Origin of the sequence: Halomonas alimentaria, from assembly GCF_009902005.1 — a bacterium.
Classification (GTDB): Bacteria; Pseudomonadota; Gammaproteobacteria; order Pseudomonadales; family Halomonadaceae; genus Halomonas; species Halomonas alimentaria.
In genome coordinates, this window is the sequence record NZ_WUTT01000001.1 from 1826227 (window position 1) to 1882171 (window position 55945).

At 60.8% G+C, this 55945-nt stretch carries 56 protein-coding genes (1 of these 56 cut by a window edge); 18 read left to right on the plus strand and 38 right to left on the minus strand.

What is annotated here, in order from left to right:
- Nucleotides 1–77 precede the first annotated feature (77 nt).
- Entirely contained in the window at nucleotides 78–785 is a 708-nt protein-coding gene (locus GRB96_RS08610; protein WP_420841783.1) for a tyrosine-type recombinase/integrase, read from the plus strand.
- Between the two features lie 107 nt (nucleotides 786–892).
- Here GRB96_RS08610 and GRB96_RS08615 read toward each other — a convergent pair whose 3' ends face one another.
- Nucleotides 893–1426 carry a hypothetical protein gene (locus GRB96_RS08615; RefSeq protein WP_161431763.1) on the minus strand — a complete coding sequence of 178 codons (534 nt, stop codon included), beginning with the start codon at nucleotides 1424–1426 and terminating at the stop codon, nucleotides 893–895.
- Between the two features lie 651 nt (nucleotides 1427–2077).
- On the opposite strand from GRB96_RS08615, the gene GRB96_RS08620 reads away from it, so the two are divergent.
- Both GRB96_RS08620 and GRB96_RS08625 read left to right on the plus strand, forming a co-directional pair.
- Entirely contained in the window at nucleotides 2078–3139 is a 1062-nt protein-coding gene (locus GRB96_RS08620) for a plasmid recombination protein (RefSeq protein WP_161431764.1), read from the plus strand.
- Nucleotides 3140–3317: 178 nt separating this feature from the next.
- Nucleotides 3318–3497: a helix-turn-helix transcriptional regulator gene (locus GRB96_RS08625; RefSeq protein ID WP_161431765.1), complete on the plus strand. Its 180-nt coding sequence runs from the start codon at nucleotides 3318–3320 to the stop codon at nucleotides 3495–3497.
- A 135-nt stretch (nucleotides 3498–3632) separates the two neighbouring features.
- Here GRB96_RS08625 and GRB96_RS08630 read toward each other — a convergent pair whose 3' ends face one another.
- From GRB96_RS08630 to GRB96_RS08655, 6 genes are all read right to left on the minus strand, one after another.
- Nucleotides 3633–5132, minus strand: coding sequence for a DEAD/DEAH box helicase (locus GRB96_RS08630; protein ID WP_031217856.1), 1500 nt, complete (start codon nucleotides 5130–5132; stop codon nucleotides 3633–3635).
- Nucleotides 5129–5683 (minus strand): hypothetical protein, encoded by a 555-nt coding sequence (locus GRB96_RS08635; RefSeq protein ID WP_023005335.1) that lies wholly within the window; start codon nucleotides 5681–5683, stop codon nucleotides 5129–5131. Before GRB96_RS08635 ends, GRB96_RS08630 begins: the two co-directional genes overlap by 4 nt.
- Nucleotides 5680–5880 (minus strand): hypothetical protein, encoded by a 201-nt coding sequence (locus GRB96_RS08640; RefSeq protein ID WP_023005336.1) that lies wholly within the window; start codon nucleotides 5878–5880, stop codon nucleotides 5680–5682. The genes GRB96_RS08635 and GRB96_RS08640 overlap by 4 nt, the downstream gene beginning before the upstream one ends.
- A gap of 523 nt (nucleotides 5881–6403) precedes the next feature.
- Nucleotides 6404–7165 (minus strand): amino acid ABC transporter ATP-binding protein, encoded by a 762-nt coding sequence (locus GRB96_RS08645; protein ID WP_023005337.1) that lies wholly within the window; start codon nucleotides 7163–7165, stop codon nucleotides 6404–6406.
- On the minus strand, nucleotides 7162–7836 hold the full coding sequence (locus tag GRB96_RS08650) for an amino acid ABC transporter permease (RefSeq protein WP_161431766.1): 675 nt from the start codon (nucleotides 7834–7836) through the stop codon (nucleotides 7162–7164). Before GRB96_RS08650 ends, GRB96_RS08645 begins: the two co-directional genes overlap by 4 nt.
- Nucleotides 7837–7853: 17 nt before the next feature.
- Nucleotides 7854–8612 (minus strand): amino acid ABC transporter substrate-binding protein, encoded by a 759-nt coding sequence (locus GRB96_RS08655; protein WP_161431767.1) that lies wholly within the window; start codon nucleotides 8610–8612, stop codon nucleotides 7854–7856.
- Nucleotides 8613–9077: 465 nt separating this feature from the next.
- On the opposite strand from GRB96_RS08655, the gene GRB96_RS08660 reads away from it, so the two are divergent.
- The 8 genes from GRB96_RS08660 to GRB96_RS08695 all read left to right on the plus strand — a co-directional run bounded on the left by GRB96_RS08660 (nucleotide 9078) and on the right by GRB96_RS08695 (nucleotide 19401).
- On the plus strand, nucleotides 9078–9281 hold the full coding sequence (locus tag GRB96_RS08660; RefSeq protein ID WP_023005340.1) for a helix-turn-helix transcriptional regulator: 204 nt from the start codon (nucleotides 9078–9080) through the stop codon (nucleotides 9279–9281).
- 1272 nt (nucleotides 9282–10553) lie between these two features.
- Nucleotides 10554–10877 (plus strand): c-type cytochrome, encoded by a 324-nt coding sequence (locus tag GRB96_RS08665; RefSeq protein WP_205743510.1) that lies wholly within the window; start codon nucleotides 10554–10556, stop codon nucleotides 10875–10877.
- An 89-nt stretch (nucleotides 10878–10966) separates the two neighbouring features.
- Nucleotides 10967–13732 (plus strand): chlorate reductase subunit alpha, encoded by a 2766-nt coding sequence (gene clrA, locus GRB96_RS08670; protein ID WP_161431768.1) that lies wholly within the window; start codon nucleotides 10967–10969, stop codon nucleotides 13730–13732.
- Nucleotides 13733–13744: 12 nt separating this feature from the next.
- A complete protein-coding gene (gene clrB, locus GRB96_RS08675) occupies nucleotides 13745–14725 on the plus strand; it encodes a chlorate reductase subunit beta (RefSeq protein WP_161431769.1) in 981 nt (326 codons plus the stop codon).
- 14 nt (nucleotides 14726–14739) lie between these two features.
- Nucleotides 14740–15483 carry a molecular chaperone TorD family protein gene (locus GRB96_RS08680; RefSeq protein ID WP_161431770.1) on the plus strand — a complete coding sequence of 248 codons (744 nt, stop codon included), beginning with the start codon at nucleotides 14740–14742 and terminating at the stop codon, nucleotides 15481–15483.
- Nucleotides 15484–15548: 65 nt separating this feature from the next.
- Nucleotides 15549–16346, plus strand: coding sequence for an ethylbenzene dehydrogenase-related protein (locus tag GRB96_RS08685; RefSeq protein WP_161431771.1), 798 nt, complete (start codon nucleotides 15549–15551; stop codon nucleotides 16344–16346).
- Between the two features lie 13 nt (nucleotides 16347–16359).
- Nucleotides 16360–17493, plus strand: coding sequence for a P-loop NTPase (locus GRB96_RS08690; protein WP_161431772.1), 1134 nt, complete (start codon nucleotides 16360–16362; stop codon nucleotides 17491–17493).
- Between the two features lie 234 nt (nucleotides 17494–17727).
- Complete coding sequence (locus GRB96_RS08695) at nucleotides 17728–19401, plus strand: WD40/YVTN/BNR-like repeat-containing protein (RefSeq protein ID WP_161431773.1); 1674 nt, start codon at nucleotides 17728–17730, stop codon at nucleotides 19399–19401.
- Between the two features lie 137 nt (nucleotides 19402–19538).
- Here GRB96_RS08695 and phnP read toward each other — a convergent pair whose 3' ends face one another.
- The 18 genes from phnP to GRB96_RS08785 all read right to left on the minus strand — a co-directional run bounded on the left by phnP (nucleotide 19539) and on the right by GRB96_RS08785 (nucleotide 35752).
- Complete coding sequence (gene phnP, locus GRB96_RS08700; RefSeq protein ID WP_161431774.1) at nucleotides 19539–20318, minus strand: phosphonate metabolism protein PhnP; 780 nt, start codon at nucleotides 20316–20318, stop codon at nucleotides 19539–19541.
- Complete coding sequence (gene phnN / locus GRB96_RS08705) at nucleotides 20315–20857, minus strand: ribose 1,5-bisphosphokinase (protein WP_161431775.1); 543 nt, start codon at nucleotides 20855–20857, stop codon at nucleotides 20315–20317. The genes phnP and phnN overlap by 4 nt, the downstream gene beginning before the upstream one ends.
- The gene (locus tag GRB96_RS08710; protein ID WP_161431776.1) at nucleotides 20857–22005 is read right to left on the minus strand and encodes an alpha-D-ribose 1-methylphosphonate 5-triphosphate diphosphatase; all 1149 of its coding nucleotides are present in this window, start codon (nucleotides 22003–22005) and stop codon (nucleotides 20857–20859) included. Before GRB96_RS08710 ends, phnN begins: the two co-directional genes overlap by 1 nt.
- Nucleotides 22002–22751: a phosphonate C-P lyase system protein PhnL gene (gene phnL / locus GRB96_RS08715; RefSeq protein ID WP_161431777.1), complete on the minus strand. Its 750-nt coding sequence runs from the start codon at nucleotides 22749–22751 to the stop codon at nucleotides 22002–22004. Before phnL ends, GRB96_RS08710 begins: the two co-directional genes overlap by 4 nt.
- An 11-nt stretch (nucleotides 22752–22762) precedes the next feature.
- Nucleotides 22763–23551: a phosphonate C-P lyase system protein PhnK gene (gene phnK, locus GRB96_RS08720; RefSeq protein WP_161431778.1), complete on the minus strand. Its 789-nt coding sequence runs from the start codon at nucleotides 23549–23551 to the stop codon at nucleotides 22763–22765.
- Entirely contained in the window at nucleotides 23548–24402 is an 855-nt protein-coding gene (locus GRB96_RS08725) for an alpha-D-ribose 1-methylphosphonate 5-phosphate C-P-lyase PhnJ (protein ID WP_023004489.1), read from the minus strand. Before GRB96_RS08725 ends, phnK begins: the two co-directional genes overlap by 4 nt.
- The gene (locus GRB96_RS08730; protein ID WP_161431779.1) at nucleotides 24399–25553 is read right to left on the minus strand and encodes a carbon-phosphorus lyase complex subunit; all 1155 of its coding nucleotides are present in this window, start codon (nucleotides 25551–25553) and stop codon (nucleotides 24399–24401) included. Before GRB96_RS08730 ends, GRB96_RS08725 begins: the two co-directional genes overlap by 4 nt.
- Complete coding sequence (phnH, locus tag GRB96_RS08735) at nucleotides 25538–26173, minus strand: phosphonate C-P lyase system protein PhnH (RefSeq protein ID WP_161431780.1); 636 nt, start codon at nucleotides 26171–26173, stop codon at nucleotides 25538–25540. Before phnH ends, GRB96_RS08730 begins: the two co-directional genes overlap by 16 nt.
- Nucleotides 26174–26175: 2 nt before the next feature.
- The gene (gene phnG / locus GRB96_RS08740; RefSeq protein ID WP_161431781.1) at nucleotides 26176–26631 is read right to left on the minus strand and encodes a phosphonate C-P lyase system protein PhnG; all 456 of its coding nucleotides are present in this window, start codon (nucleotides 26629–26631) and stop codon (nucleotides 26176–26178) included.
- On the minus strand, nucleotides 26628–27371 hold the full coding sequence (gene phnF, locus GRB96_RS08745; protein ID WP_161431782.1) for a phosphonate metabolism transcriptional regulator PhnF: 744 nt from the start codon (nucleotides 27369–27371) through the stop codon (nucleotides 26628–26630). The genes phnG and phnF overlap by 4 nt, the downstream gene beginning before the upstream one ends.
- Before the next feature lie 23 nt (nucleotides 27372–27394).
- A complete protein-coding gene (gene phnE / locus GRB96_RS08750) occupies nucleotides 27395–28180 on the minus strand; it encodes a phosphonate ABC transporter, permease protein PhnE (RefSeq protein WP_161431783.1) in 786 nt (261 codons plus the stop codon).
- 63 nt (nucleotides 28181–28243) lie between these two features.
- Entirely contained in the window at nucleotides 28244–29269 is a 1026-nt protein-coding gene (phnD, locus tag GRB96_RS08755) for a phosphonate ABC transporter substrate-binding protein (RefSeq protein ID WP_161431784.1), read from the minus strand.
- 51 nt (nucleotides 29270–29320) lie between these two features.
- Nucleotides 29321–30148 (minus strand): phosphonate ABC transporter ATP-binding protein, encoded by an 828-nt coding sequence (phnC, locus tag GRB96_RS08760; protein WP_161431785.1) that lies wholly within the window; start codon nucleotides 30146–30148, stop codon nucleotides 29321–29323.
- An 884-nt stretch (nucleotides 30149–31032) separates the two neighbouring features.
- The gene (locus tag GRB96_RS08765) at nucleotides 31033–31791 is read right to left on the minus strand and encodes a M15 family metallopeptidase (protein ID WP_161431786.1); all 759 of its coding nucleotides are present in this window, start codon (nucleotides 31789–31791) and stop codon (nucleotides 31033–31035) included.
- 4 nt (nucleotides 31792–31795) lie between these two features.
- Nucleotides 31796–33073 (minus strand): TRAP transporter large permease, encoded by a 1278-nt coding sequence (locus GRB96_RS08770; protein WP_161431787.1) that lies wholly within the window; start codon nucleotides 33071–33073, stop codon nucleotides 31796–31798.
- Entirely contained in the window at nucleotides 33070–33576 is a 507-nt protein-coding gene (locus GRB96_RS08775) for a TRAP transporter small permease (RefSeq protein WP_161431788.1), read from the minus strand. The genes GRB96_RS08770 and GRB96_RS08775 overlap by 4 nt, the downstream gene beginning before the upstream one ends.
- Nucleotides 33577–33648: 72 nt before the next feature.
- Complete coding sequence (locus tag GRB96_RS08780) at nucleotides 33649–34710, minus strand: TRAP transporter substrate-binding protein (protein WP_161431789.1); 1062 nt, start codon at nucleotides 34708–34710, stop codon at nucleotides 33649–33651.
- Nucleotides 34711–34816: 106 nt separating this feature from the next.
- Nucleotides 34817–35752, minus strand: coding sequence for a LysR family transcriptional regulator (locus tag GRB96_RS08785; protein WP_161431790.1), 936 nt, complete (start codon nucleotides 35750–35752; stop codon nucleotides 34817–34819).
- Between the two features lie 275 nt (nucleotides 35753–36027).
- On the opposite strand from GRB96_RS08785, the gene GRB96_RS08790 reads away from it, so the two are divergent.
- Nucleotides 36028–36402 (plus strand): histone-like nucleoid-structuring protein, MvaT/MvaU family, encoded by a 375-nt coding sequence (locus GRB96_RS08790; RefSeq protein WP_161431791.1) that lies wholly within the window; start codon nucleotides 36028–36030, stop codon nucleotides 36400–36402.
- Between the two features lie 162 nt (nucleotides 36403–36564).
- Here the strand turns inward: GRB96_RS08790 and GRB96_RS08795 are convergent, their stop codons facing one another.
- Together GRB96_RS08795 and GRB96_RS08800 are read right to left on the minus strand one after the other, a co-directional pair.
- Nucleotides 36565–37620, minus strand: coding sequence for a DUF262 domain-containing protein (locus tag GRB96_RS08795; RefSeq protein WP_161431792.1), 1056 nt, complete (start codon nucleotides 37618–37620; stop codon nucleotides 36565–36567).
- On the minus strand, nucleotides 37617–38627 hold the full coding sequence (locus GRB96_RS08800; protein WP_161431793.1) for a hypothetical protein: 1011 nt from the start codon (nucleotides 38625–38627) through the stop codon (nucleotides 37617–37619). Before GRB96_RS08800 ends, GRB96_RS08795 begins: the two co-directional genes overlap by 4 nt.
- A 325-nt stretch (nucleotides 38628–38952) precedes the next feature.
- Between GRB96_RS08800 and GRB96_RS08805 the strand changes: the two genes are divergently transcribed.
- The 5 genes from GRB96_RS08805 (at nucleotide 38953) to GRB96_RS08825 (ending at nucleotide 43768) form a co-directional block, all read left to right on the plus strand.
- Complete coding sequence (locus GRB96_RS08805; protein ID WP_161431794.1) at nucleotides 38953–39393, plus strand: LexA family protein; 441 nt, start codon at nucleotides 38953–38955, stop codon at nucleotides 39391–39393.
- A gap of 2 nt (nucleotides 39394–39395) precedes the next feature.
- A complete protein-coding gene (locus GRB96_RS08810) occupies nucleotides 39396–40676 on the plus strand; it encodes a Y-family DNA polymerase (RefSeq protein WP_161431795.1) in 1281 nt (426 codons plus the stop codon).
- Nucleotides 40677–41050: 374 nt separating this feature from the next.
- Nucleotides 41051–42775, plus strand: a complete 1725-nt coding sequence (locus GRB96_RS08815) for a ribonucleoside triphosphate reductase (RefSeq protein ID WP_161431796.1) — start codon at nucleotides 41051–41053, stop codon at nucleotides 42773–42775.
- 48 nt (nucleotides 42776–42823) lie between these two features.
- A complete protein-coding gene (gene nrdD, locus GRB96_RS15870) occupies nucleotides 42824–42985 on the plus strand; it encodes an anaerobic ribonucleoside-triphosphate reductase (protein ID WP_161431797.1) in 162 nt (53 codons plus the stop codon).
- Nucleotides 42986–43042: 57 nt separating this feature from the next.
- A complete protein-coding gene (locus GRB96_RS08825) occupies nucleotides 43043–43768 on the plus strand; it encodes an anaerobic ribonucleoside-triphosphate reductase activating protein (protein ID WP_161431798.1) in 726 nt (241 codons plus the stop codon).
- A 123-nt stretch (nucleotides 43769–43891) separates the two neighbouring features.
- Here GRB96_RS08825 and GRB96_RS08830 read toward each other — a convergent pair whose 3' ends face one another.
- The 8 genes from GRB96_RS08830 to GRB96_RS08865 form a co-directional block, all read right to left on the minus strand.
- Complete coding sequence (locus tag GRB96_RS08830; protein WP_161431799.1) at nucleotides 43892–44467, minus strand: META domain-containing protein; 576 nt, start codon at nucleotides 44465–44467, stop codon at nucleotides 43892–43894.
- Nucleotides 44464–44997, minus strand: coding sequence for an SOS response-associated peptidase (locus GRB96_RS08835; RefSeq protein ID WP_338074020.1), 534 nt, complete (start codon nucleotides 44995–44997; stop codon nucleotides 44464–44466). Before GRB96_RS08835 ends, GRB96_RS08830 begins: the two co-directional genes overlap by 4 nt.
- 469 nt (nucleotides 44998–45466) lie before the next feature.
- On the minus strand, nucleotides 45467–45799 hold the full coding sequence (locus GRB96_RS08840; RefSeq protein ID WP_161431800.1) for an AtuA-related protein: 333 nt from the start codon (nucleotides 45797–45799) through the stop codon (nucleotides 45467–45469).
- Nucleotides 45792–47168: an acyclic terpene utilization AtuA family protein gene (locus GRB96_RS08845; protein ID WP_161431801.1), complete on the minus strand. Its 1377-nt coding sequence runs from the start codon at nucleotides 47166–47168 to the stop codon at nucleotides 45792–45794. Before GRB96_RS08845 ends, GRB96_RS08840 begins: the two co-directional genes overlap by 8 nt.
- Nucleotides 47165–48001 carry a beta-keto acid cleavage family enzyme gene (locus GRB96_RS15830; RefSeq protein ID WP_161431802.1) on the minus strand — a complete coding sequence of 279 codons (837 nt, stop codon included), beginning with the start codon at nucleotides 47999–48001 and terminating at the stop codon, nucleotides 47165–47167. The genes GRB96_RS08845 and GRB96_RS15830 overlap by 4 nt, the downstream gene beginning before the upstream one ends.
- Nucleotides 47998–48930: a 3-hydroxyacyl-CoA dehydrogenase NAD-binding domain-containing protein gene (locus tag GRB96_RS08855; RefSeq protein ID WP_205743512.1), complete on the minus strand. Its 933-nt coding sequence runs from the start codon at nucleotides 48928–48930 to the stop codon at nucleotides 47998–48000. The genes GRB96_RS15830 and GRB96_RS08855 overlap by 4 nt, the downstream gene beginning before the upstream one ends.
- Nucleotides 48927–50804, minus strand: coding sequence for a TRAP transporter permease (locus tag GRB96_RS08860; protein ID WP_161431803.1), 1878 nt, complete (start codon nucleotides 50802–50804; stop codon nucleotides 48927–48929). Before GRB96_RS08860 ends, GRB96_RS08855 begins: the two co-directional genes overlap by 4 nt.
- Nucleotides 50805–50822: 18 nt before the next feature.
- Nucleotides 50823–51794, minus strand: a complete 972-nt coding sequence (locus GRB96_RS08865) for a TAXI family TRAP transporter solute-binding subunit (RefSeq protein ID WP_161431804.1) — start codon at nucleotides 51792–51794, stop codon at nucleotides 50823–50825.
- A 129-nt stretch (nucleotides 51795–51923) separates the two neighbouring features.
- Between GRB96_RS08865 and GRB96_RS08870 the strand changes: the two genes are divergently transcribed.
- A complete protein-coding gene (locus tag GRB96_RS08870) occupies nucleotides 51924–52826 on the plus strand; it encodes a LysR family transcriptional regulator (protein ID WP_161431805.1) in 903 nt (300 codons plus the stop codon).
- A 90-nt stretch (nucleotides 52827–52916) separates the two neighbouring features.
- Here GRB96_RS08870 and GRB96_RS08875 read toward each other — a convergent pair whose 3' ends face one another.
- The 3 genes in view from GRB96_RS08875 to torA are tightly spaced (each overlapping or abutting the next) and all read right to left on the minus strand, a layout consistent with a single transcriptional unit that may run on beyond the window.
- Nucleotides 52917–53177, minus strand: a complete 261-nt coding sequence (locus tag GRB96_RS08875; protein ID WP_338074021.1) for a M48 metallopeptidase family protein — start codon at nucleotides 53175–53177, stop codon at nucleotides 52917–52919.
- Nucleotides 53174–53866 carry a molecular chaperone TorD gene (gene torD / locus GRB96_RS08880; RefSeq protein ID WP_161431806.1) on the minus strand — a complete coding sequence of 231 codons (693 nt, stop codon included), beginning with the start codon at nucleotides 53864–53866 and terminating at the stop codon, nucleotides 53174–53176. The genes GRB96_RS08875 and torD overlap by 4 nt, the downstream gene beginning before the upstream one ends.
- Nucleotides 53863–55945 carry the 3' portion of a trimethylamine-N-oxide reductase TorA gene (gene torA, locus GRB96_RS08885; RefSeq protein WP_161431807.1) on the minus strand. The gene runs 416 nt beyond the window's last position, so only the last 2083 of its 2499 coding nucleotides appear in the window; the start codon falls outside the window, past its right edge; its stop codon occupies nucleotides 53863–53865. The genes torD and torA overlap by 4 nt, the downstream gene beginning before the upstream one ends.

Sequence of the window (55945 nt, forward strand, 5' to 3'; positions counted from 1 at the left end):
TGGCCTATGGGTACCGCGACACGGAATACTTCTTCCTGAAGATCCGTGCCGCGTTTCCCGGCAAAATGCGATGAACCATAGAAACTGCCCATCGCGTGAAGGCTCTTTGCGGGCAAGTGTTTCGCTACGGCATTTCCACAGGGCGTGCCGAGCGCGACCCCACTCCGGACCTCCGCGGTGCTCTACGGCCTAACAAGACCAAACACTACGCCGCAATCACTGAGCCCGAGGATGTCGCAGAGCTGCTTCGGGCCATCGATGGCTACGGAGGGGAGCCCGTCACCATTGCCGCTTTGAAACTCGCCCCGCTGGTTTTCACGCGCCCCGGCGAGCTCCGCCACGCAAAATGGGCTGACATTGACCTTGAGAATGCGACATGGTCCTTCGTAGCCAGCAAAACTGATCAGCCACTGATCGTGCCTCTACCCACGCAGGCCGTGGACATCCTGCGCGATCTTCATGGCCTTACAGGCAGGTCAGAGTTCGTCTTCCCCGGTGCACGCAGTAATAAGCGCCCCATGAGCAATGTTGCGATGAAAGCGGCTCTTGATCGTATGGGATTCAAAGGTCAAATGACAGTTCATGGCTTTCGCGCAATGGCTAGAACCATCCTTGCGGAGAGGCTCGGTTACCCGGAAAACTATATTGAACAACAGCTGGCGCATACTGTAAGAGACCCCAATGGTCGCGCCTATAATCGTACCCAATATTTGGAGCAACGCCGAGAGATGCTTCAGTCATGGGCCAACTATTTAGATGGTCTACGCCAAAAAATTAATTATTAATTATAATAAAAACCTGCCAAAAGGTTAACACGCCCTGAAATTGACAAAGAAACCGACTTCCAGCAAAGAACAATAATAATCCACCACTTTAGTTTCGGCAACTTTGATCAAACCCTCCCAAAAGAGTCATCCATAATTTTCTTCAGTATACTGCGACTAATTTCTTCTCGAGACTTACCTTTATTATTTTCGACTTCAGTAATTGTTGCTCTAGGGTTTTTAGCGCCGAGAACCTCCACACCGCAGCCTACCTCCTTTTTTTCAGATGGTCCTTCACGATGATTATGCGACCTCTCTTTGTCCGCGGAATCTCCTTCACTCTGAGGCTGGGCGTCATAGCCCTCTACGCACACAGGTGGATTATTCCAACCCCTTGTCCTAACAAACCCATTGTTACGAATTTCGTTGCAGATCCTACAAAGGGTGGCGCGAGAAAGGATAATGCCTTCCTCTGAGAGAACTTCGACAACCTTTCTAATCCCAAACAAATCCACAGCATTAAGCACCTCTTCCTCCCTGCCAGCGAGTAAGTCCCGAGCTTTTGACAATTTTGCTGGAGGAGGCGAGGGCCTACGCATAGCCGTTTCCCCATATTGCTTTGATAACTTTTCAACTAAGCTTTCTGATCCCGACTCACTCATGGCCACCTCCGAAATCCCATACTCAAACCATATCACATGAGAAGCCACAGATTGGATCAGGGCTCGCCACCAGGCCACTGAGACGCGAGACGCGAGACGCGAGACAAGACACTGAGACATGAGACAGACCACTGAGAAGCAAGACGGCCCAGTGAGACGCGAGACAGACATTTGAGACAAGGGACTGAGATGCGTGACGCCCCATAGAGACGTGAGACAAGCCACTGAGACGTGAGATAGCCCAGTGAGACGTGAAACGAGCCAGCGCGACCGAATGCGGCTCAGCTATCGGACACCAGTACAAGTGTTCATGGGGAAGTACTCAGGAGACCTGGATACCGCAGGTGCTGCGCTTATTGCTTGAACTCAGGATCACAGCCCGTCCAGAGGTACTTTTCGCAGGGTTACCTAGGTACTTCCATTCTAAAGAGTTTACCTCCCATGCGGGTTTACCTCGTGCGTGAGGGGTTACCTCCCCAAAAGGCCCTCCCGGGGTGGTAGGATGGTACCCATCACGACAGCCACAGGAGGGGCCATGCCCACCTACCAGTTCATCCGCCTCCAGGGATACCCCCGTGGGCCAGCCAGCAAGAAGGGCACCCTGCCTCGGTACTCGCCGAAGGAAGGCGTGAGCCGAGTCACTCCCGGCACGTGGACGCCCCCTCGATCGAGGTCACCCCCGTCGATGCCGAGTGGAACTCGATCAGGGAGTACCAGGCGTGGATTGAAACGACCATGACTAACTCGGTGGATCTGATGAATACCCAAGGAGGGAAGATCGTTGAGCGAAAGATCCGCCGTGATGCGCCAGCGCTAGGCACTGTTATTGCGAGTCTCCCCAGTGAAACGAAAGACACGCCCAGGGAGACAATCAGCCGCTTCCGCCAAGAGTGCATCGACTGGTTTAAGGACTATCTCGAGAAAGTGGGGATGCGCCTCAACTACTGTGTCCTCCACCTGGACGAGAAGTACCCCCACTTGCACCTGTGGTTTACCCCGGGGCGTGAAATGCTCTCTCGCAGGGAGTGGAAGATGGGCAAGGTTACCAACCCATCGCTTCCCGAGAAGGAAAACATGCGTCGCTCGTTCTTTCGCGAGATCGGTAATCGATACTGCGATGAACTTGAGAAGCCAAAAGAAGAGCGCCGCCGTCGCATTCCAAGTCGCGCAGTCGCCGCGGCTAATCGCCTACCTCCCGGAGAGCCAAATAGTGATGGCTCTATTATGGGGTTGCCCGTTGCCAAAGAGAGTAACTCATCAGACGCCGATCACCATTCATCGATCACCCCCGGCATGATTGAGAGGTCCCCTTTCTACATCAGGACAGTCCGCCGCATGATTGAAGCGGCACTCCAGCAGCGCCAGCGGATTGGGGATCTCACAGAAGAGCAAATCATTCGCTTATTTGCGGAGCGCTCTGGCGCATCAGAGGAGTGCTGCGGAGGTATTATCGACAACATGCTTGCCGAGCGAAGTAAAGATACCGACAACACAACTCATCGGCCGACGAGATCTGTCTTGGAAGATCTCAGGAAGTTTCATGAAAGTTCATCAGGTAGTCCCTCCCCTGCCGCTGGCGCCAGCGATACTCGCCATACCGAGACCACCCCTGGTAAATCCGGGAGCTCCCCTGAGGGAGGCAAGGGCACACCGACACTCGACCGGCTCAAGGCGGGCAGGCGCCTCAAGAGGAACAACCCGCCTGAGAGATAGATGCCCCATGGCCTGGGGCTGACCCTACGGCCCGCCCATCAGGCAGGCATCAAGGCGCCCACCAGAGCGCATCGCCCCACCACGCGGTGCGCGTTTTTTTGGTGCTGTCGCCGCAAATTCCCGAAATTGACCCCTGTATTAGAGGTGAGACCAAAACTCACCAAAATCAGGAGGTCCCATGACCCAGCTCATTCGTAAATCCGTCGTTCTCCAACGTTGCGGCATCAGCCAGAGCTCGCTGTACCGGCAAATCAAGGAAGGAAAATTCCCACGTCCCATCCTGGTTTCAGAACGTTGTGTGGCCTGGGTAGAGCACGAGGTGGATGCGTGGATGGAGGAAAAGCGGAGAAACCGATAATCCCTGCCTCCAGCCATTCAGGATCAAAACCAACGGCAACATAGGGATACTGCCCTCGCATGGCCCGAGGGCAGCCCCCTTCTCCTTCACAAGCTGGGAGAAGGGGGCTGCCTCCCATGAGACGGAAAGGCGCAATTACAGCTTAAGCGTCGCTATATGTGCGATGAAACGCCGGGAGAAGGCCATATCCTGCTCCCAGCGCGCGGCAGTTGTCGATGCCGAGGCTGCGCTACCGAAGGCAACACCGGCAGTATCGGGTACAGAATCTCGGGCCTCCCCGGGCTCTTCTGCCGCTTCCTGCTCACCCGTCGAGCTGCTGCTACTTGATCCTCGTCCGTCCGCTTCAGTTGGGACTACCGACACCACGGCTTTTTCCTCCGGCAGGTCATCCGCGATCCGGTGTGCATAGCGCCGCAGAATTGGTTCATTGATCACCACCAGGTGGCAGTCTGGATCCTGCTCCCCCATGCGGCGGATGATGCGCCCGAGCACCTGGCGAAAGTGCTGCTCGGTACGCACATGGCTCAGGTAGCAGCACACACGCAGTCGCGGAATGTCGACACCCTCACTGATCATCCCCACCGACACGACCCAAGCCTGAGCGGACTCGCGAAATGCCTGCAGTCTGCTATGAGCATGGGGAGTCTGGCTGGTCACCAGACACGCATCCTCGCCTCGGTCGCCCAACCACTCGGCAATGTCCTCGGCATGTTCGATGTCTGACGCCACCACCAGCCCTCCCGCTGCCGGCTGTATGCGACGCAACTCCGACAGTCTGGCGATACCCCGCTCGAGCACGTACGCCATGGGAGCCTCATGGCGTAGCAAGTCCCCATAGCCTACCCGCGCGCCCCGAAGCAGACGCGGAATGCTGGTGAACTGTTTCTGCTTCTTCGGCTTCCTGCTCCGTGGATCGGTCACGGTGAGCGAGATGCGCCGATTGTCCACCAGTTGGATCAGCGGCAGGCGACACACCCCATCGCGTACTGCTTGTTGCAGGGTGTATACGAAATCCGGTACCAGACGCTGCTGTAGCGCCGCCTCACCGCTCTCACTCTCCTGGGTACCCTGCGGCAAGTCCAGGTACCGCAATAGCGGCAGGCAGCTGCCATCGGTACGCCAAGGTGTCCCCGACAGGGCCAGAGTCAGGGCCATGTTGCGCTCCAGGAGCAACAGCGCCTGGCCCCATTCATTCGCCCCCTTCTGGGTTCCGGGCAATCGCCCGGCATGATGGCTCTCATCCCAGATCAGCAGCACCCGGAACTGTCTACCCAACTGCTGCAGCGTCTGCAGGCGTGAACGCAGCGACTGATAGGTGTAGCAACCACCCCGAGCGCCCAACTGACCGTCCATGGCCAGTCCCGTCACCTCGGACAGTGTCTGCTCGGCACGGCTCACTACGTCTCGGCTCGGCCCCAGGTAGAGAACGAAGTCGACATCTCCCCGTTCCAGCAGCAGGCCGGCTAGCACCGCGGACATCAGCATCTTGCCAGCCCCTGGCGTCGCCTGGCACAGGAAATGCGGCCGCGTGGGTGACAGCTGCTGCATGGCCTTGTCCACACAGCGCTGCTGCCACTCACGCAGCGGAGGATAGTGTAGAGAGGGAGTAGATGGCGAAGTATCAGGGAGCTTCATTTATCACCTCCTGCCTGAGCCAGCCGCTGTCGCACCTCGGCATAGGCCCTTAGCTTCTCGCTAAGAGCCCTCGCCTGAGCTTTCTCCTGATCAAATAGCGGGGCGACGTCACTGCGTGCGTTTGGATATTTCGCAGCGATCTCCCGGAACGCCTGCAGGCGGTGGTCACTCGCTTCCATCTGCTCACGCAGCGCTTCACAGTCCTGCTCTAGCCTGAGATCCAACTCGCCATGGGCATGTCCATCGCCCTCTCCAGTCGTGTCAGAGTCATCCTGGTCGGAATCAGCGGGAAATGCCGGCGTCGCCTGGTACAAAACACGACGCGCACCAACCTTTCCTACTCGCTCCACCCAACCGAGCTGTTCATACCGTGCCACCTGCCCGCGCACGTAATAGCGCAGCGTTTGCAGGCCGAAGTCGGACAGCTCGGGGTGGGCACACAACTCATCGCGAAGCCCACACTGCGTGAAGGTTTCACCACCAACGGCCTTCTGCTGCAGCAAGGCACGTAGCGGCGCAGCGGCCAGGGGATGAATCGATCGACGGCTCATGACACCACCCCCTGGTCCTGCGCCGCGGACGCGACAATGGACTCAAGCTGGCGGGCCTTGTGCATGTGGTGTTCATAGCGCTGATAGCGCACACGCAGGCTGCTGTCGGAGAAGAGGGCGGCGCGCGCCATGGCGCGATGGGCCGCCGCGCGTGAGGCAGCACTAAGTGACCTCAGACGGGAAAGACGAGTTGTCATTGGCATGACTCCTTTGGTTCAGAGTCACCCCCGGTTGCGACCAAACAACGAATGGAGGCGACTGCACGCAGGTTGGCCGACCGGCACCAAAGGAAACCGGCAACCCCGAAGGGTTCCCACGCACAGCCGCCATAACTGACGAGCACAAAAAAACGCCGTCAACATGGGCGCTGGTGCGCCTTTGGTATTTCGACCGGCCAAGGTCGGCTGGGCATATGGCCCCAGCAACTTCAAAGTACCTCGCCGATGCGGTTCTGTAAACCCAGTCCAAGGCTATCGCAGTAGAGAGTCACCTCCACTGGGCGCTTGACGTCACCATGCAGGAAGACCCGAGTCGCCACCGCCGAGATCATGGTCTTGAAAACATAGCCATGCTGCGCCGACTGGCGTTCAGCGTGGCCAAGTTAGAGCCTTCCAAAGGGCAATGAAAGGTAAGCGAAAGCAGACAGGCTGGAATGACGACTACTTGCTGAACCTCAATCGCCAGTTCGCTCAACTGCGATAGCCCTGGCAGGCATTCGGCTCAGGTCGGGGTGTCGATTGTTACCTGGGTTGCCAGAACCTTGTGCAGGAAATCTCGTGTCCGGGGATCCTGTGGTGAGCTGAAGAGCTGGTCGGGGGGCCCCTGTTCGACGATTCGCCCCCCCTCCATGAAGATTACCCGGTCCGCGACGTCCCGGGCGAAGCTCATCTCGTGAGTGACGACCAGCATGGTCTGGCGTTCGCGCGCCAGCTGCTTCATCAGGTTCAGAACCTCCTCGACCCATTCCGGATCCAGCGAGGAAGTCGGTTCGTCGAACAGGATCACCTCGGCCTGGGCCGCCATGGCACGGCCGATGCCGACTCGCTGCTGCTGTCCACCTGACAGGGAGGCGGGGTAAGCATCGGCCTTGTCGGCCAGGCCGATGCGCTCCAGGATCTCCCTGGCCCGCGCATGTGCCTTCTCCTTCGGCCAGCGATTGACCACGATTAGTCCCTCGGCGATGTTCTCCAGCGCCGTCTTGTTGGCGAACAACGCGTAGTTCTGGAAAACGAAGGCCGTGCGCCGCCGGGCGGTCAGGATGTCAGCACGGCTGGCCCGGGTGACGTCCACGTCCAGATCGCCGATGGTCAGCCGTCCGGCATCCGGGCGCTCGAGGAAGTTCAAGCAGCGCAGCAGTGTGGACTTGCCGGTCCCCGAGGGGCCAATGACAACGATGATCTCGCCCTGCTCGATGGCCAGATCGATGCCGTCGAGCACGGCGGTTCCTCCGAAGCGCTTGACGAGTCCCGTTACCTTGATCATCGGCGATACGCCTCGTTGAGTCGGATTTCCAGGCGCCGCTGGAACCAGGCCAGCAGCTCGACGATGACCCAGTAGAAAATCGCCACCGTGATGAAGGCCTCAAAGTAGAGGAAGCTACCGGCGACCTCCTTCTGGGTGGCGCCCATCAGCTCGGTGACCCCCAGGGTGAAGGCCAGGGAGGTCGCCTTGATCATGTCGATGAAGTAGTTCATCAGCGTGGGCACCGCCACGCGCGTGGCCTGGGGCAGCACAATGCGAAGCATCAGCTGGCCATTGGTCATGCCGATGGAGAGGGCCGCCTCCGTCTGGCTGCGGTCGACCCCCACGATGGCGGCGCGGATCGATTCCGCCATGTAGGCCGAGAAGTGCAGGGTCAAGCCCATGATGGTGGCGGTAATGCCGTTGATCTGGGTCAGGAAGGCCAGCAGCTGGGGCAAGCCGTAGTAGAACAGGAACAGCTGCACCAGCAGTGGTGTGCCGCGGAAGAAGGAGATGAACAGCAGGGTGGCGGCGTTGAGGCCCGGGATGCGCAGCACGCGGATCACTGCCAGGCCGCAGGCCAGCACCAGCGCCAGCGCCATCCCCACGGCAGCCATCTGCAGGGTCAGCGGCAGGTAGCGCAGCAGGATGGGCACCAGCCCCAGCATGTAGTCGACGTCGAGTACTTGCATGGAAGCGGCTCAGTGCCTCAGCGGCGAGTGATGTCGGTGCCGAACCACTCTTCCGAGATGGCCGCGAGCTCACCCGATTCACGCAGGCTGGTCAGGGCCGCGTTCACCCGGTCACGCAAGGCTCGGTCCTCTTCGGTGTCACGGAAAGGCAGGGCGTTGCGGATCTCGGAGAAGGGCTGGCCGGCCAGTGCCAGGGGCAGCGGTTTCTCCTTGATGACCTGGCTGGCACTCACCCGGTCCATGACGAAAGCGTCGACACGTCCCAGGGCGGTATCCTGTTCGATGTTGCTCTCGTAGGTGCGGATGTCTATCTCGTCGGCGTAGGGCAGTTCGCGCAGCAGCTCCTCGTAGTTGGAGCCGAGGTTGACGGCGACTGTCTTGCCTTTCAGGTCCTCGACGCTCTGGATCTCCTCGTTACCTTCCCGGACCACAACCTGGGCGCCGTCGTAGACGTAGGGCTCGGTAAAGACGTACTTCGCGGTGCGTTCTTCGGTGATGGTGATCTGGTTGGCGATGGTATCGATCCGGCCGGACTCGAGCATGCCAAATAGCCCCGAGAAGTTTGCCGTGACGAACTCGACCTCGCTATCCATCTCCTCGGCCACTGCCTCCATCACGTCGACCTCGAAGCCCTGAAGCTTGTCCTGCTCAACGAAGGTGAAGGGGAAGTAGCCGCCAGACATGCCGACCTTGATGGTGTGCTCATCGGCCTGGGTCAGGCCACCAGTGGTCATCAGGCCTGCGGCCATGGCGGTAAGGGCTAAGCGCTTGAGCATGGGTAGCTCCTGTATATCTGCTGAAGTCAGGGAAGGGATCGCGACGTCTGTGTCGCTGCTGGATACACATTAAAGAATAAGAAGGCGTTTTTACAATAGCCTTTGGTTATTTGAGCTGCTGTCTCTGCCGGTCCTCGCGTGCCGGCGCTCTGAGCCTTGGTGCCGGGAAAGCCGTAAGCGATGCTTCCATCTGCGATAGCCCTGCCAGGTCCAGTCACCCGGTCGAGCTTCAGGCAGCTCAGCCAATGGGGGATAGGCTTAATGTAGTCCTTTTGCAGACCGATGCGACGCGTCGGGAGTGTCCTGCGGTGCCTGTCCAGGCCCGTCGATCAGCACCCACTCGATGAAGGCCTCGGCGGATAACGGAAGGCGAATGAAAAAATTGCCGCTGCCATCGCAAATCCACGCAAATTGACCCCTGTATTAGGGATGCAGCATCGAAAATGCATTCCAAGGAGGTTGAAAATGAGTCATTGGATTTTCCTGCGTCGCCATGAGGTTCTGGAGCGTTGCGCAATCAGCAACACCACCCTGCACCGCCTTATCACCGACGGCCATTTTCCCCAGCCGGTTCAGATCGGTCCGCGTTCGGTAGCCTGGATAGAGGAGGAGATCGAGGACTGGATCAATGAAAAAATCAAAGAGCGCGACAGGAAAGCAGCTTCATAAATAGCTAACCCGTCTGGGGAAGGCACCGGACTTTACTGATGGTGCCTTCCCTTCCACCTGCTGCCATCAACACCAATACGTCGGAAGCAACTACAATCTGAACATTTCAATTAGCGTGCTAAGGTATCCAGGGATACTCCCCTACTTCAGCTCACAAAACCCACCCCTCATGAATCTCAAAAATATCATAAATTACAACAGCTTATGGAGTTATCAATTTTTGCGTAAAAAGGGATAAAAAGCTATGACTCACCAGTAGCCGTTCGCGCAATGGTGCCCATTGCTCGAATTGTGCCCAAAGAGTTGCTATCCACAGCCAGCCACACCGCCATGGCAAGCTTTACACCTTGGAATTGTTTCAGTGATTCTTGCCACAAGACATCACAGGCTTCTGGGCCATCAGTATCTCTAACATGATCTAATCCACATCACGTTGGGAATAGACGACGTTTGAACCAGAGACCCTCTCTGCCATACCGTGTTGATTCTACAACGCAGTATGGCTCCAACGTGATCTAATCCGCATCACGTTGGAAATAGACCACGTCTGATCCACATACCTCTCTGCCACACCGTGTTGAATCTACGACGTAGTTCGGCTCCCGCGCCGTTGAGGTGAAAGCCCCCCGCGGACGGGAGGATGGCCGGCGCGCGCAGAACAGGGCTACGTAGCCTGGAATGCAGCATGCCTCCAACGTGACCTAATCCGGATCACGTTGGGAATAGACAACGTTTGAACCAGAGATCCTCTCTGCCATACCGTGTTGATTCAACAACGCAGTATGGTTCCAACGTGATCTATTCCGCATCACGTTGGGAATAGACCACGTTTGAACCACATACCCTCCTTGCCACACCGTGCTGAATCTATGACGCAGTTCGGCTCCCGCGCCGTTGAGGTGAAAGCCCCTGTGGGTGGAGGATGGCCAAGCCGACAGCAATAGCACCTATGCCCGGGGAGGAGGGCTCCGGCGCGGAGATCTTACAGGTCAGCTTGGCCAAGACATGCATTCCAGAGCGATAAAATCCAGCATCAGGATTCCCCCTTCTCTGGCCAGCAGCCCAAGCAGCCCAAGCAGCCCACCTCCCGATCAAAGACAGCTGGTACTGCCCTGTCGGTTGAAATTGACGCGCATCAAGATAACCGTTTCTTACCCCTATACTGCCTACCCAACTTTCGTCGTGTCTGCTTAACTTCACCTCAACTGCTTAGGCAGCTTGTTAATTTTCATTCTATAGAAATGCTTTTCGGCACCGTGAAGGGGGCAGATGATGAATCAGTGGACCAAGGCGTCCATGGCGGCGCTGCTGTTGGGTGGCATGGCGGTAACGGGCCTGGCCAGTGCCCAGGGTAGTGCCGAGGCCGGAGCAGACAAGATTGCTACCTGTGTGGCCTGTCATGGTGAAGATGGCAAGGCCACAGCCGACATCTATCCAAATCTTTCCGGCCAGTCAGCCACCTACCTCGAGTCGTCCCTCAAGGCCTACCGGGACGGCCAGAGAAGCGGCGGCATGTCGGCCGTGATGACGCCCCAAGCGACCAACCTGAGCGATCAGGATATTTCCGATATCGCGGCCTACTATAGCCAACAGTGATGATTGAACCCTGGCAGTAAACAGAGAGCGGCTCGGTCAGGCGGGATAGTCCGTTGGCACAGGCCGTGGATGAGGAGAGTGTTATGGGGATGTGGAAGCTTAAGCGTCGCGATTTCCTGAAGGGGTTGGGACTGACAGGCACCGGCGCCATGCTCAGCGGTAATGTTTGGGCACTCAACCGCCTGGAGCCCGTCGGCGATACCCTGGCCAGTGAGTATCCCTACCGCGGCTGGGAAGATCTGTACCGCAACGAATGGACCTGGGACAGCGTCGGTCATGCCGCTCACTGCATCAACTGCATGGGAAACTGCGCCTGGAACGTCTATGTGAAGGACGGTATCGTCATTCGTGAGGAACAGATCGCCAAGTACCCGCAGGTGAACCCCAACGTCCCCGATGCCAACCCGCGCGGCTGTCAGAAGGGGGCGATTCACTCTACCGCCATGTACGAAGCCGACCGCTTGCGCTATCCGCTCAAGCGCGCGGGCGAGCGTGGCGAAGGCAAGTGGCAGCGTATCTCCTGGGACCAGGCCACCGAGGAGATCGCCGACAAGATTATCGACATCTTCGAGAAGTATGGCCCCGGTAAGCTCAAGACCCACCAGGGTTCGGGTAACCAGACGATGGTGCGTCAGGCCGGTCCACAGCGCTTCGCGTCGCTGGTAGGTGGCATCCAGCTGGATGGGTTTACCGTGGTGGGCGACCTTCTTACCGGCGCCCACCTGACCTACGGCACGCCTCTGGAGAGTTTTACCTCAGACGCCTGGTTCGATGCCGACTACATCCTGCTGGGAATGATCAATCCCAACGCCACCCGCATCCCCGATGCCCACTACGTCTGGGAGGCGAAGTACAACGGGGCACGCATCACCAGCACGGCACCGGACTATAACCCCAGTGCGATCCATACCGACCTGTGGATGCCTATCAATCAGGGCACAGACCCCTTCCTGGCAATGACGATGGTCAACGTCATCATTGAGGAGGAGCTCTACCAGCCTGCCTTCATGAAGGAGCAGTCCGACCTCCCGATGCTGGTACGCCTGGACAATGGCAAGTTGCTGCGCGAAGCCGACCTGGTCGAAGGAGGTAGCGACGAGGTCTTCTACCACTGGGACCTCAACAGCGGCCAGGCGGTGAAGGCCAAGGGCTCCATGGGCAGCGATGACAAGACCCTGGCACTCGAGGGCGTTGACCCTGCCATCGAAGGGGAATTCGAAGTCGAGGGTATCGCCGTCACCACAGTGTTCGAGCAGGTCAAGCGCGAGGCAGCCAGATTCACGCCTGAAGCCACTTTCGAGACCACCAACATCCATCCCGATGTCGTGCGCCAGGAGGCTCGCCATCTGGCCAAGGCGCGCAAGGCCATCGTGATGCTGGGCTATGTCACCTCCAGCTACTCCAACTGCCTCTATACCTGCTGGAGCTATGCACTGGCGCTGGCCCTTACCGGTCACGGCGGCCGCACGGGCGGCCTGGATACCTCCTGGGTGTCTTGGAACCATCCCCGCTGGACGGAACTGGCTACCTTCGAGGGCAAGAAGTCGGCCCGCTATGAGCCGGGCGGCCTGGGCGAGTTCCTGCGTGGCGGCATGATGGAGGGAGCACGCGAACACTTCGACAACGCCAAGCTCAAGGAGCGGGTCGGTTTCGACCTCGATGACCTGGACAGCATGATCCAGGAATCCATCGACGAGGGGTGGATGCCCTACTACGGCGAGATCAAGGGCATGATCTCCATCGCCGACAACACCTTCCGCCGCAACAAGTTTGCCAACCGCTACCGTGATGAGCACCTGCGTCAGGCCAGCGAGCTTTACGTCAATATCAACGTGCGCATGGACTCCACCGCCGAATGGGCAGACTACGTGCTGCCGGCGGCCAGCCACTATGAGGCTTGGGATCTGCGTACCCAGGGCTACCACCGCTTCTGCAATATCTTTACCCAGTCGGTTCCACCGGTGGGCGAGTCCAAGCCGGACTGGGACATCATGGCACTGCTCACCAAGAAGATTCAGGAGCGTGCCATCGCTCGAGACATCGGCCCCATTCAGGACGGGGATGTCACCCGGGACCTGCATACCATCCACGATGATTTCACACGCAACGGCAAATTCAATACTGACCTCGATGTGGCGCGCTACATCGTGGAGAACTCTCCCGAGTTCGGCGATATCACTCTGGAGGAGGCAGCAGAGCGCGGCTTCATCGTGATGAACGAGCATGCCGGCATCAACCAGCCGCTGCCCAAGGATGAGCCCTATAACCCCTTCGTGGCACAGACCGAAGGCAAGAAGCCCTACGAGACGTTGACCGGGCGCCTTACCTTCTACTGCGATCACCCACGCTTCATGCAGCTCAAGTCGAGCGTGCCCACGGCGCGTTTGTATGCGGGACCCGAGGCATCCAAATACCCGCTGCACTTCTATTCTCCCCATGCTCGCTGGGGGATTCACTCCAACTGGCGCAGCAATAAGTACATGCTGCGGCTGCAGCGGGGGGAGCCGAACATCTACATCAACCCCAAGCTGGCCAAGGAGCGGGGCATCAAGGATGGCGACCGGGTAAGGCTCTTCAACTCCACAGGCGAGTTCTTTGCCCAGGCGAAGTTCTATCCCAGCATTCCGGCCCACTCGATCATGATGGAGCATGGCTGGGAGCCGCATCAGTACATTCACCGCAAGCCCATGAACAACTCCATGGCGACCTTCCTGCAGCCCCTGGAGCTGGTAGGCGGCTGGGGGCACCTGGGCTTCAAGTACGCCTTGTGGAACGCCAACCAGTTGCTGCATGAGTCGAGCTTCGACATCGAGTTGGCCAAGGCCGAAGACATCGCCGAACCGCGGGCCGTTTAAGAGGAGATTGCCATGGCTGTCAAACGCCAACTCAGCATGGTGCTGGACCTGAACAAGTGTATCGGCTGTCACACCTGTACCGCCGCCTGCAAGCTGATGTGGACCAACCGCAACGGCCGCGAGTTCATGTACTGGAACAACGTGGAGTCCCAGCCGGGGCTGGGCTATCCCCGCGACTACCAGAACATGGGTGGGGGCTTCGATGCCGACGGCGCCCTGCGCCTGGGGCGCCAGCCCAGCCAGGAGGATTACGGCATTCCCTGGGAGTACAACTACCAGGAAGCCTTGATGACCGGTACCGACCCGTGGCTTCGCCCTCACGTCAAGCCTACCTGGGGGGCCAACTGGGACGAGGACCAAGGGGAAGGTGACTACCCCAACAGCTACTATTTCTATCTGCCTCGCCTGTGTAACCACTGCGACAACCCGGCCTGTCTGGCAGCCTGCTCGCGCAACGCTATCTACAAGCGCCAGGAAGATGGCATCGTGCTGGTCGACCAGGAGCGCTGCCGCGGGTATCGCTATTGTGTCAACGCCTGCCCCTACAAGAAGGTTTACTTCAACGAGCAGATCTCCAAGTCCGAAAAATGCATCTTCTGCTATCCGCGCATCGAGAAGGGGCTGCCGACCGCCTGTGCCCAGCAGTGTGTAGGCCGGATTCGCTGGATCGGCTATCGCGACGATGAGCAGGGTCCGATTCACCTGCTGGTGGAGAAGTACAAGGTGGCACTGCCCCTCCATGCCGAGTGGGGAACCCAGCCCAACGTCTTCTATGTGCCTCCCATGTCGCCCTCGAAGTATGCCGCCGACGGCCGGGCCCTGGACGAGCAGCGGATTCCGCTGGAGTACCTGGAGAGCCTGTTCGGCCCGCGCACCGGTGAGGTGCTCGATACCCTGGAGCGTGAGCGCCAGGTCAAGGCCGAAGGAGGCGACAGCGAGTTGATGGACACCCTGATCGGCTTCAAGCACGCCGAAATGTTCAAGTTGAGCTGACGATGGGAGGTTTCATGAGCGCACCCGCTCCCCCTGCAGTATCTCCTGTCGAGGAAGATCGCGTTGCGGCTGCGGAGACAGTCTACCGACTGGCTGCCGCGCTGTTCGGCTACCCGCTGACCGAGACCCAGCAGGCGCTGGAGGATGGACGCTTTCGTGCCGCGCTGGCCCCTGCCTGGCAGTTGCTCACTGGCGAACAGTGGCCGGTGTTGCCATCAAGCCCGGATCTCACCGCGTTGCAGGTTGGCTATACCGCGACCTTCATGCATGGGCCGCGCGGCAAACCACGCGTGCCACTGGTTGCCAGCGCCTACCATAGCCTCCTGAACGGACAGACGCCGGGCAACTACCTGCTCAATGTGCAGGCCTTCTACCGCCACTTCGGCCTCCAGGCGGCGCGTGGCGATGAGGGCCATGCCGAGGAGCCCGACCACCTGGTGGCCATGCTCGAGTTTTGCGCCCTGCTCTGCCACCTGGAGGGCCAGGCACTGGCGAACCACCGCGATGCCTCACCCTACCGGCGAGCCCAACGCGATTTCATTGCTCGCTACCTGGCCCCGCTGCTGGGCGCCATACGGGAATGCTTCGACGACGCCAGAGAGCACGGCCTCGACCCGACCCTGGCTCGCCTGATCGAAACACTGCCGGACTGGACGAGAGCCCAGCAGGCAGCACTGGCGTCACAGGTAGGCCCGTGCCCACCACCCCGCGCCGCCGGTACCCATTCCGATATCGATTCCGGCCCGATGTGGGATTGAGCAGCGCTGGACAGGTCCATGCGACACCGCCACACGACCTGTCGTCCCTTGCGAGGAGATTTGCCATGACAAAGCGATTCATTCTGCACGGCACCGTGGCATGTGCCATGGCGTTCACGGCTGCCGTAGCCTGGGCGGATCCTGCCGAGATCAACCCCAACGTCACCGAAATAAAGCCGGGCGACAGCGTTGAGGTGGCCCGCCTGCCCGACAACATCTACCTGCGTACCCAGGATGACCCCGACGATATCATCTGGGACCGCCTGCCGACCTATCGCACCGAACTGTTCCCCGCTCCGCCGGTACACCCGTCGGTCAAGCTACGCTTCGACGAGGGCGCTGAGCGCAGCAAGCACCTCTATTTTCAGGTTGCCCGTACCAGCGAGCGTTTCTATGTCCGTATGCACTGGAAGGATGCTAGCCAGGATAGCGCCACCACCGTGGATAGTTTCCGCGATGGCGTCGCCATTCAGTATGCGCTGAACGGTGCCGACACCTCCTACATGATGGGGTCAGGTCCGGAAAAGCCGGTCAATATCTGGTACTGGCGTGCCGATGACGAGCAGCAAGTCGAGAACCTTGCCGCCGGCGGCTACGGCAGCACGTCATCACTCGATGCGCAGAACGTCACGGGAATCGGCTCTTACTACCCGGAGAGCGTTGCGCAGGACAGCGAGTGGCGAGTGGTCATGTCCCGCCCCCTGGCGAGCGAAGGCGAGCACGAGGTGAGCTTCGATCAAGCCCAAGTACCGGTCGCTTTCGCCGTGTGGCAGGGTAGCGACAATGAGCGTGACGGCAACAAGCGCGTCACCCACACCTGGATCATGCTGGATACCGGCGTTGACGACGAGTCCAGCAGCTGAGGAGGCCACAGCAATGTCAGTTTCCCACTTCTCCCCTCGAGACCCTAAGCCCAAGCGCGACCCGCTGGCTCTGGCTCCCGAGGAGTGTGGCCGGGGACATGCCTGTCAGTTCTGCCCCGAAGAATCGAGCTGCCGCCTGGAGAAAGGGCATCACGAGAAACAGCTCCTGGAATCCCGCCTGGCACAGATCGGCCAGATCATCATGGTGATGGCCAACAAGGGGGGAGTCGGCAAGAGCACCATCTCCTCCAACCTGGCAGCCGGGCTCGCGGAGCGCGGCTACCGGGTGGGCGTGGCGGATGCCGACATCCATGGTCCCAACCAGAGCCGTTTCTTCGGCTTCGTCGGGGAGCGAGTCCGCCTCGATGAGCGCGGACTTGGCCCTCGGGCCTTCACCGCCACGGGTCTCGACTACCCCATCCTGGTCGGTTCCCTGGCTTTCATGATGGAAAGTGATGACACCCCCATCGTGTGGCGCGATGCCTACAAGCACGACTTCATGCATCACCTGATCGGCTCGTTCGACTGGGGCCCGTTGGACTTCCTGGTGATCGACATGCCACCCGGGACCGGCAACGAGCTGATTACTCTCGCCGATCTACTCGAAGGTCATGATGTGGCAGCCCTGCTGGCAACCACTCCACAAGAAGTGGCACTGATGGACAGCCTCAAGGCAGTACGCTTCTGCCAGGAGCGCGGCATGCCGCTGCTCGGTGTGGTGGAGAATATGGCCGGTGTCACCTGCCCCCACTGCGGCGGGGAATTTCATCTTTTCCCTCGCGATCACCTGGCCGCGGCATTGAACGAGGTTGGCGTCAGTTCCCTGGCCCAGATCCCCCTCTCTCCCACCCTTGCCAGCGGTTCCGATGCCGGACGCCCCATCGTGCTGGACGCCCCCCAGAGTGCGGAAGCGCGTGCCTTCGCACCGGCGGTGGATGCGTGCATTGCCCATGCGCGGGTGGGGTTCGCTGCCGCCGCCGCGGACTCGCTGCGCGCCATGGGCCAGGAGGCAACCCAGTCCGCCGAAATCGAGGAGGCGCTCGCCGCCGTGCCTGCCGAACAGCGCGAAAGCGTACGTTCGGAGCTGGCAGCGCTGTTCGGTCACCAACCGCAACCTCCCGCCGGCCAGGACGATAGTTCCGGCTAGCGTCCGCCCCCTGCGCCCAGTTATCTCTTTCACCTTTGAGGACGCCACACCATGACACAAGCCGCCAACGCTGACCGTCGCCGCTTCTTTCGTCAGCTGGTTAACGGTGCCAACTCCCAGACGCCTCAACGCGCCCCCTGGCGCCGGGTGCCAGAGATCGGCGCCGGAGATGGCGATGTGCTCTGGTCAGGCTGGGCGCGTGATGGTGACGTGTTCGTTGTGGGGGATGAGGGCATGATCCTGCGCTACACCGGCGCCCCTGACGGTGCTGGCCACCAGTGGCAACGCATGAGCGTGCCCACCAACCTGCCCCTGCACAGTCTCTGGGGTCCCCGCTCCGACCAGTTGATCGCCGTCGGCTGGATGGGTTGCGTATTGCATTTCGACGGCAGCGAATGGCACCAGCGGCGCGGCGGCATCGTGGACGAGGACGGGCGTTTCGCCGCCTGTGCCGAGAACACCCCGCTGTTCGCCATTGACGGCAACGCGGACGGTCTCGCCTGGGCGGTGGGCGATGATGGCATGATCCTGCATTTCGACGGCAACGACTGGGTCACGGAGGCTAGTCCTACGCGTATCAACCTGCGTGCCGTGGCCTGCGCTGGCAATGGCACCGTCTACGCCGCAGGTGGCGAGGGTACAGTGCTTCGGCGCAGTACCAGCGGGCACTGGGAAGCCCTCGATTGCCCCTTGAGTTCCGGTTTCCAGGCAATGCTGCTGCTTGATGACGATGAGCTGCTGCTTGGCGGTGGACGTTACTTCGTCGATCAGGGCGGCTTTCGCGGCGAGCTTGTGCACTATCGGCAAGGCAGCTTCCAGCCGCTGACATTCTCGACACCAATGCCCCGTCTGCGCGCATTGAAAAGCTACAAGGACGGCGTGCTGATCGTTGGCGACCAGGGACATCTCTATTATCTGAAGGAGTTAAGCCTGGTCCGCCTGGAGAGCAACAGCCACCACGACCTGATGGATATCGTGACGCTGCCTACCGGTGAGGCCCTGGCGGTCGGTGATTTCGCCACCATCATGACCGCGGCCCCGGATTTCACTGCCGCCCTGGCCCCGCCGCCCGCGGCTCCGGAGAAGAGCCGCTGGGAGAGCATGGCCGTACCCACCGATCGACAGCTGTGGGGAATCCACGAAGCCAGCGACGGCACCTGCTATGCCTGTGGGGAGGCCGGCACTGTATTGTGCCTTGAGGGGGACAGCTGGCGAGCACTGCCTGCGCCCAGCGAACTCGCGGTTCACTGCATCTGGGAGAGTGGCAATGGACTGTTTGCCGCCGGTCAGCTCGGACGCATCTATCGCTTCGATGGCAGCCGCTGGCAGCTGCATTTCGACCTGCACCTGGACTTGACGATCCTCGCCATGTGGGGCTCCGGGCCCAACTCGGTTTACGCGGTCGGCGACGAGGGGCTGATCCTGCACTTTGACGGTCTGGGCTGGAAACGCATGTCCAGTGGTACTCATTCGGCGCTCTATAGCCTTTGGGGCTGGGATGACCAGCACCTGCTGGCAGTGGGCGATTTCGGTCTGGTGCTGCGCTACAACGGCAAGGAGTGGGCAGAGTTCAACGTCGGAACGGAAAGCTTCCTGTATGGCGTCTGGGGCCCGGCGCTGGATGATATCTACGCAGTGGGCCTTTCAGGCACACTGGCACATTTCGATGGACAACGTTGGCAGCTTCAGCCGACACGACTGCGTGACGATCTGCTGGACCTCTCAGGCTCCAAGGTCGCCGGTACCTACGCGGTGGGCACTCGCGGCCGGATTCTCCATTTGGAGGATGGTCAGTGGGTAACGGAACCCAGCGGCAGTGACGTCGGACTGCGTGGTGTCTGTACCACCCGCGATGGCCGTGTCTATGCGGTGGGCGATCGCGGCACTATCCTCCGCCGAATGCACTGAACACTCCTGACTCACGCTCAAGCAGCCCGTCGTGGTGAAGTAAGGCCGCCTGCCAAAAGGCCAGTGGGGCTGGTGACAACTCATCACCATTCCCACTTGCGATGACGCTCACCTACGGATGGGCAAAAGTCGTTGCATCATACGGTGCTTAACGTCGCTACGTACGGGCTCACCTCCTCTCCGTCGTGTGCCACGCGCACATTGGCCGGCAAAGCGCACACCCCCTCGAACAGCTCCCGGTCTAGCTCGTGGCTGATGTGGGTCAGATAGGCCATCGGCACCGCCAGCCGCTCGATGATCTGCACGGCAAGCGCCGGGGTATTGTGGTTGCGGGGCTCGCTGACGCGACTCGGGTAGCCGCAGTCCAGCACCACCACGTCCGGCTGCCATTCGCGCAGGAAGCGCTCGGTCGCGCCCGGCAAGCCACAGGTGTCGGTCAGGTAGGCCAGCCGCCCTCCCCCATCATCCAGGCAGTAGCCCAGCGTCGGCTTACTGTGGTTGAGCGGGACCGGCGTCACCGTCAGCGACGGGAGCGACAAGGGCTTGAAGGGCTTGAGAGGCACCTGGAAGTCGAGCACCCCGGGATGACGATAGAGGTCGGCACATCCCTGTGAGTCCTTGGGGCCATAAACCGGTATCGACTCGCCACACCCCCAGCGCAGATGCAGCAGCCCCTGCACGTGGTCGGGGTGATAGTGGGTGAGCAGGATGGCGTCGGGGCGATGTCGCTGGCAGCGCTCGGCCAGGTCCATCTCTCCGGCATCCAGCAGGTAGCGATGTCCGTTGACCTCGACCTCGGCGCTGCAGGGCCCGCGTCGAGCGCTGGCAATCACCCGCGCCCGGACACACGCAGGGCAGTCACAGCCGAAGCAAGGCACCTGGGCGCTGTCGCCGGTGCCGGTGAAGCGAAACTTCACGCCATGACCTCCCCGTCGACCAGCCGCTCCAAGGCCACCAGTGTGCCATCCAGTGGCCCGCCATTATCCAGGCGCGGCACCTCCGGCAACGCATCACGCAGCTCGCGATGGCGGGCCAGTCGGGATTCAATCTCGGTCTCGTCCTCTCGCCCGCGGCGTCTTAACCGCCCGCGCAGGACTTCGTCCGAGGCGGTCATCACCACCGGCGTCAGTGCCGCACCGAAACGCGCCCTGGCCGATGGCAACGCACGCCGACTGCCGTTGACCAGCACCACACGATCGCGAGACAGCCAGGCGTCGAGCTCGATGCCCAGGCCATAGTAGAGGCCATGGGCCTCCCAGCTCAGTGCGAACAGGCCCGCGCGCTGTCTGGCCAGGAACTCCTCCGGTGTCAGGGCGACGCTGTTCTCCGACGCTCCGCTCTCCCGTGTCACGTAGCGGTGGGCGACAATCCACTCGGGATAGCGCTGACGTGCAGCAGCCAGCAGCGTGTCCTTGCCCACACCACTGGCCCCGACCAGATAGATCAACCGGCCCATCAGTGCACCTGCCGTCCGGCGCACCACACCCGCTGGACCAGCGGATGATCATCCACCACCCGCACTCGCAGCAGGTCGGCCCGAAGGCCTGTGGCCAGTCGCCCGCGGTCCTCCAGACCCACCGCCTGCGCCGGCGTACGGGTGGCCGTGGCCACGGCCCGTGGCAGAGAGTAACCCCCTTCCGTGGCGGCAATGCGGAATACGGCATCCAGCAGCGCCGCCGGGTAGTAGTCCGATGACAGCACATCGAGCACGCCAAGGGATACCAACTCCGCTGCGGCGATATTACCAGAGTGAGATCCGCCGCGGACCACGTTGGGCGCGCCCATCATCACCGCCAGCCCGTGACGGTGGGAGGCCTCGGCCGCCTCGCGCGTGGTGGGGAACTCCGCCACCCGGGTGCCATACTCGACGCTCTCGGCGACGTGCTCGATGGTGGCATCGTCATGGCTGGCCAGGGCCAGGCCACGCCGATGGCAGGCCGCGGCGATGGCCTGACGGTTGGTACTGCTGTAGCGGGCGCTGTTGGCCAGCTGCTTCTCGATAAAGGCCTCGAGCGCCTCATCGCTCATGCGGTGCTTGCCCTGGTAGTAGGTCCGGTAGGCATCCAGGCTCACGAACTGACGCTGACCCGGGGCATGATCCATCAGCGATACCAGGCCGAGAAGCGGCGAATCGGCCAGGGACTCGAAGCGCTCCAGGGTCGCTGGCTGACAGACCTCGCAGCGCAGGTGGAGACGATGGTCGATGCGGGCCATGCCGTCATCCATGATCGCCTGCAGCGAGCCGACCATCTGCTTGAGCGCGCCCTCGCGCATGCTCTGTTCGTCGATGTCACCGATGGAGAGTGCATCGAACACAGTGGTGATGCCGCTGGCGGCCATCTGGGCGTCATGGGCCAGTGCCGCGGGCCGTCCCGGCCAGGCCACCTTGGGGCGGGGCTGGAAGTACTTCTCCATGTTGTCGGTGTGCAGCTCGACCATGCCCGGCATCAGGTAGTCGCCGTCGCAGTCCACCGCAGAGGGTATGGCACTCAGGCCGGTATCCACGGCTGCAATGCGTCCATCACGAATCACCAGGGAGCCCTGACATACCTCGTCATCTAGGATCATCCGGGCGTTGGTCAGCACCTGTTCGGAAGCACTCATGAGCGAATCTCCTCGGCATTGGCTGGCGTGGAGGCAAGGGCCGCCCCCATGTGCGGCGACAGGGGCAGCAGGCGGTCGGCGACGCGATCACGCACGTCCTCGTCGTGGAAGATGCCCAGCAGGGCTGCGCCACGCGCCTTGGCTTCCTGGATCAGTTGCACCACCACCTCACGGTTGGCAGCATCCAACGAGGCGGTGGGCTCATCCAGCAGCAGCAGCGGGTGCTCGGCGATGAAACCGCGAGCAATATTGACCCGCTGCTGCTCGCCGCCGGAGAAGGTCCCCGGGGGCAGGCTCCACAGTCGCTCGGGCAGGTTGAGGCGGGCCAGCATCGCCTCGGCACGCACTCGCGCCTCGGCCTCGTCCACGCCACGCGCCAGCAGCGGCTCTATCACCACCTCCACCGCCGGCACCCGCGGCACCACGCGCAGGAACTGGCTGACATAGCCGATCACGTCGCGGCGCAGGGTGTGCCAGGCATGGGCGGGCAGCGTGTCGAGCGACAGGTCACCGTCCTCGAAGTGCAGGCGCAGCGTGCCGCCAGTGACGCGGTAGCTGCCGTGGAGCATCTTGAGCAGCGTGCTCTTGCCGATGCCGCTGGGCCCGGCGAGTACCAGGCACTCGCCCGGAGAGAGGGTCAGCGAAAGGTCGCGCATCACCTCAAGGGTCATACCGCCCTGGCCGTGAAGCACGAAGGCCTTGTGCAGGGCGTCGACGCTGAGAAAGGGTTGCGTCAGGGATGTCATGGCGGGCCTCCTCACGGGGTCAGGACCGACGACACCAGCAGCTGCGTGTAGGCGTGCTGGGGATCGTCGAGGATTTGGTCGGTCAGGCCGGTCTCCACTACCTGGCCACGGCGCATCACCATCAGGCGATGGGCCAGCAGGCGGGCCACCGCCAGGTCATGGGTCACCAGAATCACCGAGAGGCCAAGCTCGCGGACCAGGGTGCGCAACATGTCGAGCAACCGGGCCTGCACGGAGACATCCAGGCCCCCGGTGGGCTCGTCCATGAACACCAGGTTGGGACGGGTGACCAGAGTGCGGGCGATCTGCAGGCGCTGCTGCATGCCGCCCGAGAAGGTCTTCGGGGCGTCATCGATACGCCGTGGATCGAGCTCGACGCGCCCCATCCAATCCTGGCCGGCGGCACGCAGTTGACCGTAGTGGCGTTCGCCCAGGGCCATCAGGCGCTCGCCGATGTTGGCGCCGGCCGAGACGCCCAGGCGCAGGCCGTCGCGGGGGTTCTGGTGCACCAGGCCCCACTCCATGCGCAGCAGGGCCCGGCGGCGGGCCTCACCGATGGCGTAGAGATCGAGCTCGCCCTCGTGGCTGTGATAGACCACCTGGCCGGCATCCGGCCGCTCCATGCCGGCCAGCAGACGCAACAGCGTCGACTTGCCGGATCCGGACTCGCCGACAATGCCCAGCACCTCGCCACGGTGCAGGCGTATATCGATGGCCTCGCATCCCTTGCCGGGGCCGTAGAGCCGGGAGACGCCGCGCGCTTCGAGCAGTGTGGCGCGATCAAGGTCGGGACGCTTCATGCCACCTCCTCGGTGCGTGACTGGCAGTAGTCAGTATCGGAGCAGACGAACATCCGCCCGCCCCGGTCGTCGGTGATCACCTCGTCGAGGAAGGTGTCGCGGGCCCCGCAGATGGCACAGGGGTCGTCCCACTCCTGGACCTCGAAGGGATGGTCCTCGAAGTCCAGGCTCTCCACTCGGGTGTAGGGCGGGATGGCGTAGAGACGCTTCTCGCGGCCGGCGCCGAACAGCATCAGCGCCTCATTCATGTGCAGCTTGGGGTTGTCGAACTTGGGGATCGGCGAGGGATCGGTGACGTAGCGTCCGTCCACCTTGACCGGATAGGCGTAGGTGGTGGCGATATGGCCGTGGCGGGCAATGTCCTCGTAGAGCTTGACGTGCATGACCCCGTACTCCTCCAGGGCGTGCATCAGCCGGGTCTCCTCCTCGCTGGGCTCGATGAAGCGCAGCGGCTCGGGGATCGGCACTTGGAAGATCAGCAACTGCCCCTGGCGCAGCGGCTGTTCGGGGATGCGGTGGCGAGTCTGGATCACGTCCGCCTCACCGGTGGCCGTGGTGGTGGTGACACCGGCCACACGCTCAAAGAAGGCGCGGATGCTGACTGCATTGGTGGTGTCGTCGGCGCCCTGGTCGATCACCTTGAGCACGTCGTCCTGACCCAGGACGCTGGCGGTCAGCTGCATGCCACCGGTGCCCCAGCCATAGGGCATCGGCATCTCGCGCCCGCCGAAGGGCACCTGATAGCCGGGGATCGCCACCGCCTTGAGCAGGCCGCGACGGATCATGCGCTTGGTCTGTTCGTCCAGGTAGGCGAAGTTGTAGCCGCTGGCGGTGGGGTCGCTCGCCGTCATGCTTGCTGCTCCTTGACCGGGTCGTTGTGAGAGGCACGTGGGGTGACGTTATCGGCCGGGGTGTCGACGTCGCTGCCGGCAGCTTCGATGCGCGTGGTGTGCTCGCGGCGCAGCCGTCGCAGCAGTTCCAGCTCTGACTGGAAGTCGACGTAATGCGGCAACTTCAGGTGGGAGACGAAACCCGCCGCCTCGACACTGTCGGCGTGGGCGAGCACGAACTCCGCCTGCTGGGCGGGGCCGGTGGCCGTCTCTCCCAGCTCCTCGGCTCGCAGTGCGCGATCGACCAGCGCCATGGCCATGGTCTTGCGCTCGTTGTGACCGAAGGCCAGGCCGTAGCCGCGGGTGAACTGGGGCGCGGTCTCCCGCGAGCCGCCAAACTGGTTGATCATCTGGCACTCGCTGATCTCGATCTCGCCGATACACAACGGCGCATCGCACTCCTCGACAACGATCTCGACCTCCACGGTGCCCAGGCGAATCTCGCCGGCGAAGGGGTGGTTGCGGCCATAACCTCGCTGAGTGGAGTAACCGAGTGCCAGCAGGTAGCCCTCGTCGCCGCGAGCCAGCATCTGCAAACGGGTAGCGCGGTCCACCGGGAAGTCGGGAGGATCACGGGTGATGTCGTAGGGCTCGGCGCCGTCATCCTCCTCGCGCTCGATCAGCCCCTCGGCGTCGAGCATCTCCAGCACCTGGGGGCAATCAGCCAGGGTCTCTTCAGCCTCCGCCGGCGGCGCCACCTCGGCGTTGGCCAGCTGCAGGAAGTCCAGCAGGCGGTGGGTATAGTCGTAGGTCGGCCCCAGTACCTGACCACCCGGAATGTCCTTGTAGGTGGCACTGATACGACGTTCGATGCGCATCGCGGCGGTGTCCAGCGGCACTGTCTCGGCCAGGCGCGGCAGCGTGGTGCGGTAGGCGCGCAGCAGGAAGACCGCCTCGACCATGTCACCGCTGGCCTGCTTGATGGCAAGTGCGGCGAGCTCGGGATCATAGAGTGAGGCTTCGGCCATCACCCGTGATACGGCCAGGCGCAGCTGCCCCTCGACCTGGGGCACTTCAAGCTCCGGCGTATCGCGAGGGCCACGGCGGCGATCGGCAAGCCAACGGTGGGCGTTGGCGATGGCCTGCTCGCCCCCCTTCACGGCGACATACATACGTCGACCTCCTCTGAAGCAGAACGGATAATACGGGTGCTGCGGGGGACGGCGGCAAGTCGGGTGCCGCAGGTGAGGATGGCGTCGAGCCCGCGCGGGAAACGGGCGCGATTGGCGGCGAGCCGCATCATCAGCGCCTCACCACCCTGCCCCACATCCAGTCGCCGTCGACCGGGAATGCCGGGGCCACTCAGGGTCCACGGTCCCGCAGCATCCAGGCAGTCGAGCACTACCAACAGGGTGGTGCTGCGGTCCGGATAGGTGTCGCTGCCTTCCTGGAAGGCGGGAGCCTCACACTCAGCACTCCCTTCCAGGGTGGCGGGAATAACCAGGGCGAAGTCGGCCTCTTCGGGACGATCGGTCTGCCGCGCGCCGGTGTGGAAGGTCAGGGCCTCGCCAAGGCCGGCGGCATTGAGCTCGGGGGACACCCAGACCCGGGTGTCGAGATCGCACAGGGTCAGCAGCGTAGCCCAGCAGGCGGTGCCGATGGCGGCGCCAGGCGGCGCCAGCGGTGCACCGCTCACCTGGGCGAAGGTGCCGGGCTCGGCCATCGCCGAGAGTAGCTGGCGATAGACCCGCTGGCTGTCGTGCACCGGAGTGTCGAAGGCGTTCCAGCGCATGGTTACTCTCCCCTGACCATGGTGAAGAAATCGACCCGGGTCGCCGCGGCGCGTTGGGCCTGTTCATGGCGTTCGGCGTCAAGCGCTTGCTCCAGCGGAGCCACCAGCCCCTCCTCGATGTCGGCCTGCCATTCACGGCGCTTGGCACAGGCATCCACCACGGCAATGAGCTCGGCATGACGAGTGTCACGCCCCTTCACCCAGCCATGGCCCAGCTCCGTGTCGGCGTCGGTAGCCACACCGTCATTCATGAGCTGGACGCTGGCCCGGGTCAGAGTCATCTCGCCCAGGTTGAAGGCGTTGCCGGTGCCGCCCATGCGGCCGCGCACCATGGCCATACCTACCTCGGGGCCACGCACGCAGCGGTAGTCGGGGGTAATGCCCAACCGTGCCCATTGCTCGGCCAGGCGCTCACGGGGGGTCAGCGCGAGAATGCGCTGACGTCGTGCAGAGGTCATGCAGACACCTCGTCAGTCGGTGAGTCAGGGAAATCGATGTGATAGGCGAGCCGGTCGGCCCGGGCGCGGCTGATCGAGACCTCGACCAGGCTGCCGTCGGCATCCACGTTGTCGCTGGTCAGCTGGAGCAGCGGCGCCTGATGGGCACAGCAAAGCAGGCGTTGATCCTCGCGATCGGCGCTGCTGGCCTCGATGCGCACGCGCTTGCGGTGCAGTCGCAAGCCATAGTGCTGATCAAGCAGGGCCCTAGTGGACCCACCGCGATAGCGCTCAAGCCAACCAGGAACGCGCTCGGGGTCGAACCAGTGGCGCAGGCGCATGAGAGGCGCATCGTCCACCCAGCGCAGGGTATCCACGGCGATCAAATGTGAGTCGGCGGCCAGGCCGAAACGCACGGCGACACCTTCGGGTGCTGGCGTCAGCGCCTGGTGCAGGCACTCGGTGCGCGAGGCGATGCCCCGCTCGGCCAGATGGTGAGTGACCTTGCTGGCGGCACTCACCGCGTAGTCGAGTCGGCGGTCGACGACCAGGGTACCGAGGCCCTGATGGCGGGTGACGAGCCCCGCCCGTACCAGCTCGTCGAGCGCCCGGCGCACGGTGTGGCGGTTGACGCCGAAACGCCTGGCCAGGTGGGTCTCGCCCGGAAGCCATTCGCCGGGCTGGAAGTGCGTACGTACCTCCTGGGCCAGGGTGTCGGCCAGTGCCTGGTAGCGGGGCTCGCGAAGCGCTTGTCTAGACATGTCGGCTCCTGAAAAGAAGCGCTTCAGATGAAGCGCTTGCGAACCTGTTGCGAGATCATGTCGAGCAGCGTCACGGCGACGATGATCACCAGCAAGATGGTGGCGGTCTCGGTGTACTGGAAACCACGCATGGTTTCCCACAGCGCGACACCAATGCCGCCACCACCGACCATCCCCAGCACGGTGGCCGAGCGGATGTTGGACTCGAAGCGGTAGAGGCTCACCGAGATCCACAGCGGCAGCACCTGGGGAACCAGTCCGAAGATGATCTCTTCGATACGCCCGGAACCGGTCACGCGAACGCCTTCCATGGGGCCGGCATCACTGGCCTCCACGGCCTCGGAAAAGAGCTTCGACAGCACGCCAGTGGTATGGATGAAAAGCGCCAGGGTGCCGGCGAAAGGCCCCAGGCCCACTGCCACCACGAAGAGCATGGCGAAGACCAGTTCGTTGATGGCGCGACAGGCATCCATCAGGCGGCGCATGGGTTGATGGACCCACCAGGGGGCGAGATTCTCGGACGAGAGCAGGCTGCAGGGCACCGCGCAGATCACCGCGAGGAGCGTGCCCCAAATCGCGATCTGGATGGTGACCAGCATCTGGTCGATGTAATGGCCCAGATTGCCCAGGCTCGGCGGCATGAAGTCGCCGGCGAGCTCGGCCATGTTGTCGGCATTGGCGACCAGCTGGCCCGGCTGCATTTCGGCGCCCTGCCAGGCCCAGCTGAGCACTGCCAGGGTGACGCCCCAGCCGATCAGCGTGCTCCAGCGGCGTCGCGGCAGCTGAGCATCCAAGGTGGCATGTTGCATGTTGAAGTGACTCCCGATGAGGGGCCGTCATGGCCCCTCGTGATGTCGCTAGACTGTCGTGGGTTACTGGCTGGTCATGGCCGTGGCCGGCGCGTCGTCGGCGCTGGCCTGGAGTTCGTCCATGCGCTGGTTGAGGGCGTCGAGCTGGGCATCCAGCTCGGCCAGCTGGGCTTCGCGCGCCTCGGTGGAGAGGCTGTCGTCATTAGCGACCTGAGCGCGCTCCTTGAATAACTCCAACTGGCGAATCGGCAGCAGCTGGTCGTTACTGGATTCATCGAAACGTGCCCACTGCAGCGGCTCTAGGATCTCGCGCTGAGCCTCGGTCTCGCCGTAGGCGTAGAAGAACTCACGGAGCTCCGCCTTCAGCTCTTCCGGAAGGTTCGTACGCCAGACCAGTGGATCGGAAGGGATCAGCGGCGACTTCCAGATCACCTTGAGCTGCTCGGCCTTCTCAGGGTTAGTGATTTCTAGACGCTCCATACCTTCGGTGTTGAAGGTGGCCACATCGACCTGCTGATTGGCCACGGACAGCGCGTTGGTCTCATGGCTGGAATTCATGGTGCGCTTGAAGGCGGTGGAGGCATCGACGCCGTTCTTCGCGAAGACGTAGTAGCTCGGCACCAGATAACCGGAGGTGGAGTTGGGGTCGCCATTGCCGAAGATCAGCTCGTCAGCACGGCTCAGCATGTCCTCTACACTTTCCACGTCACTGTCGCGGTGAGTGATCAGCAGGCTCCAGTAACCCGGCGAGCCATCGGCAGCAACGGTCTGGGCGAAGATCTCGCCGCCGGCGCGGTCCACGGCTTCCATGGCAGACTTATTGCCGTACCAGGCCAGGTCGACCTTGTCGAAGCGCATCGCCTGGATAACGGCGGCGTAGTCGGTGGCGAAGAAGGGCTTAATCTCACGGCCAAGTTCGCGGGACATGTCATCCAGGAAGGGCTGCCACTGATCAGCCTGGTTCTGGCTGGACTCGGTGGAGATGATGCCGAAGTTGAGAGTCTCGGCGGCCAGGGTCAGCTGACTGGCGAACAGGCTGGCGCCGGCGACCAGCGGCAGTGCGAAACGACGAAACGGGAAGCGGGACATGGGTAGGTCTCCTTGGGATGTCGAGTAAGCGTCAAGTGGTTGGGCTGGGTGTTACCCCAAAGCACCGATGGCATTGCCGATGTCTTGGGGAGCCGGCTTGGCACGCAGCTCATCCAGGCCGGCATTGGCATAAAGCGCCTCGAGGCGAGCATCGGTAAGGTCGCTGGTGGGTCCATCGAAGTAGAGGCGGCCCTCCTTCAGCGCGATGGTTCGCGGGCAGAAGCGGCGAGCCACTTCCACCTGATGCAGGGTGACCAGCACGGTGCGACCGTCCTCGGCGTTGATACGGGCCAGGATCTCCATCACTTCGCGGGAGCTACGCGGGTCCAGTGAGGCAATGGGCTCATCGGCGAGGATGATGTCGGCGTCCTGCATGAGGACGCGGGCGATGGCCACACGCTGCATCTGGCCGCCGGAAAGGGTGTTGGCGCGCTGATGGGCCAGGGAATCGATGCCAACGCGGGCCAGTGCCCGCAGAGCCTGATCGGTTTCCTCGGCGGTGAAGCGACCCAGCAAGGAGCGGCCACGCGGCATGCTGCCCAGACGGCCGATCAGCACATTGGTAAGCACGCTCAGGCGGCCGACGAGGTTGAACTGCTGGAAGATGTAACCGGTACGGCAGCGCTCGGCGCGGGTGCGGCGAGTGAGGCGGCCAGCGCTCTGGATGTCGCGACCGAGTACCTCGATGCGGCTGTGGCTATCACGGTTGGCGCGGGTGAGCCCGGCCATGTGGCGCATCAAGGTGGACTTGCCGGAGCCCGACGGGCCCACCAGGGCAACCATTTCGCCGGGAGATACGGAAAAGCCGACCTCGCGAAGAACCGGGTGCTGGCCGAAGGTCTTGCTGACCCGATCGACCAGGATGCTGTGAATCGACATGACGCCTCTCCTCTTGGGAATGGCATCAGTGTCGCGGTGTCAGGTTAACGGCAGTTGTCTAGACAATGATGATCTCGTGACAGTGCGTCACCGTAGACGGGGGGAGACTCACTAAGAAAAGAAGAGCAGCTTGGAAGAATCAATGAGTTAGAGAAGGAGGGTCATGGAACCGTAATTACAATGACGGCAAAGTGTCACGGAAGACAGTATTCAAGAGCAGGTGGCACTGAATCGCTCGCCATCTGGTAGATGGGAGGTCGTAAAGTAGAATCTTGAGCAGTAGGCCAGGCCCCGAGCCGAGCTCCAGCTAAATTCATCATAACCAACATTATGTGGAAATTTGGGCACAAGAGTTCCGATAAGCCATGAAAAAGCCGAACCCAATTGGCAGTACCAAAAAGGTTCGGCTTCTTATCCCACTACCGCGGGATACACTGCAATTTGATCAACCAACTTCGCTAAGAATATAGCGCTTAGTTCAATCGTCCCCGCGTTTGCGGGCGCGCGTCAGCTGGTTCGACCATCCCCGCGTCTGCGGGCGCATGTCACATTGGTTCGACCATCCCCGCATCTGCGGGCGCATGTCACATTGGTTCGACCATCCCCGCATCTGCGGGTGTATGTCACATTGGTTCGATCATCCCCGCGTCTGCGGGCGCACGTCACGTTGGTTCGATCATCCCCGCGTCTGCGGGCGCACGTCACGTTGGTTCGACCATCCCCGCGTCTGCGGGGGCACGTAACATTAGTTCGACAATCCCCGCTTACGATAGGTTCACAGTGTATGGCAGGTCAAACCCATAATAAATGGCCTTTGATGCTCTACCGAAACTAGCTAAACAAGACCAAAAAAGAATGTCAACTACACGGTGACTGACAATTACCTACAGCTGCCTCCTCCACCGGCTTTCGACCGTTGCCAGCTCGGCTGGGCCATAGATCGCCCGTTCGTGCTGCCCGTAATGAGCCCAGAGTTGGTCACCGGAGTCATAGTGCCACCACTCGCTGGGCAGGTTTGTGAATCCCGCCTCGTACATCACCGCGTAGAGCAGACGGCGGTTGTCGCGTACCTGCCGCTGAGTCTCCGACAGAGCTTCACGGTTCTCGAAGTAGGCAGTGTGCGAAGCCGGTACGGCCTCATCGAAGAGCGTGCCCATGTTGAGCGGTAACCCATCGGCATCGCTCAGCGTGACATCCACCGCCCCACCGGTCAGGTGGGGGCTGGGGGCCTCCGGTTCCCGGCTGGGGACCGAGACGAACTCCCGGGTGCGGGCCAGCAGCGCTTCCTGGTCGAGCTCCGGGTGGTGGGCGCGAATCGCCTCCTGGAGGGTGTCAAACAGGTACTGCTGCACTCGCCAGGGTCGCCAGCCGTCGAGGATGATCAGACCCATTCCCTCGGGCAGCGAACGCGCCACCCTGAGCAGACGGCGATACACCCCTTCCCGAACGTAGCATTCGTTCACCGCCCCCGGCACGCTCTGCTTTGCATACACGGGGAATACCTTGATCGGCGCCGGCGCGAGGCTTAGCGGCACCAGCGGCTCGTCGCTGCCCTGTATGGGGATCCGGCTCAGCACCGGCCAGTCCGGCTCGGGCCTCTCGACGATCGGGGTGGCAGTCAGCTGAGAAAGGGAATCCGTCATTGCACTATCCAAGCAGTGTGGGGAGCCAGAGCGTCAGCCCCGGGAACAGGATCAGGAGCAACAGCACCAGAACCGCCGTCAGTACGAATGGCCAGATGGTCCGAAACAGCGACACGATCTCCAGGCGGCTGACCGCAGCGGCAACGAACACGCAGGCACCCATGGGCGGGGTGATCAAGGCGATGGTGATGTTGAGGGTGATGATGATGCCCAAGTGCACCGGGTCGATCCCGGCCATCATCGCCACCGGGGAGAAGATCGGCGTCAGCAGCATCAGCGCCGAAACCTCCTCCATGAACATGCCGGTGACGAAGGTGATCAGGCTCAGCATCAGCAGGATCACCACCGGCTGTTCGATGTAGGGAGCCAGCAGCTCGACGAACTGGTTGGGCACCTGGGCGTAGGAGAGCAGCCAGCTGATGGTGGCCGAGGCCGCCATGATCAGGAAGATGGCCGAGGTGAGACGCGTGGTATCGACGATGGCCTTCCACAGGTCGGCCAGGCGTAGGTTGCCAAGTGCGGCACCACACAGCGCCACATACAGAGCGGTCAGGGCGCCGGACTCGGTCGGCGTGACGAACCCCAGCACGATACCCGCCACGATGATGAAAGGTGCCACTAATGCCGGGAGTGCCCCCACCGCAGTGACCAGCAGTTCCCGTGCGCTGGGCAGCCCGCCTCGCTTCTCCATCCCGACGCGCCAGGCATACCAGGCGTTCATGCCCATGAAGGCTACGCCCAGCAGTAGCCCAGGGATCACCCCCGCGAGGAAGAGGTCGCCCACCGAGGTGTTGGTCAGCGAGGCATAGAGAATCATGAAGATGCTCGGCGGAATGATCGGCCCGATCAGCGAGCTGCCGGCGGTGAGCCCGGCAGCGAAGGCCGTGGAGTAGCCTTCCTTGCGCATCGGGGGGACCAGCAGCGAGCCCAGCGCCGAGGTATCGGCGACCGCCGAGCCGTTGACCCCGGCGAAGAACACACTGGACACCACGTTGACGTGTCCCATGCCCCCGCGCAGATGGCCCACCAGCAGCTTGGCGAAGGCCATCAGGCGATCGGTGAGGCGAGTCACATTCATCAGGTTGCCGGCCAGGATGAACAGCGGGATGGCCATCAGCGAGAAAGCATTGATGCCGCCAAAGAACTGCTGGGGCAGCATGCGCGGAATCATGCTGGGGTCGACGAACAGAAAGCCAACCAGCGAGGTGGCCAGCAGGGACACGAACAACGGTAGGCCCAGCAGCACGTGCACCAGGAAGACAGCGAGCATGGTCAGGGTCATGACGCTTCCTCCGTCTCCGCCATCTCCGAGAGTTCCTTGAGGGGAGCCGGCCCGTACCAGAGCGCCTGCCAGGCCAGCAGCGCAAAGCCGATTGGCATCGCCATCATCGGCACCGTGCGGCTGATCCCCAGCCCCTGGCTGGTGAACATGGAGACCGACTGCGCATAGCGATAGCTGAAGATCGCCGCGGCAATGGCGATAGCGAGGGTAAGCAGCCATTGGTAGAGGTTGAGCAGGCGTCGCAGTGACACCGGCAGCAGCCGCTCGATCAGCGCCACTCGCATATGGCCACCCTCGACCCACACGGCTCCGGCGGCCAGCAGGACGCTGCCGATGATCAGGTAGCGGGCCAGCTCATCCGTCCAGATGGGCGCCCCGCCGGCGAGATAGCGCATGAAGACGCCATACAGGATGATGGCCAGGTCGATCAGCAGCAGTGTGCTGGCCACGGACAAAGACACACGGCGGCTGGCCCCCAGCACGCGAGCGTTCAGGGATGACATGAAGGATTCCGGAGTTGTCGCGGTATGAGAATCTGGGCAGGCGCGGTGGCCTGCCCCGTGGGATGGTGATGATTACTCGGTCAGGTGGGTCATGCCGGCGTCTTCGAGTGCCATCTCGATGAAGCGCGGCTCTATGTCACGCTCGCCTAGCCACTCCAGGTAGGCAGGCTGGCCCAGCTCACGAAACTCATCCAACTCATCCTGAGACGGCCGGATGATTTCCATGCCCTGCTCTTCGAGGAAGGCGATACGCTCGTCCACCTGAGCCGCGTTGTGTTCACGTGCCATCTGGTTGGCCTCCTCGACGGCCTCCAGGAAGGCGCCACGCATCTCCTCATCCCATCCATCGATCATCGCGCCGTTGCCGACCAGGAATTGGTCCGAGTACTGGATATTGGCCAGGGTGAGGTAGTCCTGCACCTCATAGAGGCTGCCGAGGATGATGTACATAGGCGGGTTCATCTGGCCATCGGCAACCCCGGTGCGTAGCGCCATGTAGACCTCGGTCCACGGGATCGGGGTGCCGGAGGCGCCGAAGGCCTCGTAGAGGGCGACCTGGCTGGGGTCCATGGCGCGGAAGCGCAAACCCTCGAAGTCCTCGGGTGAAGAGATCGGGCGCTCATCGTTGGTGAAGGCCAGGAAACCGCCCTCCTCCACCACGGCGAGCAGCTCCAGGCCGGTACGCTCACGCAGCGCGTCTTCCACCGCCTGCCAGTACTGGCCCTCGTCGAAGAAGGTGCGCGCCGATTCGAAGTCGTCGAACAGGAAGGGAATCGCGCTGACGAAGATCTCTGGCACCACCGGCGACATGCCAGCAAAGGAGGCGATGTTGAGACTGGGGGTGTTCATTACCTGCTCCATGCGCTCCTGCTCTTCGCCCAGCTGGCTGTTGGCATAGAGCTTCAGCTCGATCTCACCCTCGGTCTTGTCCTCGACCAGTTGCTTCAGGTTGGTGGCGAAGACGTGCACGGCATTTTTCTCGGGATCCGGCGCGCCGTTATAGCCGATGTTGACGGTGGTGGCGGCCTGGGCATTGCCGGCAAAGGCAGCGGCGAGACAGGCCGTCAGAAGCGGTGCACCGGCTAAGGAACGACCAATACGAGAGGTGAGAGGCTTGCGAGTAGACAGGGTCATGCTGATCTCCATGGCTTGTTGTTGGTGAAGACCCGGCGACGCCGGTATATCAGCAGACTAGGCGTTGACGCGTTGACTATTCAAACCTGATTGCTTTGATATTTTATCAACACCTACTCTCAAGCAATCGCGGGGCATCAGAGTTGAAGAAACGCATCCCCCGACGAAGGTGGTCGAGGCAGGCACTGGCTGCCACGGTAAGCTCGCGCCCAGCCAGGCTCACGATCTGCGCACGGGCCTCGCTGAGGACCGGATAGGCCATCGGCAGAACGGCGATGTCACCCTGGCGGATCTCCTCGGCGACCGTCAGCTCGGGCATGAAGGTGATGCCGATCCCCGAGCGTACGAAGTTCTTGAGCACCGCCACGGAGTTGGTATGCAGGCGGGGGGTGATGGCCAGACGCTCCTGGTGTGCCACGGCGTCCACCATCTGGCGCATCCCGAAGGGGCTGTCCATCAGCCCGATGGGCCAGTCGCTGAGCTCCTGTAGCGTCACCGGCGCTTCTGTTGAGGTGAGCGGGTGGCCGGCGGGCACGATCAGATCGAGGGGCTGTCGTGTCTCGACATGGCATTCCAGCTGAGTGTCCACCGGCGGTGCATAGAGCAGGGCCAGGTCGACGTCACGCTGCTTAACCAGCGCCATGGCCTCGTTGACTCCCGCCATGATGACTTCCAGCTGGATGCCCGGGTAGGTGGTCATGAAGGTCTGCATCGGCGCCGAGATCAGGTCGGCGATAAACCCCTCCCCCACCGCGATACGGACCTGGCCACTCACCAGGCCTTGCAGCGCCGACAGTCGGGAGATCACCGCCGATTCGGCATCGTGCTGGGCGTGGAAGTGCTCCACCAGCAGGCGACCCGCCTCGGTAAGCCGAACACCACCCGCATGACGCTCCATCACCTGGGCATCGACAACCTCCTCCAATTGACGGATCTGGCGGCTGATAGCGGCCACATCGATGTTCAGATAGGTAGCGGCCTGACGCAGTGAGCCGCGCCGCATCACTTCGCTGAGATAAGCGAGCGCCCGAGAGTTCAACATGGTAGAGAAGCGCCTGTTCGATCGTGGGTGCCCTACACGATACCACCCTGCCCGAGGCCATACTCCACCACCTCAGCTCATTTAACTTTATGACCTGACATAAAGCGACTCCAAACCAAGAAAATTAGGTTAATGCCTACTGCGTGCTATCTGTTGCATTGAAGGGATAGCCATTAAGTAATAAGATATCAAGGTAAAGCATACTTTTCATACCGCCACCAGAAATGGTGGTCACGACAGACAGCAACGATTGGGCACAGCCCGGAGATCACTCCATGTCACTACTGAACACCTACATGCAGAAAGAACAGCAGCTCAAGCAGCTTCAGGAAGAGCTGGACAATCTGAAGAATGACGAGCGACTCAAGGCCGAGCTCGACTTCAAGAACCATCTTGAGACTCTGATGCGGGAGTTCGACAAGTCGGCTTCCGACGTCATCAAGCTGCTCGACCCGACGCCCACCACCAACAAGTCATCAAGCAGCACCAAGACCACGGGTCGCGCCAAACGGAAGCTCAAAATCTACAAGAACCCGAATACGGGTGAGGTAGTCGAAACTCGTGGCGGCAACCAGAAAACCCTAAAAGCCTGGAAAGAGCAGCACGGTGCCGACACCGTAGAGAGCTGGTTGGTAAGAACTGAAGATTGAGATACTCACTCCTGCCCACCGGATTCCCGGTGGGCAAGTCTGCTTTCGGCCAGAAGCAGACGTTCAGATAATTCTGATGTAACGCTTGAAGCATGGCGCCCTTTTGAATGGAGCCGCAGGCACAACGCAAAGGACGCAGCCGTGCCTGCACTGGCTAGGTACCTACCTTGTAACTAAATCGTCCCTACCACAAGCCTGAAGAAGTGAGTTGACACGTTTCAACCTCATGAACCTTTCTTTAGTTCGTGAGTTCATGCTCTTTTGATACTCGGCTTTTATTTCGTTATCTTCTATGGACCTATCTCTCAATTCAGTAAAGAACTGAACGAGTTGGCCGGAATAATTAGATACTGAGTCACCATCTTTGGCCAAGGTGAGCGCTAACCCCCATATACCATAAAGATGCGACACTCCTGTAATCCTATATTGCCCATAATCAATTCCGACATCAGCTATCTGTGAGGTTAAATCCTCGGCCCTACTTAGGGCATCATCAAAGTCTGAATCACAATAACGACGGTAAAGATCATCCAATATCTTTTGATTTGACCCTATGACATCATCCATGTAAACTGAAAAAAGACATTCGGCACAAAACTCTTTATCTTCCATCCGATTTCTATCAGTAACTACCAGTCGCGATTTCCAGAATGGCTTTTCCGAAAGCGCATCAACAGCTGCCGTTATGTTACTGCTATGAAACTGAGCGTTCCTAAGTTCTTGGCCCTTCAAAGGCTCACCATTCCGATTGAGACGGTCAAAAACCATCTCAATCAAGCCTTCATCTGAAGGATCGATATATTCAATAGGCAGGTCATACTTCCAGAATGAAGTTTTGTAGTTTTTCAAATCTTGCCTTTCCCCAAGATCCGAAAAAGCAACTCCACTTAAGATATCATCTTCATCTTCGCTGCCGTATTCATTTGAAGCTGAAATCTCTCCAGAAATGAACCGACTGATGGCAGTCAATCGTTGCTTACCATCAATCACATCAAAAGTAGTTTTCCCGGTATCTTCATCTATCTTCCGATGCAAAAAAACAGGCGGTATAGGGAAATTCCTCAACAGACTGTCGATAAAATAGCTTTGCTTTTCGTCACTCCAAACTGATCTCCTTTGATATGGAGGATCGTAATTAAATTTTGATAATTGATTCTGCTCATGGAACCCAGCAATTGATAATGTTGCTGTACGGCGGTCAAGCATTTTACTGGTCATTTGAACACCTTGCTAAGTGACCTAGGGTGAGAGTATGAGTGATATGATCGAAAGAGGCTGCAACAAACCGCATCAAACTGCTCATTTGGGTATGGATTCACAGAAACCACTTTAGCTTGCCTTGATATATTTGCAAGTAGATAGTCAACCTCCTTCCTATCCACGTGCCAGTAACTTAACCCATACAGTATAACTAAATCATTGTAATCAAGGCTAGCTGTTGCTTCAATTGCACTATCCCAAACCTCTCGTATCCACCGGTGCTTATATCTTTCCGACTCTCCAGCCGGCGGCAACATCCCAACCATCGGGTAATTTTCAGACAGCGCATCATACCTTACGCAAATATCATCTAGGCCACCTTCAGTAAACTGCGCCGAATAATTTATTTCAAAGGCTGAACTATCAACTGAAGTATGGCCGCAGAAAGTAATAGATCCGTGAGGTTTGTGCAAGGCAAGCTTTGACGCATGGTTTTCACCTATTTTAGGAATTGAAAACTCAACTTCCAATTCGTTCAAGCATCTCTCTAACATTGCATCATAGTTAAATGTAACAATATCAATAGAATCAACCTTAGCGCTTTCCTCAACATGCTTAATTAAACTTATGGCGGAAGATTGAACAGCTTTTTTAAAGTACCCCTTGTCCAACAAAATATTGTCGTAATAAACAAATAAGTATCGAAGGTAAGCCACAAGCTCTTTGTATGCGCGTATATAAATCCCATCATCTAGGGTGGCAGGATCAGCCATGCAACATGCGTTAACAGCAGTGATTATTTTCTCGATTACCTGATAAGACTCTTCTTTTGTTGAATTCGGCCTAGCACCCAGCGCCCATAAATTTGGACAATGCTCATAACTCAAGAAACCGGGCATTCCGTCAGCTGGCCATGGAACATCCGCACCACATCTGAAAAGGTTTAAAAGGTCAATCTCGCTCTCAGGAAAATCAGAGAGCATCGAGAGAGAGAGCCCGTTTCCTGCAACCAAAATCACCTTCATTTAAGCCTAACCTTGCGTGAAATCTTGCTTTTTAAGTTTTCTATCTCTGTATTACATGAAACGCTAGGATATGGGATGAACGTCCCAGCCGTATATCCCAGTAGGGCCGCTTTGGGTCGTGAGCTGACATACCACCGGAACCAGTAAAGTGGTTTTACAACAGCGAGTATGAGATTCCATTTCGCATTCCCTTGCTATGCCTAACCCTCAGTCAGGTTAGCAGCATCATGCTGAGCCTGCTCGCGACCTTCGTGGTGCATGGGCTTGGCAGGCCAGGCCGCCTGCTTGATACTGTATAAATATCAGGTATCAAAGGGAGCCCACCATGACGCACGCCAAACTCACCCCCGCGCACCCGGCACCTCCGCCCATGGCGCTGCCCCACCCACTGGCACTGACGCGGGCCGGGATCTCTGGCTTCCCGAGCCCGGCCCAGGACTACGAGGGGCGGACCCTGGACCTCAACGAGCGCCTGGTGAAGCGCCCTTCGGCCAGCTTCTTCATGACCGTCACCGGCGACAGCATGGACACCCTCGGCATCCACGACGGCGACCTGCTGCTGATCGACCGCTCCATCGAGCCCCGGCCAGGTCACATCCTGGTGGCGCTCGTAGAGGGCGAGATCACCGTGAAGCGCTACCAGCTGAAGGGTCGGCAGCCCTATCTCTGCTCGGCAAACCCGGCCTATCCGCCGATCCCGCTGGAAGACCTCGACTGCCAGGTATGGGGAGTGGTGCGTTCGGTCATCCACGAGTACCCGGTGTAGCCATGATCGGCCTGATCGACTGCAACAACTTCTACGTCAGCTGTGAGCGGGTCTTTCAGCCCCGGCTGGAGGAGCTACCGGTCGGCGTGCTATCGAACAACGATGGCTGTGTGATCGCCCGCTCCAACGAGCTCAAGGCGCTGGGGGTGGAGATGGGCACCCCGGCCTTCGAGCTGAAGGCGCTGCTGCAACAGGGGCGCATCCGTCTACTCTCGTCCAACTACGAGCTGTATGGCGACATGTCGGCCCGTGTTCAGTCGGTGCTGGAGGAGTTCTCTGCCGGGGTGGAGCCCTACTCGATCGACGAGATGTTCGTGCGCTTCGACGGCTTTGGCCATGACCAGCTGCTGGCCCACTGCCGGGAGCTTCACTGCAAAGTGCGGCGATTTACTGGCATTCCGGTGAGCGTTGGGGTGGCCCCCACACGGACCCTGGCCAAGCTGGCCAACCGGGCAGCCAAGAAGGTGCCGGCCTATCGGGGGGTATGCGTGCTATCGGTGGGCAGCACCGCGATGGAGAACCTGCTGCGGCATACCGAGCTGGGTGACATCTGGGGTGTGGGCCGCCGGCTGGTGGAGCGGCTGGCTCTGATGGGGATCCGCTCGGCCTGGGACCTCGCGCAGGCCGACCCCAAGGAGATTCGCCGGCGCTTCTCGGTGACCCTGGAGCGCACCGCTCTGGAGTTGCGTGGCATTCCCTGCATCGAGATGAATGACGCCGACGAGCCCCGCCAGCGCATCATGACCTCGCGCTCCTTCGGCAAGCTAACCGACAACCGGGCCGAGATCCACGAAGCACTGCGCCAGTTCGGCCAGCGCGGTGCCGAGAAGCTGCGTGGCCAGGATAGCCTGGCCCGTGCCGTCTACGTCTTCCTGAAGACCAACCGGCACCGCCCCGACCTGCCACAGTATTCGCCGGGAGCCGTGGTCGAGCTGACGCGGCCCACCGACGACAGCCGCGAGGTCCTGCACGCCGTCAGCCAGGCCTTCGCTGCCATCTATCGGCCCCACTACCGCTTCATGAAGGCAGGGGTGATGCTGATCGACCTGATCGACGCCAACCGTCAGCAGATGTCGCTGCTCGACACACATCAGAGTGCCGCGGAGCGGGAGCGCAGCGAGAAACTGATGGCGACCCTGGATGCCCTCAACCAGCGCATGGGGCGTGGCACCGTCAAGCTTGGGATGCCCAGCCCCAACGCGGCCTGGCACCTGCGCTGTGCCAATCGCTCGCCACGGTGGAGCACCCGCTGGCCGGAGCTGCCCAGCGCGAAGGCCAAGTAGCGAAGCGCCTCAGATCTCGACCGCGGCACCGCTAAACACCTCACCATAGCGGCCGATCAGTCCTCTGGGGCCGAGCATGCTCAGGCTGCGTATTCCGCGCCGTCGTGACCGCCCGTTCCAATTGTTCGTGACCGGCCATACCGTTTCATCGTGACCGATTTCAGCCTCTTTCCCAGAATCTGCGGTCACGTTCCCGGAATCTCACCTAGGAGACATCGCCACCGGCAGGACGAGCAGCAACCAGGATCCCCTTTTCCTGACCTGGGTCATTTCGTCGTGGCTGTAGGGCGCCTACCCTTCACTGGCACAACATATGGTGTATATGGATATATAATTCACCACATATAGTGACACGCACAATGAAGGGGTACTCCATGGGAAGCCTGCAGTCCGGCACCGTCAGCGTGGCATCGACGGTCAACGAATACCTGCAGCGTGCCGACTGGCGCGTCAATGCCAACGCCAACCAGGGCTTCTCCCTGGGCGGGCTGATCCTCAACGCCTCCGGCAAGTTGATCGCCAACTACTGGCTCGACGAGGTCTACCCCGCCGCGGTGGGTGAGGCCCATCGCGAGGGCGACCTGCACATCCACGACCTGGACATGCTCAGCGGCTACTGCGCTGGCTGGTCGCTGCGCACCCTGCTGGTCGAGGGCTTCAACGGGGTGCCGGGCCGGGCGGAGAGCGCCCCGCCCCGTCACCTCTCCAGCGCACTAGGGCAGATGGTCAACTTTCTCGGCACCCTGCAGAACGAGTGGGCCGGCGCCCAGGCATTCAGCTCCTTCGATACCTACCTGGCGCCCTTCGTGCGTCGCGACCGGCTCGACTATCCGGCGGTGAAGCAGGCGGTGCAGGAGTTCATCTACAACCTCAACGTGCCGTCACGCTGGGGCAGCCAGACGCCGTTCACCAACCTGACCTTCGACTGGACCTGTCCGGCGGACCTGCGCGACCAGGTCCCGGTCATCGGCGGCGAGGAACAGCCCTTCACCTACGGCGAGCTGCAGGCCGAGATGGACCTGCTCAACCGCGCCTACCTGGAGGTGATGGAGGCGGGGGATTGCCAGGGGCGGGTGTTCACCTTCCCTATCCCCACCTACAACATCACCCATGACTTCGACTGGGAGAGCGACAACGCCGAGCGGCTCTTCGCGCTGACCGCCAAGTATGGGCTGCCGTACTTCCAGAACTTCCTCAACTCGGACCTGGAACCCCACATGGTGCGCTCCATGTGTTGCCGGCTGCAGCTCGACCTCAGCGAGCTGCTCAAGCGCGGCAACGGCCTGTTCGGCAGCGCCGAGCAGACCGGTTCTCTGGGCGTGGTGACGATCAACTGCGCGCGCCTGGGGCATCGCTTCGCCGGCGACCAGGCGGGGCTCCACGCCGAGCTGGACCGGCTGCTCGAACTGGGTCGCGACAGCCTGGAGATCAAGCGCGACTGCATCCAGCGGTGGATGGACGACGGCCTCTATCCCTACAGCCGGCGTTACCTGGGGACCCTGCGCAACCACTTCTCCACGCTGGGCGTGAACGGGCTCAACGAAATGGTCCGCAACTTCTTCGAGGACCGGTTCGATATCGCCGACCCCGAGGGGCAGCAGCTCGCCCTGGAACTGCTTGAGCATGTCCGCGAGCGGATGCGGGCGTTCCAGGAGGCCACCGGCCACCTCTACAACCTGGAGGCGACCCCCGCCGAGGGAACCACCTACCGCTTCGCCAAGGAGGACCTCAAGCGCTTCCCCGGCATCCTCCAAGCCGGCACACCGCAGGCACCCTACTACACCAACTCCAGTCAGCTACCGGTGGGCCACACCGATGATCCCTTCGAGGCCCTCCTTCACCAGGACCCGCTGCAAACCCGCTATACCGGCGGAACCGTGCTGCACCTCTACATGCGCGAGAAGCTCTCCTCTGCCAGGGCCTGCAAGCAGCTGGTGCACACCGCGCTGTCCCGCTTCCGCCTGCCCTACCTGACCGTGACACCGACCTTCTCGATCTGCCCGGTGCACGGCTACCTGGCCGGCGAACACGAGTTCTGCCCGAAGTGCGACGAGGCACTTCTGGCACAGCACGCCTCAGTGACCGATGCCACGGCCTGAGGTACTTCTCCCTCGTCACACCCGACAACCATGAAAAAGGAGCATCTCATGCGCCATACCGTCGAGACCCTGCCCACCGAACAGCGCCAGCGCTGCGAGGTCTGGACCCGGGTAATGGGCTATCACCGCCCGGTCAGCCAGTTCAACCACGGCAAGCAGGCTGAGCACCGCGAGCGTCGGCACTTCAGCGAGTCGACCGCCCCCGCATAACGCCATCGCCACCCCTGGCGCCCCGTCTAGCCCGGGGCGCCTGCCTGGAAAGTACCAATGACTGATCCCGAACTAAGCCGGCCGCAGCTGCCCGTGGCTGGCCTGACCCCCATGACCACCCTGGATTACCCCGACCACCTGGCCAGCGTGATCTTCCTGCAGGGCTGTCCCCTGCGATGTGGCTACTGTCACAACCCGCAAATGCTCGAACCGAGAAGGGCCAAACCCGATGAGTGGGAGAAGATCGAGGCCTTCCTGGATACGCGCCGGGGCCTGCTCGAAGGAGTGGTGTTCAGCGGCGGCGAGCCCACATTGCACGCCGACTTGCCGCTGGCCGCCGCGCGGGTTCGCGCCCTGGGTTTCAAGGTCGGGCTGCATACCGCCGGCGTCTATCCCCGGCGCCTGTCGGCGATGCTGCCCTATCTCGACTGGGTGGGGCTGGACGTGAAGGGACCTGCCACGCAGTTCGACGCCATCGCCGGTCGAGCCGGCATGGGCGCCGCCCATCAGGAGAGCCTGGCCCAGCTGCTGGCGAGTGGCATCACATTCGAATGTCGCACCACGGTCCACTGGCGCGACCTCGATCTGGAAGACCTGGACGGCCTGGCATTGGACCTCGCCTCACAAGGCGTGGAGCACTATGCCATCCAGGTCGCACGCACGGGGCAGTGCCTTGACGAGACCTATGCCCGCCCAGTGACGCGGGCGCCCTCGACTGCCCATCTGCAGGCGCTCGTGGAGCGCCTGCAGCCCGCCTTCCGGCATCTGGAACTGCGTTTATGAAGTATTTGAGCCATGGATTCTTCTCGGCCAATGGTTCGTACCATGGACAATTACACCTAGGGGCTAAACACCTAGACTGAAAACACCTTGGCATCTGGCCCGAGTGGCGGGAGCCACTTCAGCTCATTGAAGATGCACCGCCTCGAAGCGGGCAAGTGCCTCGCCCTCTTCACCGACGAGCGTCAAGTTTTCGCCCTCAACCTGCCAGTTGGTGATGTCGCCGAGCGCATCGAGAAATTCTCGTTCGAGCTCCATCACTTCGCCAGGGCAGGCCATCATGGTGGTAGCAAGCTGACCGAAAGTTAACCGATCGCCGTCGCGTTCATAGTCACCCATCATGCGGTTGCAACCGGTGGAGCCTGCCAGGCGGGCGTCATCGGCATGCAGCACCAGATGAGCCTCGCGCGCCTCATCAATGGTCACCGCCTGGCGCTCACCCACCGTCACCAGCTTCCAGTAGGTATTCTCCAGGGGCTCATTGGCAGTATCACCACCCGAGGTCGCATCAAACCCGGCACACCCGGCAAGAGCCAGGGTGCCGACCAGCAGTGCCGCAAGCGAATACTTCTGTTTCATCGTGGTCACTCCATTGCCATTCATGAGGATTATCAGACCATCCCACGGCATAAGGTTCCGAGTCTTGTGATGAAATAGCGAGCCGCCGAATGTGCCCACCGCCTGCACACGATCATGCTTCATCGCTCCGCCTTGATCAGCGCCGGATCATCGTCTACCGGCTTGTTGACCCTCGGGCTTACCGGCCAGTGGGTCAGCCGATCGTGAGGAAGGTGGTGAACCAGGTGGCGGATCGTCTCGCGGTCGGTCAGGTCGGGATCGAGCCAGGGCTCCAGGCTCTGTTGATCCAGGATCAGTGGCATGTGCGGGTGGATTACCTTGGCAACGCCGCGGGCAGGCTCGGTGGGGATGGCGCAGCCGGACTTGCCGTCCGGGCGCTCGGTCCAGATTCCGGCGAACCACAGCGGCTCGCCGTCACCGCGGGTCAGGTAGTGGGGCTGCTTGCGACCGTCCACTGCCAGCCACTCGTACCAGCCGTCTGCCGGCACCAGGCAGCGGTGATGGGCGAAGGCACCGCGGAAGTAAGGTGAGGTGGCAACCTTCTCGACGGTGGCGTTGATGGGCTGCGGGGCCTTGTCATCCGCCCAGTGAGGCCGGTAGCCCCACCACAGCGCATCGAGGCTCAGCTGGCCGCTGTCGTCATGCGGGCGCACCGCCGAAATCCAGGTCCCGGCGCGACGTTGTACCGAGGCATCAGCGCAGCCTCGGCCAGCGGCAGCTTCAGCGAGCGCGCCAGGCTGGGGAAGTCGGAGTAGAGGGCGAAGCGACCGCACATAATCACACCTCTTTCAGCAGAAGGCTCGCGATGATCTGCGATTTAGAATGTCGTGTAGTTCGCTTCAGTTTAAGCAATGCGGCTTCTGCGTCCATGGGCAACTCGAGAAGCCTTGCCCTTAGCGGGTAGGCTCCCTGTTCTCGCGGGCGCTCTACAAATGTAGCTAAAGCGACGCCAAGAGACCCGCTTTAGCATGTGATAAAGCGGGATTTTTTTACTTCCTGATCATCAGGATATAAACACCCGCTAAAAATCTAACTCGAAAACAACAAATTCAAGCCATTATAATAGCAAGGGCTTACTGTGAGAAAAAAGCTATTCCTTGGCTGGCGCGAACCATTCCACGATTACAGCGACACAGGATTCTCTACTGTCATCGAGAGAAGCATGGCAGAAAGCGTCTTACCGTGGCCATCAAGATTCAGGGAACCATTCACCCCTCCTTGAAGGACATCATCTAGAACAAAATTAACTCCGAAAAGCTTCGGCAACGGGTAACGCCTAACATTGGTAACACCCCGATGAGAAAAAATCTCTGAGACACGCTTTTCAGTCAGTTGCCCTAAAAGCCAGTTGTAATGATCTTCTCGATAAACAAAGACAGCAAGGTTAAGGCGATTCCCTTTATCACCAGCCCGGGCATGGGCAAAATCATGGAGAGTAAGCCGTTGACTATGCATGATCACCGCTCCCATGGTTAATGCTGACTCTCGGCTTCACCTGCTCACGCCGAACAAGATAAGAAGCAGTTTTGAGACGACGTGTATGATGGCGTCGCACACCGCCGCCTCCAGCTGGGCCGCAGCAATACAAAGCGAGCAACTCCTGCGTCGCCAGTTCGACAACATGACGCTGCCGGTGCTCCACAGCGAGACGCAGACGAATATCTTCCGATAGGCTTTCTGGAATGTCGCGCCATGAGGCTGAATCACCATCGAACACGCTAGATATACCGATCAGGTCGAAGCGTGACTTCATATCAGCTGGGCAGCGATTTTCCAGGCGCTGACGTAGCGTATCTCTTGCCAGCTTGGCTCTCGCCAGTGCATTTGGTCCCGCATATGAAATTTCAGCTTCCCCTTGGTAACCCTCAAGGAAGCTAATGGTGGTCTTTAGCCTCTCCGGCGCCGGCCTTCCCCGCACACCCTTTACCGATACGCGGTCACGGCCTACTTGGCGAACCTCAACACCAGTAAGGTCTAGGACCACATCTGGAGTCACGTAGGCGCTTGGATCGTGAATCTCATAGAGAAGCTGCTCTTTGACAGTCTGCTCGGTAACCAACCCACCTGTCCCTGGCGGTTTCGTCACGACCAAGCTCCCATCGCGTTCCACCTCAACGATGGGGTACCCAAGGCTTGCCATGCCTGGAACATCCTTTGCGCCGGGATCAGCAAAATAACCACCTGTTACCTGAGCACCACACTCAATCAGGTGTCCCGCTAGAGTTCCAGCGGCTATTCGGTCCCAGTCGTCATAAGACCAGCCATGATGGTGGCGCAGCGGTGCCAACGCCAAGGCAGGATCGGCAACACGCCCAGTAATTACCACCTGAGCTCTCTGGGATAGGGCATCCACCAGCGCATCAGCACCGAGATAAACATTTGCAGCTATCACATCATTTGGCTCTGGCAGCTCGCGGCGTTCACCTTCCCAGGGCTGCCAGTCGAGTGCATGCATCTCCTCGCGGACATCATCCCCCTGAATCACTGCGACGCGGGCATCATGAACGCCCGCACGTAAAGCCAGACCTGCTACACGGCGACGAGCCGCTTCGGGGTTCGCTGCACCGAAATTTCCCAGCACGGTGACATCATTGCGAAGGCAGTCACCGAGCACCGGTGAAAGGAATGCCTCCAGTAACGGTTCGTCTCCTCCATCAGGATCTTGAAGGCGAGCCAGTTGTGCCGCCGCCAGGGTTCGCTCTCCGAGTGTTTCAAACATCAGGGCCCGCGGTGCGTCATATCTGAGAAGCGCATCAACCAACGGCACTGCGGCATCGGTACGGTCACCTGAGAATCCCGCTCCACAACCCACGACAACTGTCATGTCCTATCCCCCGACGACGGCAAACCAAGGAAGGCTCGGGCCTGGCGGGGATCCATGAGTGTGCGACCGCTGGCTTGGATTCGCTCTCGCGCCTGTCGCACTAACTCGGCGTTATCCCTCACGGCACTGCCATCAGGCCGCCAAAGGTTGTTCTCGAATCCCACACGAGCATGTCCCCCATGCCGTGCCGCCAATCCCATGCACTCAGCTTCTGTTGGCCCGAAGGCGCAGACGGCCCAGCGGTCCCCCGGCGTTAAATTCTCGAGAAAGTCAGGGAGGCGGGCAGGATCTGCCACAGGTGGTGTCTCGTATCGCCCCAATACAAATAGCAAAAAGGCGCTTCCGGGTGGCAGCACCCCTGCTTCACGCAGCTGGTTGAAGTAAACCAGGTCTTCAGGGGAGTAGAGAATATATTGAACGCTGCTACCGCCTGTCTGGAGGTCACGGCATAGTTCTCCGCTAGCATCGACCTCCTCCCGGTCACCAAACAATTCACGTATCGCCACCGAGACTGCTTCAGGTCGTAGCTCTGACAGCAGGTTCCTCTGCGCCTCAGGGTCATATCGCCCTCCTGCCTCGCTGGTCACCTGCAGCACCATCTCGTCACCGACAGCTGTTCGCACGGCGCTCAACGCTTCTCGGTAAGCTCCCGCATCCAGGAGGTGGCGTCCATCGGGCTCTCTGACATGCAAGTGCATCATTGCTGCACCAGCATCTCGGCAGGCCACTGCGTCCGCGGCCAACGCCTCTGGTGTCAGTGGGATAGCGGGGTGGTCAGCATGAGTACGTCGCGCGCCGTTTGGGGCAACCATCAACAGGCAAGGGGTCGTCATGACTGCACCTCCACATGCTCATCCGCCGGATCGATGGCCTGTTGCAGTGTCACCAGGCGAGCATCTCGTTGGGCAAAAAGCTCAGCCAGTGTTTGGCCATGCGTAGCTTGCTCGACACCGGCCACTACGCTGGCTTTGAGGTTTTCATCCATCACTGGGGTGCCAAGACTCGACCAGCGGTACTGCTGGCTCGGCCCTAGATGCTCGAGATAGTGGCGAATCCCCCCCTTGCCACCACCCAAGTGGTAGGTCAGGAAAGGTCCCTGGATAGCCCAGCGCATCCCTGGCCCCGCTGTTACTGCCCTGTCGATGTCTTCTACACTAGCGACTCCCTCCTGAAGCAGGTAGAGAGCCTCACGCCACAGCGCAGATGAAAGCCGGTTGGCAATATGCCCCACCATTTCCTTTCGCATCACCACAGGCTGCTTGCCGATACTGCGGTAGAACGCAGCGAGCCTGTCCACCACCTCCGTGTCAGTACCGTAGAGCTCAACGAGAGGCACCAGGTGAGGCGGATTGAACGGGTGAGCGATTGCAATTCGCGAAGGCTCAGGGGCATCCAGCGCGATATCGGAGTGTTGGAGCGAAGACGTACTGCTGACGATCAGCGCAGCTTCTGGTGCCAGCCGTTGCATATCAGCAAGCAAGCCTCGCTTCAGTTCTATCGACTCCGGAGCGTTCTCTACCACTAGATCCGCCAACTCGACTGCTTCGGCCAGTGAGTGGCATACCTTGGGATGGCATGGAGAAGCGCCCAACGTGACCATATCGGCAGCCACGAGGTCTTCGAAAGTAGCCCTGGCCGAATCATCTGGGTCGAAGGCCCTGACCTCCAACCCCCGGGACAGGAAGTAGGCGGCCCAACTGACGCCGATGGTTCCGCAACCTATGATCGCAATGTGAGTCATCGATGCAGCGTGATTATTCATGATGATGCTCCCTGCAGCTGGTTACGACGTGCCACGTTCCAAGCCCAGCCATACAGGGCAAACAGGCCGATGACGCCAACGAGACCAGGTGCAGCACCCGGCAACACGGCTAATACTCCGACGGTCGACAGTATTGCGGCATCCAGCAAGCGTCGCCCCGTCAAGCGTGCGCCTCCCAACACTCCGGCAAATGCAAGGACGAAAGCCAGGGCACGAAGCGCCGCCACGGTGATGTCCCACGCATCCCCCATACCAATCAACGCGGGGTAGGCCAGAATCAGGAATGGAATGATGTAGGTAGTCGCTCCAAGTCGAACGGCATGACCCGCCACCTGCAACCAGCCCGCCTGCGCTATGCCAGCAGCAACGAATACCGCAATACACACAGGGGGCGTGATCACCGAGATCGTAGCGAAGTAGAAAACAAAGAGGTGGGCGACCAGCGGCTCAACCCCCATGCGAGTCAGCGCAGGGGCAAGAACAGCAGCCACCAGCACGTAAGCCGCTGTGGTGGGAATCCCCATGCCCATGATGAGACAGATGCCAGCAACGATCAGGGCTACCAGGAAAAGCTGCTCACCAGCGAAGCTCACCACCAGGGTCGATAACGTCACACCGATCCCCGTCATATTGAGCATGGCGACAAGGATCTGCGCTCCCGCCAATAGAACACCGATGATTACCATGCCCTTGCCGGCATCTTCCAACCCGGTCATAAGCATGCGCACCATCTTTCGGGGTGGCATACGGTCAAGCACCCCGAAGGTCACATAGGACACCAGCAGTAGCGCAATACCCAGAAACGCCGAGTACTGGATCGAATAGCCCTGGAGTACCCCACCGAACAGGCCCCCGAGGGCCGCCAAAATCGGGATAATACGCTTGAACTGCAAAACGTCTGGCCAGCGCGGCAAGTCGGCCTCCGGCACCAGTGGCAGAGAGCGCCGCACTGCTACCAGATGAATGGTGAAAAACACCGCTATGTAGAAGAGCACCGCAGGCAACAGCGCAGCCAGGGCGATGGTGACGTAACTGATACCCAGGATCTCGGCCATGATAAAAGCAGCAGCCCCCAGTATGGGTGGCGCAATCTGACCGCCTGTCGATGCTACGGACTCGACTCCACCGGCGAAGGCCGCGGGGTACTTCAATCGCTTCATCATGGGAATGGTAAAGTTGCCCGTCGTCGCGACGTTGGCGACAGCACTTCCACTGACCATGGCAAATAAACTGGAAGCGACGGTGGCAATCTTGGCCGCGCCTCCTTGGCTTCGGCCGCCGATACGCATGGAGAGGTCAATGAACGTCTGACCGCCCCCCGTATGCAACAGTAATGAACCGAATAGGACAAACGCCGCAATCGTAGTCGCCGCCACGCCCAGCAGCATGCCCCAAACGCCCAGGTCGCCAAGGAAGATCGTTTCGGTAACAAAGGCTGTATCAAAGCCTCGGTGGCTCAACGGTCCGGAGAGGTGGTTACCAAAAAGCGCATAGGCAATACCAAGGGCGACGAGCGCTGGAAAGATCCAGCCAATGGCACGCCGCGCAACTTCAAGGATGCTCACTACCAAGATACCCGCCAGCAGCATGTCCTGAGTGGTGGCCCAGGGCAGTGTCGTCAGGATCTCCTCCGACTTCACGGTGACGTAGAGACAGGCCGTAATGGCACCGGCGGCTAGCAACAAATCAATGACTATACCCACTGGGCGCCAGGACTTGCCCGCACCCAGGGGGAAACTGAGAAGGCCCAGCCCGATCACCAGCGCAAGGAAGACGCTTCGATGTACCAGGCTATCGAATGGCCCTGTTGCCGAGGTGTAAAAGATGAAGCCCCCAAGCACCAGGGCGACCAGCATCAGGCATGTATTACGCATGGGACCGGGCTCCTGGGATTATTCCACTGGCTTCAGGTGGTCAGGAATCTCATAGCCCTGCTCTTCGAAGTAGCGAGCCGCTCCAGGGTGGAAAGGCACGGTGCCACTTTCGAGGGTGAGCTCTGCCAGGTCCACATCCGCCAGGTTGGCCAGTGCGCTGACCTGCGGATCCGGATTCTCCATCACCGCCTTGACGATCTCATAGGCCGTATCTTCATCGAGATCCGGCGAAGAGTGCATGGCGAGGCCAAAGCTCCAAGTGGTATAGGCCGGGATGCCATCAGCTGCGCCTTCCGGAATATCGACTACCGAGATGTCAGGCATCTCTTCGCGAAGTGTGTTTGCCTGTTCATCAGTCAGTGACAGCACTTCAATCGGCGTGAAGGTGGCGATATCCAGCGATGAACCGTCGAGCTTGTTGCCTACGCCAGACTTGACGTAGCCCGCCATTCGATTGTCTTTGACCCCAGCTACCACGTCAGTAGTGGAACCACGAACATACTCCGGGGAAATTCCCAAGGTCTCCATCACCGCCAACGTGGTCGCCTCAGTGGCTGAGCCAGTGATGCCCGGATTCAGCTTTACACCTTCCAGGTCGGCCATCGACGAGACCTCAGCATCCTGGCGCATCACCACATTCTGGGGAGCGGCGGAGTACACCCATAGCAGCCGATTATCAACGGGACGATCAGCGAACTCACCTTCACCAGCGTAGGCGTGGTAGCCGACATTGGTGGTGACTAGCCCCATATCGACCTGATCGCGCAGGATTCGGCGTAGGTTATCGACGGTGGCTCCAGTTTCGACGACTGACGACCGGACGCCGTCGACTTCCTGATTGATGATCTGACCGACGGCCACGAAGTAGCCGTACTGACTGGAAGAGGTAGAAGTGGAGCCGATAAGCAGCTGTTCTTCGGCATGGGCAGCACCGGCCATCAGCCCGGCACTAAGCATGGCAGCTAGCAGTGGTGTCTTGTATGACGACATGGCGTTGCTCTCTCTGGTGTTGTCTGTTGTTAGCGTCCAGAAGACGAATGTCTTGCGACACCTTGAGCATGGGAAAGGATGCTGGTATATGTCTAATATAATTATTCGAATGAGACTTTTATTTTATTTATGCAGCCATCCATACGACAGCTGAAGGCCTTCGTGGCCATTGCCGAACACGGTAGCTTCGTTGAGGCCTCAGAACGGCTGCACCTCTCTCAACCTGCCTTGAGCATTGCCATCCGTAAACTCGAGGAGTCAGCTGGCGGTGTACTGTTCAACCGCTCACCCCGGGGGGTCCAGCTGACACCAGAAGGCCGCTACTTCCTACCCATGGCACGACGACTGATAGGCGACTGGGATGACGCTTTGGGGGATCTCGGTGAGCTATTCAACAAAGAACGCGGCAAGGTCAGTTTGGCGGCCCTTCCCACCCTCGCTGCCGGCTTCCTGCCTGCCGTGCTGGCCGACTACCGGCGTCAATACCCCAACATTGCGATCAACGTGCATGACGTCTTGGCAAATCAGGTAGATGAGCTCGTAAGTAGCCAACGCGCGGATATTGGGTTCTCAGTGGAGCCTGGTGCTACAGAGGCTATTCACTTCGAACCTCTTGTGGATGACCACTTCGTTGCCGTCTGCCCACATGGTCATCCACTGCTCGAGAACCAAACTGTCAGGTGGGAAGAGCTGATCGCATACCCCATCATCGCTCTCAGCCGGCTTTCGAGCACACGACACGCTATTGAAGGAGTACTACAGAGCCTCGGTGCAGAGATGAACGTGATGTGCGAGGTCAGCCAGATTGGCACCGCGGGGAGGATGGTGGCAGCAGGGCTAGGCGTCGCCGCACTGCCCTCACTCAGCTTCAAACAAATATCTGCTGAAGGCTTGGAATGGCGCCCGCTGACGAACCCGTATGTGCCGCGAACCCTGGGTGTCATCACACCGGCTCGTTCGTCTCAATCAGCTGCAGCCAAAGCAATGCTGGAGATAGTCAAAAATCATGCAGGTTCATTAGGCCCCTTATAACTCGAGCAACGAGCGCTTGCCCCTTTCTTTGCCTGAAAGTTTGTTGACTCGCTTCTTGAGACTCACTGTGGCGCCGGCTTGGCTGACCTATCAGTAATCCTGCGTCACACCCCCCTCCACCTCGATGCCGTGCCGGGCAAGCCAGCCCTTGCGCTGCTCATAGTCAGGCATGGCGCGCTCGAGGCGGCGCCAGAAGGCGGGGGTGTGGTGTGGCTCGTACATGTGGACGAGCTGGTGGACGACGACGTACTCGGCGATATGCCAGGGCAGCAGGACGGTCTTCCAGTGGAAGTAGACGTAGTTGCCCTTACCGCAGGCCCCCCAGCGGTAGCCCAAGTCCTGGACTGTCACGCCGACCTTACACGCCCTGCCAGGCTGCGACAGTAGCCATCGGTCAGCGCCAGCAACGCCGGATAGAAGTCGCTGGCCGTCCTCACAGCGTCGCTTCGCGTCACCAGTTGCGGCAGCCAGCTGCACAACTCATGCTCCAGGAATGTCCCGATATCCAGGCGCAGCGGCTCTCGTGCTAAGCCCTCCGACTCGGCCAGCATCTGCAGGCGCGTGGCAAGGTAGTCGAGCATCACGGCAAGATGGTCGGCAGGCTCGCTCACCTCCCGCCGGACCGCATACCCCGCGGCGGAGAGACGCTCTTCCATGCGCCCCGCCGCCTCACCGTGAAAGCCCTCCTTGTTGCCTTCATACAGGGAGGCATAGGGCGGCGCTCCGCTGCGCGCATCCGCCAGGAAGAGCTCGGCAAAGTCGGCCGCCAGCTCCAGCTGGGGAGTTGTGAACATCACCAACCGTGACAGCGCCTCGGCAAGGCGCGTCACGTCACTGGATATGCCATGGGCATCGCCCAGGTAGTCGAGGAAGGGGGTGGCCTCACCCTGGCGATAACGCTCCAGCGAGGCGTCATCCAGCTCGCTGCCGAGCAGGGTTGCCAGCCAACGGCACACCAGGACCTCCGACTCCCAGTCGACTGGCGAACCGCTACCCGCCTCCGGGCGGGTAGCGGTCGGGGACGAGGTTGGCTCGATCATATCTCCACCATGGTCGGCCCGCCGAAGGCCGTCACAGCTGGGGCCTCGCCCTCGAAGCGTTCGATCTCCACGATGCAGGTGTTGGCGCTCGGTGCCTGGGCCAGCTTGGAGGTGCCCACATCGAGGGTCAGGGTGTTGGGATCACCGTAGGTGTCCAGGGCGCCGATCTCCGGCCCCACCGGCCCGTACCAGGCCCCCTCCTGGATACGCACCACCCCGGGCGGAAAGTCATCGGATACCACCGCCCCGGCCAGCAGCTGGCCGCGATCGTTGTAGGCCCGAACCAGGTCGCCATCCTGGATGCCGCGCTCCGCTGCATCCTGCGGGCTGATGAAGATCGGCTCGCGCCCCTGCACCGCATAGGTGGCACGCAGCTCCTCGGACTCGCACATCTGGGAGTGGAGCCGCTTGTCGGGGTGCACCGACTGAAGCCACAGCGGGTAGCGGTCGGAGTTGGGCCCCCCATGGGAGCGCTCCGCCTTCTCCATCCAGGTCGGGTAGCCGCGGCAGTCATCGTAGCCGTAGCGGGCAATCTTGCGACTGGAGATCTCGATAAAGCCTGAGGGGGTGCCCAGCGCATTGACCTCGGGAGCCTCCCGGAAGTCGGCGTGGCGTACCCAGTTCTCCCCGGGGCCGAAGTCGGCATACCCTTCCTTCCAGAACTCCGCGAACTCCGGCATGGAGGAGGTGGACTGGTCGCCTCCCGGCGCAGGGCTGAAGGACTTGTTCGCCTCGCGACACTCGTCGTAGAGCTTCTTGACCCAGCCCATCTCGTCCAGCCCCTGGCGATACTCCTCGTCACGCCCGAAGCGCCGGCACAGGTCGGTGAAGATGTCGAAGTCGCTGCGCGAATGGAACAGCGGGTCCACCAGCTTGTGCATGGCCAGCACACCGCGGTTGGAGTAGGAGCCGTAGATGTCGATATCGTTGCGCTCGAACTGGGTGCAGGCCGGCAGCACCAGATCGGAGAAGCGGCAGGTGGCATTCCAGGCGTAGTCGATGGTAACCACCGTCTCGAGCTTGTGGAACGCCTTCTTCATGCGGTTGTGGTCCTGGTGGTGGTGCCAGGGGTTGCAGCCGCTGAAGACGCACATGCGAATATCCGGGAAGGTCACGTCGGCGCCGTTGTACTGGATCGTCTCCCCCGGGTTGAGCAGGCAGTCGATCCAGCGCGCCACCGGGATGGTCGAGGCGGCCCCCTGGAAGTCGCTGTTTTCATGCACGGGGGTCTTGCCGGCATCCACGTTGCGCGGGAAGGCACCAGGCGCACTCGCCCCGGAGGAGGGTACGCCGATGGAGCTGTAGTGGTGACCATAGCTGATACCGCCACCGGGAAGGCCGATCTGTCCCAGCATGGTCGCCAGTACGGCCCCCATCCAGTAGGGCTGCTCGCCGTGCTGCTGGCGCTGTATGGCCCAGCCGAACAGCAGCTGGGTGCGGTCGGCAGCCAGCAGGCGAGCGAACTCGCGTATCTGCTCGGCGGGAACGCCACAGATGCCTTCGGCCCACTCCGGCGTCTTGACTACACCATCCTCGTCCTCGCCCTGGACATAGGCGATGAAGTCATCGAAGCCCAGCGCATAGGCGTCGATGAACTCCTGGCTGTACAGCTCCTCGTTGTAGAGGGTGTGCGCCATGGCGAGCATGAAGGCCACGTCGGTCATCGGGTTGATGTAGAGCTGCTCGCAGTCGAGGTACTTCTGGGTCTTGGTGCGCACCGGGTCCACACTGATCACCCGGATGCTGCCCTCCGCCACCTTGGCCTTGAGCTGCTCCAGATAGGCGTAGGACTCGTGGGTCTCGCAGTTCCATCCCACCTGCAGGTTCTTGTAGGGATCGTTGCCCCACAGCACCACCGTATTGCTGTTCTCCAGGATCAGCGGCCAGGAGGTGCCCTGGCTGTAGACCTCGGTGGAGCCCAGCACGTAGGGCAGGATCACCTGCCCGGCACCTGTGGAGTAATCCCCCACCTTCTTGACGAAGTCGCCATGCATGGCCACTGCACGCTGCATATGGTTGCCGCAGCTGTGCACCTGCCCCGTCTGCCGCCAGCCGGTGGCCCCGGCATAAAGCGCCCAG

What these genes read in the sequence shown, in the direction of transcription:
- phnH (WP_161431780.1), bottom strand. Translation starts at nt 26,173, where the DNA reads ATGCGCTGGAACGCCTTCGACACTCCGGTGCACGACAGCCAGCGGGTC.
- GRB96_RS08615 (WP_161431763.1), bottom strand. Translation starts at nt 1,426, where the DNA reads ATGAGTGAGTCGGGATCAGAAAGCTTAGTTGAAAAGTTATCAAAGCAA.
- GRB96_RS08695 (WP_161431773.1), top strand. Translation starts at nt 17,728, where the DNA reads ATGATCCTGCGCTACACCGGCGCCCCTGACGGTGCTGGCCACCAGTGG.
- GRB96_RS08770 (WP_161431787.1), bottom strand. Translation starts at nt 33,073, where the DNA reads ATGACCCTGACCATGCTCGCTGTCTTCCTGGTGCACGTGCTGCTGGGC.
- GRB96_RS08795 (WP_161431792.1), bottom strand. Translation starts at nt 37,620, where the DNA reads ATGACCAGTAAAATGCTTGACCGCCGTACAGCAACATTATCAATTGCT.
- phnK (WP_161431778.1), bottom strand. Translation starts at nt 23,551, where the DNA reads ATGAAGCGTCCCGACCTTGATCGCGCCACACTGCTCGAAGCGCGCGGC.
- GRB96_RS08810 (WP_161431795.1), top strand. Translation starts at nt 39,396, where the DNA reads ATGATCGGCCTGATCGACTGCAACAACTTCTACGTCAGCTGTGAGCGG.
- GRB96_RS08625 (WP_161431765.1), top strand. Translation starts at nt 3,318, where the DNA reads ATGACCCAGCTCATTCGTAAATCCGTCGTTCTCCAACGTTGCGGCATC.
- GRB96_RS08685 (WP_161431771.1), top strand. Translation starts at nt 15,549, where the DNA reads ATGACAAAGCGATTCATTCTGCACGGCACCGTGGCATGTGCCATGGCG.
- GRB96_RS08855 (WP_205743512.1), bottom strand. Translation starts at nt 48,930, where the DNA reads ATGAATAATCACGCTGCATCGATGACTCACATTGCGATCATAGGTTGC.
- GRB96_RS08775 (WP_161431788.1), bottom strand. Translation starts at nt 33,576, where the DNA reads ATGTCATCCCTGAACGCTCGCGTGCTGGGGGCCAGCCGCCGTGTGTCT.
- phnN (WP_161431775.1), bottom strand. Translation starts at nt 20,857, where the DNA reads ATGGGCCGGTTGATCTATCTGGTCGGGGCCAGTGGTGTGGGCAAGGAC.
- clrA (WP_161431768.1), top strand. Translation starts at nt 10,967, where the DNA reads ATGTGGAAGCTTAAGCGTCGCGATTTCCTGAAGGGGTTGGGACTGACA.
- GRB96_RS08730 (WP_161431779.1), bottom strand. Translation starts at nt 25,553, where the DNA reads ATGTATGTCGCCGTGAAGGGGGGCGAGCAGGCCATCGCCAACGCCCAC.
- GRB96_RS08680 (WP_161431770.1), top strand. Translation starts at nt 14,740, where the DNA reads ATGAGCGCACCCGCTCCCCCTGCAGTATCTCCTGTCGAGGAAGATCGC.
- phnL (WP_161431777.1), bottom strand. Translation starts at nt 22,751, where the DNA reads ATGACATCCCTGACGCAACCCTTTCTCAGCGTCGACGCCCTGCACAAG.
- clrB (WP_161431769.1), top strand. Translation starts at nt 13,745, where the DNA reads ATGGCTGTCAAACGCCAACTCAGCATGGTGCTGGACCTGAACAAGTGT.
- GRB96_RS08815 (WP_161431796.1), top strand. Translation starts at nt 41,051, where the DNA reads ATGGGAAGCCTGCAGTCCGGCACCGTCAGCGTGGCATCGACGGTCAAC.
- GRB96_RS08800 (WP_161431793.1), bottom strand. Translation starts at nt 38,627, where the DNA reads ATGAAGGTGATTTTGGTTGCAGGAAACGGGCTCTCTCTCTCGATGCTC.
- phnD (WP_161431784.1), bottom strand. Translation starts at nt 29,269, where the DNA reads ATGTCCCGCTTCCCGTTTCGTCGTTTCGCACTGCCGCTGGTCGCCGGC.
- GRB96_RS08870 (WP_161431805.1), top strand. Translation starts at nt 51,924, where the DNA reads ATGCAGCCATCCATACGACAGCTGAAGGCCTTCGTGGCCATTGCCGAA.
- GRB96_RS08710 (WP_161431776.1), bottom strand. Translation starts at nt 22,005, where the DNA reads ATGAGTGCTTCCGAACAGGTGCTGACCAACGCCCGGATGATCCTAGAT.
- GRB96_RS08690 (WP_161431772.1), top strand. Translation starts at nt 16,360, where the DNA reads ATGTCAGTTTCCCACTTCTCCCCTCGAGACCCTAAGCCCAAGCGCGAC.
- phnE (WP_161431783.1), bottom strand. Translation starts at nt 28,180, where the DNA reads ATGCAACATGCCACCTTGGATGCTCAGCTGCCGCGACGCCGCTGGAGC.
- GRB96_RS08805 (WP_161431794.1), top strand. Translation starts at nt 38,953, where the DNA reads ATGACGCACGCCAAACTCACCCCCGCGCACCCGGCACCTCCGCCCATG.
- phnC (WP_161431785.1), bottom strand. Translation starts at nt 30,148, where the DNA reads ATGTCGATTCACAGCATCCTGGTCGATCGGGTCAGCAAGACCTTCGGC.
- GRB96_RS08865 (WP_161431804.1), bottom strand. Translation starts at nt 51,794, where the DNA reads ATGTCGTCATACAAGACACCACTGCTAGCTGCCATGCTTAGTGCCGGG.
- GRB96_RS08655 (WP_161431767.1), bottom strand. Translation starts at nt 8,612, where the DNA reads ATGCTCAAGCGCTTAGCCCTTACCGCCATGGCCGCAGGCCTGATGACC.
- GRB96_RS08630 (WP_031217856.1), bottom strand. Translation starts at nt 5,132, where the DNA reads ATGAAGCTCCCTGATACTTCGCCATCTACTCCCTCTCTACACTATCCT.
- GRB96_RS08665 (WP_205743510.1), top strand. Translation starts at nt 10,554, where the DNA reads ATGAATCAGTGGACCAAGGCGTCCATGGCGGCGCTGCTGTTGGGTGGC.
- GRB96_RS08640 (WP_023005336.1), bottom strand. Translation starts at nt 5,880, where the DNA reads ATGACAACTCGTCTTTCCCGTCTGAGGTCACTTAGTGCTGCCTCACGC.
- GRB96_RS08780 (WP_161431789.1), bottom strand. Translation starts at nt 34,710, where the DNA reads ATGACCCTGTCTACTCGCAAGCCTCTCACCTCTCGTATTGGTCGTTCC.
- phnG (WP_161431781.1), bottom strand. Translation starts at nt 26,631, where the DNA reads ATGACCTCTGCACGACGTCAGCGCATTCTCGCGCTGACCCCCCGTGAG.
- GRB96_RS08825 (WP_161431798.1), top strand. Translation starts at nt 43,043, where the DNA reads ATGACTGATCCCGAACTAAGCCGGCCGCAGCTGCCCGTGGCTGGCCTG.
- phnF (WP_161431782.1), bottom strand. Translation starts at nt 27,371, where the DNA reads ATGTCTAGACAAGCGCTTCGCGAGCCCCGCTACCAGGCACTGGCCGAC.
- GRB96_RS08725 (WP_023004489.1), bottom strand. Translation starts at nt 24,402, where the DNA reads ATGACGGCGAGCGACCCCACCGCCAGCGGCTACAACTTCGCCTACCTG.
- GRB96_RS08645 (WP_023005337.1), bottom strand. Translation starts at nt 7,165, where the DNA reads ATGATCAAGGTAACGGGACTCGTCAAGCGCTTCGGAGGAACCGCCGTG.
- GRB96_RS08840 (WP_161431800.1), bottom strand. Translation starts at nt 45,799, where the DNA reads ATGCATAGTCAACGGCTTACTCTCCATGATTTTGCCCATGCCCGGGCT.
- GRB96_RS08790 (WP_161431791.1), top strand. Translation starts at nt 36,028, where the DNA reads ATGTCACTACTGAACACCTACATGCAGAAAGAACAGCAGCTCAAGCAG.
- GRB96_RS08785 (WP_161431790.1), bottom strand. Translation starts at nt 35,752, where the DNA reads ATGTTGAACTCTCGGGCGCTCGCTTATCTCAGCGAAGTGATGCGGCGC.
- GRB96_RS08765 (WP_161431786.1), bottom strand. Translation starts at nt 31,791, where the DNA reads ATGACGGATTCCCTTTCTCAGCTGACTGCCACCCCGATCGTCGAGAGG.
- GRB96_RS08635 (WP_023005335.1), bottom strand. Translation starts at nt 5,683, where the DNA reads ATGAGCCGTCGATCGATTCATCCCCTGGCCGCTGCGCCGCTACGTGCC.
- GRB96_RS08650 (WP_161431766.1), bottom strand. Translation starts at nt 7,836, where the DNA reads ATGCAAGTACTCGACGTCGACTACATGCTGGGGCTGGTGCCCATCCTG.
- nrdD (WP_161431797.1), top strand. Translation starts at nt 42,824, where the DNA reads ATGCGCCATACCGTCGAGACCCTGCCCACCGAACAGCGCCAGCGCTGC.
- GRB96_RS08860 (WP_161431803.1), bottom strand. Translation starts at nt 50,804, where the DNA reads ATGCGTAATACATGCCTGATGCTGGTCGCCCTGGTGCTTGGGGGCTTC.
- torD (WP_161431806.1), bottom strand. Translation starts at nt 53,866, where the DNA reads ATGATCGAGCCAACCTCGTCCCCGACCGCTACCCGCCCGGAGGCGGGT.
- GRB96_RS08660 (WP_023005340.1), top strand. Translation starts at nt 9,078, where the DNA reads ATGAGTCATTGGATTTTCCTGCGTCGCCATGAGGTTCTGGAGCGTTGC.
- GRB96_RS15830 (WP_161431802.1), bottom strand. Translation starts at nt 48,001, where the DNA reads ATGACGACCCCTTGCCTGTTGATGGTTGCCCCAAACGGCGCGCGACGT.
- GRB96_RS08845 (WP_161431801.1), bottom strand. Translation starts at nt 47,168, where the DNA reads ATGACAGTTGTCGTGGGTTGTGGAGCGGGATTCTCAGGTGACCGTACC.
- GRB96_RS08830 (WP_161431799.1), bottom strand. Translation starts at nt 44,467, where the DNA reads ATGAAGCATGATCGTGTGCAGGCGGTGGGCACATTCGGCGGCTCGCTA.